General features: G+C 47.4%; 39 protein-coding genes (2 of these 39 cut by a window edge). 27 read left to right on the forward strand and 12 right to left on the reverse strand.

Annotated elements, in window-relative coordinates:
• The 3 genes from IE070_RS08135 to malQ form a co-directional block, all read right to left on the reverse strand.
• Positions 1–66, reverse strand: partial view of a SapC family protein gene (locus IE070_RS08135; protein WP_189482296.1) — the 5' end (the start) only. It extends 681 nt beyond the left edge of the window; the window shows 66 of its 747 coding nt (coding positions 1–66); it begins with the start codon at positions 64–66; its stop codon lies off the left edge, out of view.
• A gap of 138 nt (positions 67–204) precedes the next feature.
• Entirely contained in the window at positions 205–3,345 is a 3,141-nt protein-coding gene (locus tag IE070_RS08140; protein WP_189482298.1) for a TonB-dependent receptor, read from the reverse strand.
• Between the two features lie 516 nt (positions 3,346–3,861).
• Positions 3,862–6,000 (reverse strand): 4-alpha-glucanotransferase, encoded by a 2,139-nt coding sequence (gene malQ, locus IE070_RS08145; RefSeq protein WP_189482300.1) that lies wholly within the window; start codon positions 5,998–6,000, stop codon positions 3,862–3,864.
• Between the two features lie 113 nt (positions 6,001–6,113).
• Here malQ and IE070_RS16700 point away from each other — a divergent pair, with 113 nt between their 5' ends.
• The 3 genes from IE070_RS16700 (at position 6,114) to IE070_RS08155 (ending at position 10,747) form a co-directional block, all read left to right on the forward strand.
• Positions 6,114–6,242, forward strand: a complete 129-nt coding sequence (locus tag IE070_RS16700; RefSeq protein ID WP_268247349.1) for a hypothetical protein — start codon at positions 6,114–6,116, stop codon at positions 6,240–6,242.
• Positions 6,243–6,409: 167 nt separating this feature from the next.
• Positions 6,410–9,118 carry a TonB-dependent receptor gene (locus IE070_RS08150; RefSeq protein ID WP_189482302.1) on the forward strand — a complete coding sequence of 903 codons (2,709 nt, stop codon included), beginning with the start codon at positions 6,410–6,412 and terminating at the stop codon, positions 9,116–9,118.
• Positions 9,119–9,232: 114 nt separating this feature from the next.
• Positions 9,233–10,747 carry a tryptophan halogenase family protein gene (locus IE070_RS08155; RefSeq protein WP_189482304.1) on the forward strand — a complete coding sequence of 505 codons (1,515 nt, stop codon included), beginning with the start codon at positions 9,233–9,235 and terminating at the stop codon, positions 10,745–10,747.
• A gap of 30 nt (positions 10,748–10,777) precedes the next feature.
• Here IE070_RS08155 and IE070_RS08160 read toward each other — a convergent pair whose 3' ends face one another.
• A complete protein-coding gene (locus IE070_RS08160) occupies positions 10,778–12,199 on the reverse strand; it encodes a hypothetical protein (protein ID WP_189482306.1) in 1,422 nt (473 codons plus the stop codon).
• 278 nt (positions 12,200–12,477) lie between these two features.
• Here IE070_RS08160 and IE070_RS08165 point away from each other — a divergent pair, with 278 nt between their 5' ends.
• Positions 12,478–15,330 (forward strand): TonB-dependent receptor, encoded by a 2,853-nt coding sequence (locus IE070_RS08165; protein ID WP_189482307.1) that lies wholly within the window; start codon positions 12,478–12,480, stop codon positions 15,328–15,330.
• An 89-nt stretch (positions 15,331–15,419) separates the two neighbouring features.
• Positions 15,420–19,406: a pullulanase-type alpha-1,6-glucosidase gene (pulA, locus tag IE070_RS08170; RefSeq protein WP_189482308.1), complete on the forward strand. Its 3,987-nt coding sequence runs from the start codon at positions 15,420–15,422 to the stop codon at positions 19,404–19,406.
• A gap of 109 nt (positions 19,407–19,515) precedes the next feature.
• On the opposite strand, the gene IE070_RS08175 is transcribed toward pulA, so the two are convergent.
• A complete protein-coding gene (locus tag IE070_RS08175) occupies positions 19,516–21,234 on the reverse strand; it encodes an SGNH/GDSL hydrolase family protein (RefSeq protein ID WP_189482309.1) in 1,719 nt (572 codons plus the stop codon).
• 10 nt (positions 21,235–21,244) lie between these two features.
• Complete coding sequence (locus IE070_RS08180) at positions 21,245–23,059, reverse strand: SGNH/GDSL hydrolase family protein (RefSeq protein WP_229796984.1); 1,815 nt, start codon at positions 23,057–23,059, stop codon at positions 21,245–21,247.
• A 193-nt stretch (positions 23,060–23,252) separates the two neighbouring features.
• Here IE070_RS08180 and IE070_RS08185 point away from each other — a divergent pair, with 193 nt between their 5' ends.
• The 7 genes from IE070_RS08185 (at position 23,253) to IE070_RS08215 (ending at position 28,579) form a co-directional block, all read left to right on the forward strand.
• A complete protein-coding gene (locus tag IE070_RS08185) occupies positions 23,253–25,094 on the forward strand; it encodes a carbamoyltransferase family protein (protein WP_189482311.1) in 1,842 nt (613 codons plus the stop codon).
• A 172-nt stretch (positions 25,095–25,266) separates the two neighbouring features.
• The gene (locus tag IE070_RS08190; RefSeq protein ID WP_189482312.1) at positions 25,267–25,668 is read left to right on the forward strand and encodes an SxtJ family membrane protein; all 402 of its coding nucleotides are present in this window, start codon (positions 25,267–25,269) and stop codon (positions 25,666–25,668) included.
• A complete protein-coding gene (locus tag IE070_RS08195; protein ID WP_189482313.1) occupies positions 25,668–25,820 on the forward strand; it encodes a DUF5989 family protein in 153 nt (50 codons plus the stop codon). Before IE070_RS08190 ends, IE070_RS08195 begins: the two co-directional genes overlap by 1 nt.
• Before the next feature lie 230 nt (positions 25,821–26,050).
• Complete coding sequence (locus IE070_RS08200; RefSeq protein ID WP_229796985.1) at positions 26,051–26,374, forward strand: CsbD family protein; 324 nt, start codon at positions 26,051–26,053, stop codon at positions 26,372–26,374.
• A 70-nt stretch (positions 26,375–26,444) separates the two neighbouring features.
• Positions 26,445–27,263 (forward strand): BON domain-containing protein, encoded by an 819-nt coding sequence (locus IE070_RS08205; protein WP_189482315.1) that lies wholly within the window; start codon positions 26,445–26,447, stop codon positions 27,261–27,263.
• Between the two features lie 125 nt (positions 27,264–27,388).
• A complete protein-coding gene (locus tag IE070_RS08210; protein ID WP_189482317.1) occupies positions 27,389–28,102 on the forward strand; it encodes a GGDEF domain-containing protein in 714 nt (237 codons plus the stop codon).
• 123 nt (positions 28,103–28,225) lie between these two features.
• On the forward strand, positions 28,226–28,579 hold the full coding sequence (locus IE070_RS08215; protein WP_189482319.1) for a hypothetical protein: 354 nt from the start codon (positions 28,226–28,228) through the stop codon (positions 28,577–28,579).
• A 5-nt stretch (positions 28,580–28,584) separates the two neighbouring features.
• Here the strand turns inward: IE070_RS08215 and IE070_RS08220 are convergent, their stop codons facing one another.
• The 5 genes from IE070_RS08220 to IE070_RS08240 all read right to left on the reverse strand — a co-directional run bounded on the left by IE070_RS08220 (position 28,585) and on the right by IE070_RS08240 (position 39,860).
• Complete coding sequence (locus IE070_RS08220) at positions 28,585–29,316, reverse strand: Crp/Fnr family transcriptional regulator (RefSeq protein WP_189482321.1); 732 nt, start codon at positions 29,314–29,316, stop codon at positions 28,585–28,587.
• 130 nt (positions 29,317–29,446) lie between these two features.
• Complete coding sequence (locus tag IE070_RS08225; RefSeq protein ID WP_189482323.1) at positions 29,447–38,080, reverse strand: GH36-type glycosyl hydrolase domain-containing protein; 8,634 nt, start codon at positions 38,078–38,080, stop codon at positions 29,447–29,449.
• A gap of 185 nt (positions 38,081–38,265) precedes the next feature.
• Positions 38,266–39,021, reverse strand: a complete 756-nt coding sequence (locus IE070_RS08230) for a Crp/Fnr family transcriptional regulator (protein ID WP_189482325.1) — start codon at positions 39,019–39,021, stop codon at positions 38,266–38,268.
• Positions 39,022–39,108: 87 nt separating this feature from the next.
• Positions 39,109–39,420: a BON domain-containing protein gene (locus IE070_RS08235; RefSeq protein ID WP_189482327.1), complete on the reverse strand. Its 312-nt coding sequence runs from the start codon at positions 39,418–39,420 to the stop codon at positions 39,109–39,111.
• 83 nt (positions 39,421–39,503) lie between these two features.
• Entirely contained in the window at positions 39,504–39,860 is a 357-nt protein-coding gene (locus IE070_RS08240; protein WP_189482329.1) for a BON domain-containing protein, read from the reverse strand.
• A 173-nt stretch (positions 39,861–40,033) separates the two neighbouring features.
• Between IE070_RS08240 and IE070_RS08245 the strand changes: the two genes are divergently transcribed.
• The 14 genes from IE070_RS08245 to IE070_RS08310 all read left to right on the forward strand — a co-directional run bounded on the left by IE070_RS08245 (position 40,034) and on the right by IE070_RS08310 (position 54,401).
• Complete coding sequence (locus IE070_RS08245; RefSeq protein WP_189482331.1) at positions 40,034–40,432, forward strand: PRC-barrel domain-containing protein; 399 nt, start codon at positions 40,034–40,036, stop codon at positions 40,430–40,432.
• Positions 40,433–40,554: 122 nt separating this feature from the next.
• The gene (locus tag IE070_RS08250) at positions 40,555–40,983 is read left to right on the forward strand and encodes a DUF4398 domain-containing protein (RefSeq protein ID WP_229796986.1); all 429 of its coding nucleotides are present in this window, start codon (positions 40,555–40,557) and stop codon (positions 40,981–40,983) included.
• Positions 40,980–41,861 (forward strand): OmpA family protein, encoded by an 882-nt coding sequence (locus IE070_RS08255; protein ID WP_189482333.1) that lies wholly within the window; start codon positions 40,980–40,982, stop codon positions 41,859–41,861. Before IE070_RS08250 ends, IE070_RS08255 begins: the two co-directional genes overlap by 4 nt.
• 136 nt (positions 41,862–41,997) lie before the next feature.
• Positions 41,998–42,144: a lmo0937 family membrane protein gene (locus tag IE070_RS08260; RefSeq protein WP_189482335.1), complete on the forward strand. Its 147-nt coding sequence runs from the start codon at positions 41,998–42,000 to the stop codon at positions 42,142–42,144.
• 195 nt (positions 42,145–42,339) lie between these two features.
• Positions 42,340–43,650 carry a DEAD/DEAH box helicase gene (locus IE070_RS08265; RefSeq protein ID WP_189482337.1) on the forward strand — a complete coding sequence of 437 codons (1,311 nt, stop codon included), beginning with the start codon at positions 42,340–42,342 and terminating at the stop codon, positions 43,648–43,650.
• Positions 43,651–43,802: 152 nt separating this feature from the next.
• Entirely contained in the window at positions 43,803–45,008 is a 1,206-nt protein-coding gene (locus IE070_RS08270; RefSeq protein WP_189482339.1) for an EAL and HDOD domain-containing protein, read from the forward strand.
• A 141-nt stretch (positions 45,009–45,149) separates the two neighbouring features.
• On the forward strand, positions 45,150–47,105 hold the full coding sequence (locus tag IE070_RS08275) for an alpha-amylase family glycosyl hydrolase (RefSeq protein ID WP_189482341.1): 1,956 nt from the start codon (positions 45,150–45,152) through the stop codon (positions 47,103–47,105).
• 9 nt (positions 47,106–47,114) lie between these two features.
• Positions 47,115–49,610 carry a glycoside hydrolase family 31 protein gene (locus tag IE070_RS08280; RefSeq protein WP_189482343.1) on the forward strand — a complete coding sequence of 832 codons (2,496 nt, stop codon included), beginning with the start codon at positions 47,115–47,117 and terminating at the stop codon, positions 49,608–49,610.
• A 138-nt stretch (positions 49,611–49,748) separates the two neighbouring features.
• Positions 49,749–51,605, forward strand: coding sequence for a glycoside hydrolase family 13 protein (locus IE070_RS08285; protein WP_189482344.1), 1,857 nt, complete (start codon positions 49,749–49,751; stop codon positions 51,603–51,605).
• Between the two features lie 194 nt (positions 51,606–51,799).
• Positions 51,800–51,976 (forward strand): hypothetical protein, encoded by a 177-nt coding sequence (locus IE070_RS08290; protein WP_189482346.1) that lies wholly within the window; start codon positions 51,800–51,802, stop codon positions 51,974–51,976.
• Between the two features lie 122 nt (positions 51,977–52,098).
• On the forward strand, positions 52,099–52,896 hold the full coding sequence (locus tag IE070_RS08295; protein ID WP_189482348.1) for a PhzF family phenazine biosynthesis protein: 798 nt from the start codon (positions 52,099–52,101) through the stop codon (positions 52,894–52,896).
• Between the two features lie 176 nt (positions 52,897–53,072).
• A complete protein-coding gene (locus IE070_RS08300) occupies positions 53,073–53,441 on the forward strand; it encodes a PH domain-containing protein (RefSeq protein WP_189482350.1) in 369 nt (122 codons plus the stop codon).
• A 35-nt stretch (positions 53,442–53,476) separates the two neighbouring features.
• Positions 53,477–53,887, forward strand: a complete 411-nt coding sequence (locus IE070_RS08305; RefSeq protein ID WP_189482352.1) for a hypothetical protein — start codon at positions 53,477–53,479, stop codon at positions 53,885–53,887.
• A 295-nt stretch (positions 53,888–54,182) separates the two neighbouring features.
• Positions 54,183–54,401 (forward strand): hypothetical protein, encoded by a 219-nt coding sequence (locus IE070_RS08310; RefSeq protein ID WP_229796987.1) that lies wholly within the window; start codon positions 54,183–54,185, stop codon positions 54,399–54,401.
• A gap of 309 nt (positions 54,402–54,710) precedes the next feature.
• Here IE070_RS08310 and IE070_RS08315 read toward each other — a convergent pair whose 3' ends face one another.
• A complete protein-coding gene (locus tag IE070_RS08315; RefSeq protein WP_189482354.1) occupies positions 54,711–56,309 on the reverse strand; it encodes a glycoside hydrolase family 32 protein in 1,599 nt (532 codons plus the stop codon).
• A 375-nt stretch (positions 56,310–56,684) separates the two neighbouring features.
• On the opposite strand from IE070_RS08315, the gene IE070_RS08320 reads away from it, so the two are divergent.
• A protein-coding gene (locus IE070_RS08320) for an ROK family transcriptional regulator (RefSeq protein WP_189482356.1) crosses the window boundary here: on the forward strand, positions 56,685–57,671 show its 5' portion. It continues 234 nt past the right edge of the window; the window shows 987 of its 1,221 coding nt (coding positions 1–987); the start codon lies at positions 56,685–56,687; its stop codon lies beyond the right edge, outside the window.

Raw genomic sequence — 57,671 nt, forward strand, 5'->3', positions numbered from 1 at the left:
GCTGAAATAATGTCGCACTTTCGTCTGATGATGATCAAGATTATTCAATAGTTGAAACTGGCTCATCTAGAGCTCCTATCGAGTGGCTTTAAGCAGGATTTGATAGCACAAACTAAACCCATTTAATACCTGTTTAGTTTGTGCTGATGTCATACCTTACGACTGATTGGCCGCCAATAACCCGGCCAGTGAGTCTATCCTAGCTTAAAAATCGTAACGTAGGCCTAATTGATAACGTGGTCCTAGCTCCGTTAAATACCACATCATGGCCTCATTCCGAGCATGCGAGCGACTGTTTTCACCTGTTAAGTTAATCACTTCTGCAAAAACAGTGAACTGCGGATTTATATCGTAACTCACGTTCACATCAATCTGCCAGTAAGCCTCTTCGTAACGCGGGTTATTCGAGCCGCCTTTGTTAATTTCAGCTAAGTATTTATCACGCCAGTTCCAGGCAATCCGCGCTTGCCAGCTATCTTTTTCATAAATACCAATTAAGTTTGCGGTGTCACTTAACCCAAGCAAGGCAAACTGCGATTGATTCGGATCGGCGTTATTGTTAAACCCAATGTCGCCGCGCACAATGGTGTAGTTAGCTTGTGCGCCAAAACCGCTCTCGCCAAAGAAGTGCTGAATGGCAAACTCAGCGCCGTATATCTTCGCCGCACGATTGTTATCTGGCGTATTGGTACGGAATATCATTTCTGGGTCGGCATCGGTTGCCCGTAAATCAAAGCCTGGATTACTGGCTAAGAAATCAATTTGCTCTTGCGTACCGGTAAATTGTGGATTGGCACCATAGCGGGCAATCATATCAGGATGATTGCGGTACTCGTTAAATGCCATCATGGCAAATAAATAGGTATCGTCTAATGGGAAGCCCGCATCGCGAACCGCTTGCGCTGCAGCTAATGCACGTGGACCGCCTGTGACATCTCTAATACCGAGTAAGGGCTGATCGACTTGGCGGCTACCAATAAAGTTAACCACATCTTTTTGAAAGACGCCGGCCGACATATAACTAAAGGGATTGTAATACCATTCTAACGACATATCATAGTTAGTCGACTCTAACGGCAGTAGCGCTGGATTTGAAGCATTCGCGGTGGGCTGGGCACCGAGCAAGGTAGAACCGCCGCCGCCGCCAAAGTTAGAAGCCGATACGCCTAAATTACCTAAACCAGCGCGGGCAATGGTTTTGCTAAACGAGAAACGGCTGATGAGATCGTCGCTTAAATGTAAGCTGACATCTAAGCTAGGTAATAAATAATCATAATCGTTTTTAGCATTCGCCGGCATAGGCGGTACAGATGAATCCACATAGGCATAAATATCGTTGTTATCTTCCCATTGGAAGTATACGGGACTGACCAACGAGCTTGATTCAGACTCGGTTTTTTCATAGCGTAAACCGGTTAGCACGTCAAAAGGCATACCACCTAGCTCGCCGCCTAAGGCTACTTGAAAATACACCGCCATGGTGTCTTCTTGTACAATATTATCAAAGGATAATGCGCTTTCTACGCTGGTTGGGATACCTGGATACAGCGCCAACGCCGCATCATAAAGGGCTCGTGGATCGGCAATAAATCCATAGCCGCCTGCTCTAACCGGATAATCTTTAAACTCCCCAGGTAAATCGAAAGGCTGAATTAAATCGCCAAACTCGCCAGGGTTATTAACGTTCCAGTTACCCAGCGCAATGTTATTGCCCGCAGTTTGAATAGAGCGCGATTCCATTTTTCGCATCTCAGCACCAAAGTCAAAACGCCCATCGTTTAGCTCATACACCGCGTCCAGCTTAAGCTGTTTAATTTTACTTTCTTGGCTGGCATTACGAATACGCGCAATCGATGACCCAACATCTCCAGCATCGACTATGCCGTTGGCATTGGCGCCTTTACCCGGTGTTCTGTCGTCATACACGTTTTGGTAAGTGGGTAAAGTCGAACCAAAAAACCACTCGCGAGAGGTAACAATAGGCGCGCCTAAGCCCACGGCCAATTCACCAGAGTTGCGCGGTCCAGTGCCACGGCTATACATTTCTGAACTGTGGCCATCTAATAATAGGGTAAGAGAATCATTCACTTGGTATTCAAAATTGATACCAGCAGACTTCAAGGTGTTGGTTTGTTCTCGCCATTGTTGCTCATACCCTTCATCCACTGCACCAGAATAGACTTCCTGAATATAAGAGGGGATTTTCACCGTGTTATTGTCAAACTCTACGACGCGGGTGTTACCGCCCGTTTGCATCCAGTTGCCTACTTCACCGCGGTGTTCCACTAAATTATTTTCTGCAAAGGTATAATCTGCTGTGGCGGTAAAGTTATCGCGGGGGCGAAATTGCAGCGTCAGTTGGGCATTGTCACGCTCACGTTCTGTGTTAGAAAAGGCGTAACGAATATCATTCGGTCGCGCGTATAACTGTCCTTGCGCAGGGGCATTAATCACCTGGGTGTTTTCATTATTCCAAGTACGATCAGGATCAGCAATATCATCCCAATAGGCGACTTGCCAATCATTGACGGTAGCTCCGGTATAACCAGAATCACGCTTTTGATGGCTAGCTGATAAGCTTACGCCAAATTTACCATCATCTAATGTATGGCTGAAGATGCCAGACAGCTCGGGCGTTATGTTTGCGCCCGTCCGGTTGGTGGTATCGTGTACCCCTTTAATCCCAACGCTAGCAACCGTTTCTTGCGTATCCAAAGGCCGTGCGGTTTTTACGTTTAACGTGGCCCCAATCCCGCCGGTTGCAATATTGGCTTTACCGGTTTTATACACTTCTACGGCACGAATACTTTCAGAGGCTAAATTTGAGAAATCAAATGCCCTTGAGCTACCCCCTCGGGTTGAGCCGTCAGCGCCAGAGCCTGCACCATAAGTAGTGGCTGATGGCATAGTGCGGCCATTTAGCGTGACCATATTATTGTCAGCACCAAAGCCGCGTACGGTGACCTCAGCGCCTTCGCCATTATTACGGCTTATCGAAACACCCGTAATCCGTTGCAATGATTCTGCTAAGTTAGTATCTGGAAATTTACCAATGTCCTCAGCCGAAATAGCATCCACTACACCCATCGATAAACGCTTGATGGAGGCGGCCTCTTGCATACTGGAGCGCACACCGCGCACCATAATCACTTCGACACCGGTTGTCTCGGTATCGGCATCTGCTGCCGCTTCTTGGGCGTAAGCGGGTAGTCCGGCGGCACTGGCCAGTAGGACTGAGATGGTTTTGGCGAGGAGGGTTTTGCTAAAAAAACGCTGGGATAAAGCAGTTCTGCTGCCTGCCGCAGGGGCATGGCTCGAACGGGGTAACGCTGCTGGGTGTTTCATTGAATGTATGTCCCCTTGAGAATTTTTTAATAATTATGTGTATCAAACAATTGGGCCGAAACACTGTCTTTAGGGCACGTTATTAGAATGTCTCGGCAGTATGGTTTGTTTAGAGGGTGAGCAGTTTTTTACAGGCGGTTACTGTATAACTTTTCAGCCTTTCGACCTCATTGTAGTAAGCTTACTGCGATAGGGAAGTTGTCAAAATACGTTACCTTTTTGCTTTTTTTCATATTCAGCAAAAGCCCTGTTAGAAAAAGTACGTCGCTTGCACATGAAAGCGTTAAATGCGCTGCCATAACGTTGTAGATAATAAGGGTAAATAGGATGCAATTTGGCGTAGCAAGAATAACAGGCGTATTAAGTGCAACAGAGAACATGGGATAAACAGGAAAATAGGAAAACAGGAAAACAGGAAAACAGGGACAGAGGGTGCAACTAGGGAAAGTAGCAGTCATTAGGGCTAAGCCGCTGAGCAAGGGCAAAAATAGCCGGCGCAAGCGCCGGCTCTAAGTATTATTGTCGCGCGTGTTTTATCTCAGCCATAAGTTGCAACACGTCGCCGCGTTGTAAAATGGTGTCAATATTTTCGGGTAACTTACGACGCCAATTGGGGTACTCAGTGCTAGTGCCAGGAATATTCACTGGGGTATCTAACAGCACTAAATCTTCTAATTGATAAGCAAATAACTGCGCCGGCGTGGCCGCAGTATACAAATGGCAGGCTTTAACTAAGCTTGCTGCATCAGGCACTACCAAACGAAGATGTTGTTGTAAAAGCTGTTTTTCGTCTTTGCGTAGATTATGTAAATTGTCTGCTACAGCAGGGCTTGGAAAGAGATCGAGCTTATGCCGTAAAGCTAAATCGTGCTCTTGCCAAAAACCAATCAGGGTAGGCATATCATGGGTAGTCACTGTCGCTAACGCCTGTGGCGGATAGGTTTGATCCCGATGCTGATAACTCCCCTGTTTCTGTTCTAACATAAATACGCGATACGATAACACTTGATAACGCTGCATCAGCTCACTAATCGCCACAGGCACGGTGCCTAAATCTTCGCCAATCACAATACAATGATTACGCTGGCTCTCTAAGGCGAGTATGGCAAACAAGGCTTCAGCAGGCATACCAATATAGGCACCTTGCGTCGCATCCGCGCCCAGCGGACAACACCAGAGTCTCAACAAGGCCATCACATGATCTAAACGTAATGCACCTGCGTTGCGCATATTCGCGCGGATCAAAGCAATAAAAGGTTGAAACGCTTTTTGACGCAGCGTAACAGGGTTATAGGCTAATAATCCCCAATTCTGGCCCTTCGGTGCCATAATATCTGGCGGCGCCCCAACGCTGAGATCCAGTAAAAAGTCTTCAGGCGCCGCCCAACTTTCGGCACTACTGCGGCTCGTTCCTACCGCCACATCACAATACAAGCCAATCGCCATACCTTGTTTACGGCATTCTGCTTTTACATCAGCTAATTGCTGTTGTGCTAACCATTGCAAATAGAGATGTTGTTCAATCTGTGCGGCATGTTCTGCAGCAAATTGTTTAACTGCCGGGCTATCGGGGGTTTGATAGGCTGCAGGGAAGTTTTGCCAGGCCGCCATACTGTGATCTTGCCAGAATAAATGACCTTGCAACACTTTAAACAGAGCCATTTGCTGTAAGCTGGCGCCACCTTCTTGCACAAAATCACGAAACATCCGTGCTCTAGCGGTATTCTGTGCTAATTCCTGTTGCACAAAATGTTGATACAGTAGCTCAGCAACTTCTGCTTTTAACGCGGCGACGGCGGGATAGTCGACATCGCTGGCGGCACGGCAATGTGATAATTGTTGTTGAAAGCGCTCACTGGCGACGAGGTGTTGCGCTGCCGCGCAGTGCATAAATTCGAGTGTCTCATCTAAAGCAACGTACAGGGTATTGAGCCATAACCGACTGTTTGGACTGTATGGACTACAATCTTGAGGAAGCAGTGGGTATAACGCATGCAGCGGATTTAAGCCAATAAAGTCATTGCCTTGAGCTGCAAGTGGCGCCACCATATTTTTTAAGTCAGCAAAGTCGCCCATCCCCCAGTTCCGCGAAGAACGAACAGCATACAGCTGAATCGCCGGGCCCATGGTTTTATGCAAAATCGCGCTATCATGTAATTGGAAACAGCGCGCGGGGCTGATGATAATCTGTTGATTCAGGCGTTGCTTACCATCTGTAAGCGTTAGCTGATGATAGCCTGCGGCTAATGCCGCAGTAAGTGGCACGTCAAAAGCTAAGATAGTGCCTTCAGCCCCGTCATATTGCGCCACGATATCTTTAGGTTGAAGTAGCACCTCGCCTTGCAGCACGCCCCCCTGTTCTTGGGTGATTACCCATTGCCATTCGCTGCTTGCGTCATTTGCGGACAATTGTAAACGAACGATAAGGGTATTACCTTCAGTACACACTTGCACAGGCGCTAAGCGCTCTAGCCATTGTTGCTGTTGTAACTGTTGAATATGGTTGGCAATGTGTTGTTCACTGCTTAAATCAAACCCCATTGCACGCAAAATAGCCTGCTGAATAGGCAGTGCAATATGTTCGGTGTGTCCATTTGCATGCACATAACTCTCTTGCAAGCCCGCTAAATGCGCGAGCTGTTTCAGTTGTTCCATATCTCACCTGCTATCTGGGCGGCCTGCGGTTTGGGCTGCCTGTTATTTTTGCTTGGCGCTATTTCAGACAAGCATAAACAGCCCCCTGCAAATAGGAAACATGCTGCATACGTATGCAGTTTATTTCGGTGCAAAAAGCCGCATTTTTACTTATTTGTGGGCAACGCTATCCGGTATTAAAAATAGAGCGTGCAGTGCTTGCCTTCTCAATTGCGCACAACAATAGTGCAGAATACCTCTAGTTTGCACCCTGTCTGTGCGTCTTTTTAGTTATGAATACGTATTCATGTTGAGATGATGCTCGAATAAGTTTAATAAATGAGCATGGCGAAACCGAAGTTGAGAACTTTCAGCGAGGCTTACGGATTTTGCAGCGGTAAAACAACAACAGACCGGGGTAGATAGGGTTATGAATAAATTTAAACTCAGTATGCTGACATTAGCATTGGCAGCAGCGGGTACAGGTTCTTTGGCTTTTGCACAAGAAGCCGTTGAAACTGAAACACAGCAAGCACAGGAAGAAGCCGTAGAAGTTATTTCAGTACGTGGCTTTCGTCGCAGCTTACAAGAGTCTCAGAACATTAAAATGTTCAATAGTTCCATTGTTGAAGCCGTTTCTGCGGAAGACATTGGTAAATTACCTGACGTAAGTATTGCCGAATCTTTAGCACGTTTACCGGGTTTAACTGCGCAACGTTTAAATGGCCGTAGTCAGGTCATTAGTATCCGCGGTTTAGCACCGGATTTTTCTACCGCCTTATTAAACGGCCGTGAGCAAGTAAGCTCTGGCGATAACCGCGGTGTAGAATTTGATCAATACCCATCAGAGCTATTAAGCGGCGTTGTCGTATACAAAACGCCAGATGCAGCCTTATTAGGCCAAGGTTTAGCCGGTACTGCAGATATGCGTTTGGTGAGTCCGTTAGCCCATGGCGAACGCACCATTGCGTTAAATGCGCGTTATGAGTGGAGCCAAATTGAAGCGTTAAATGCGGGTGCTGATGATACAGGTAAACGTTTCAGTATTTCGTATATTGACCAATTCGCGGATAACACCATCGGTGTGGCCTTAGGCTATGCGAATATGTCTAACCCTGTACAAATTGAACGTTTCGAAGCCTGGGGTTATGCAGATACACCAACGGGTGACAAAGTGATTGGTGGCGCCAAGGTGTTTGCCAATTCTAATTTGTTAGAGCGTGATGGCTTTATTGGTGTCTTTGAATACAAGCCAAACGACAATTACAGCAGCACGGTGGATTTCTATTATTCACAGTTTGACGAAACGCAGCGTACCAGTTTTATTGAATTACCGTTGTTCTGGGGCGGCGCGCCTTTGGTTAATCCAATCGTTGAAGACGGTCTTGTCACCTCAGGTGGTTACACTGGCGTAAAAGGGATTGTGCGCAACCATGGTAACTACCGTGAAAGCGAGCTGTTCTCGTTAGGCTGGAAAAACGAGTTTAAGTTAGCCGATAACTGGCAAGCTACGGTTGACGTTAACCACTCATCATTAGATCGTACCGATTTAATTTTAGAATCTGACGCCGGTACTGGCCCTGCAGGCATGGGTGCATTAGACAATCTGTCTTTTGGTATGGGGCCGCGTGGCGCAGTATTTAATTCAACGTTAAACTATGCCGATCCGAGTTTAATTTTGTTAACCAGCCCACAAGGTTGGGGTGGTGATATTATCCCTGGTGGTCAGTTAGGTTATTACAATTCACCCGCCATTACTGATGATTTAAACCAAGTGCGTTTAAGCGCCATCACCATGCTGGAAGGTGATAACTTCGATTCGTTAGAAGTGGGCGTTAATTATAGCAATCGTGAAAAAGACAAAAAAGCGAACGAGTTTTTCTTAGCCTTACCCAATGGCGCGCGTTCAGCTCCAATCCCAAATATCGCGGGTACCACTAGCTTAAGTGCTTTCGGTATTGCCGGCATGGTGAGTTACGATCCAAGAGAATTAGTGGACAGTGGTGCCTTAGTTCGTGTGCGTAATCCTAATGCAGACGTCTTAATCAAAGATTGGAACGTTGAAGAAGACGTGATCACTACTTACGTAAAACTGGGGATCAATAGCCGTGTTGGCGATATCCCGGTAACTGGTAATGTAGGGACGCAAATTGTTCATACCGATCAGTCTTCTTTTGCATTAGCGGCATCAGGTACAGGGATTAATGTGTCGTCGTTCCGCTTAGATGGTGGCGATAAATACTGGGAATTCTTACCAAGCTTAAACCTGAACTTTGAAGTAGGTACGGGTAAGTATGTCCGCGTTGGTTTAGCGCGTACTATGGCGCGTGCGCGGATGGATCAATTACGTGCTAGCCAAGATTACAGCTTTAATCCGGCATTAAACAATGCGCAGGCAACTCCAGAGCAAAATTCACCCTGGAGCGCTGGCGGCGGTAACCCAGCGTTACGTCCATGGATAGCTAACTCATTAGATATTTCTTACGAGCAATACTTTGACGATAGCAAAGGCTATATGGCCATTGCTGCGTTCTACAAAGATTTAGAAAGCTATATCTACGATCAGCGCGTTATTCAAGACTTTACCGGCTTCCCATCAGGTGGTGAAGTGCCAGTGATTAACCAAGGTATTGCCACGACTCCACAAAACGGTGAAGGTGGTCGTATCAATGGTCTAGAATTCACCTTGTCGGCCAGCGGTAGCATGATTACCCCAATTTTAGACAACTTTGGTGCCGTATTAACCGGTTCATGGACAGACAGCGATATTCAGTCTAATCCAAATGATCCGTCAACACCGCTGCCAGGCTTGTCAGAAAAAGTCGCTAACTTAACGTTCTATTACGAGTTAGATGGCTTCTCTGCACGGGTAAGTAGTCGTTACCGTTCAGATTTCTTAGGCGAAATATCTGGTTTTGGTAATGGTCGTGATTTACGCATGATTGAAGCCGAAACTGTGGTTGATGCCCAAGTAAGCTACAGCTTCTCAGGTCGATACGAAGGGTTAACCTTGTTACTGCAAGCCAACAACATCACAGACGAACCGTTTGTACGCGTTGAAGGTGACGATAGCCGCCGTGTGATTGAATCACAACGTTACGGTCGTTCGTACATGGCAGGTTTGTCGTACAAGTTCTAATATCGGTCACGTAACGTGCTTAGCGATCATTGCTAGGCACTGCGTTAAATCGGTTTTAAAATGCCCCTGCTGCTCTCGTGCATCGTCAGGGGCTTTTTTTATTGGAGACAGAACATGACGCAACAAACCGCCATTCGCCGTGTATTGATTGTCGGCGGGGGGACAGCCGGTTGGATGACGGCAGCGATGCTAGCCAGAGTAATGGGGCCACAACTGCATATTCGATTAATCGAATCGGATGCTATCGGCACTGTAGGCGTAGGCGAAGCAACGATTCCTGCCATACAGCATTTTAATGCGGCGCTGGGTATTAATGAGGCTGAGTTTTTAACGGCAACTCAAGGCAGTATTAAATTAGGCATTCAATTTGAAAATTGGGGCAAGCTTGGCGAGCAATATATGCATGCCTTTGGTCCTATTGGGAAGCCTCTGGGATTTACCTCTTTTCATCATTATTGGTTAGCCGCGCGAGCGCGTGGCGATAACAGCAGTTTTTGGGATTATTCGCTCAATTATCAGGCTGCACGAAGCGGTAAATACCAACCCTTGGCGCAGATTCCGAATACGCCTTTACAGGGGCTGATTCATGCTTATCATTTTGATGCGGGCTTATACGCGGCTTTTTTGCGACGTTATAGTGAACGTTTACAGGTGATTAGAAGCGAAGGGACTATTGCGGCAGTGAGCAAGACACCTGCTGGCGACATCGCCAGCGTAACGTTGGCAGATGGGCAAACCTTCAGTGCTGATTTATTTATTGATTGCTCAGGTATTCGTGCGCTGTTAATTGGTCAGGAACTTAATGTTGGCTATGAAAATTGGCAGCATTGGTTACCCTGTGACAGTGCGTTAGCTGTGCCTACAGCCGCACGTCAGCCTATTTTACCCTATACCCGTTCTATTGCGCATGCGGGTGGTTGGCAATGGCGTATTCCCCTTCAGCATCGAACAGGCAATGGCTTGGTATACAGTAGCCAGTATTTGGATGATAACGCGGCGCGGCATACCTTACTTACGAATCTTGATGCTGAGGTGCTGGCGGAACCGCGTAAAATTAGTTTTGTTACAGGGCGGCGTAAACAACAGTGGCAGCAAAACTGCGTCGCCATTGGCTTATCGAGTGGCTTTTTAGAACCGTTAGAATCGACCAGTATCCATCTTATTCAAAGTGCTATTGTGCGGTTAGTGCAATCTTTCCCTGCCAGCCACGATATGGCGGCATTAAGACAAAACTATAATCAGCAATCGCAACAAGAATTTGAAGCCATCCGCGATTTCATTATTTTGCATTATTGCTTAAACCAACGTGATGATAATGGCTTGTGGCAGTATTGCCGTAGCATGGCATTACCCGATTCATTGGCACAGCGTATTGCGTTGTTCCAGCAATCGGCCGCGGTGTTTCGCCAACAAGACGAGTTATTTACAGAAGTGGCCTGGCAGCAGGTGATGTTAGGGCAAAATGTTCTGCCCCAACAGTATCACCCCTTGGCGGATCAGCTTACTGCTGCACAATTAAACGGCTTTTTAGGTGATATTAAGCTCATTATGCAGCGTACAGCGGCAAAATTACCCTCTCACCAGGCGTTTTTGCAACAGGTGCAGCAAGCCCAGCAAGCTCAACAATAGCCAAAGGTGATACTCCACCACGGCGCCGTGTTAGTTTTTACGTTGCTCGGCGCTGTGCCAGAGGTTTTGGTTTTCGGGTACGCTAAAAAAGTTATCGGGTTGCCAGCAATGGGGTAGCAGTTTTTGTGCGTACTGGGCCTCGCCATCTTGGTACAGCGCGTTTAACAGTTCTTTTAAGCGTTTTTCAGGCAGCAATTTTAAGCGATCGCGAGCGGGTTTAAAGTACAAGTTAAGCTCGGTACTTAAGTTGATATTATACCCGGTATTACGATATTGCTGATTGCGGCTGACGACGCGGCATCCGGGGTGCTCTGGCTTTTCAGGATACAGGCTGTTCACAATAGCAAACTCGTACTTAAGCTGTGGTTTGCCATCATCGCCCAAGGGGGTATATACCACGCCGTATCCCTGCGGAAATAAGCCCATCAAACGGAAAAGGCGATCCACTAATACCGCATGGTATTCGGCTCGGTGCACGGCTTCTTTTAATAATAATGCCGCACGAGGCAATGCATCATAGTTGTAACGGGTGCGGGCGGGCAGCACTATTGACGCATAGGCTTGCGGCACTTTAAACAAACTGCCTAAAGGCGTTTCGGTGCTCGCCGTCAAAAAGCGTTGTAATTGGGTTTGAGTGTGTTTTTGCAATTGGCTTTGTTGCTCGCGTTGCTCGCGGTTTCCGCCACGCGCCGGTAATTCGCCAAGGCCAAGCTGTAAAAATGCCAAGCTACCTTGTTTGGCAAATTCAATATAACGGGCACGCTCCTCACTACTCAACGTACGTTCTGTTTTGGCACTAATATCGTGCTCATTTAGAATAGCTTGTGCATTTATATCCAGTTGACCAGAGTGTTGAATAATACAGGCCATCACCACAGGTAATTGCAATTGTTGGCGATAAGGGCAACTTTCTGGCGCGGCCAAATTTCTATTTTCGTACCATTCTTGCCACAGCGGTTCTTTAAGGATTTTTTGCTGGAGTAAATCTTCTAACAGGCGCAAGGTGAGTAGCGCCCTATAGCAAGGCTTGTAGGCATGTTCAATTAGCAGATTTTTACGCTGCTTGGCGGTGGCAGTAATAAGCAGCCCGCCCAAGAGTCTGGCACTTAATGTTAAGGTTTCGCTCGCTTGTGTGCCTTCGCTAAGTTGTAACAGCGCTTCTGCGGCTTGTTTTAAGCTACTCCAGCGTTGAATACGTTGCTTTTCGTCTTCAAACTGCAGATCAGTAAACACTTTACGTGTTTTTTGTAATACCTCTGTTTTGGCTCCAGCCTGTTGTGCCTGTTGCCACGCTAATTCAGCCAGATGCAGGCTTTGTTGTCGCGCCTGTTGGTGGGTAAAAAAATCCAGCGCAAAATGGTAATAGCACGCTTGATTGGGGCTATAAAAATTCGCTAATAGTTGTTCTAAATTACGGACAAAAACCGATTGCTTGCCAAACGCGAGATTCAAAATGCAGGTCCTGTAGCCAGGCTATTTACTGTCTTACAAAATACCACTGTCCAAGCTTACTGCAAAGCGTCCTCGGGTGAAATTGATCGCAATTGCCACAATGCACCATGGTTGTGCTAATACTGGGAACGTTGCACCCTAACTTTCGTTTTGAATACGTATTCATATTGCGAAAAGCCCCGTAACGGTTAATAACTACACAGATAACAAACAGTTTGCACCATGATGCTCTTGTCATGGCCGTGAATACAATAAAAACACAGACGGGGAAAAAAGGTATGACTATGTTTAGGCTTAGTCTGCTGTCGTTAGCTATGCTAACGGCAGGTGCCAGCTCGCAAGTGCTGGCACAGCAACAACAAAATAATCCAACCACGCCTGAGGAAGAAGCCGAAATTGAAGTGATTCAAGTGCGGGGCTTTGCACAAAGCTTATTTCGTTCCTTAGACACCAAACGCTTTGGTGATGTGGTATCTGAAACCATTTCGGCCGATGATCTTGGCGCACTGCCGGATGTCTCGATCGCTGATGCCCTTACCCGGTTGCCGGGTATTTCTGCAGTGCGAACGGGTGGCCAAGCGGCAGAAATTAATATTCGCGGTATGTCAGGGGGCTTTGTATTTTCTACCCTTAATGGCCGTGAGCAGGTGTCAACCAGTGGCAAACGCAATATTGAGTTTGATCAATATCCCTCGGAGCTCATTAATTCAGCTGCTGTTTATAAATCGCCTAAGGCGTCGCTTATCGAGGGCGGTGTAGCGGGTACGGTAGAATTACAGACGGCCAGCGTGCTGAGTAACCAACAGCAACATACCTTTACCGCGAATTTACGCGGTATGTTTAATGATCGCGCGAACGAAGTGCCCGATGGCGAAGAGGTAGGGCACCGTTTCAGTTTGTCTTATCAAGGTAAATACCTAGACGATACGCTGGGAGTGGCTTTAGGCTATGCTCGTTTGTATCAACCCAGTGTTGCTACGCAGTTTATTGGCCTGGCGTATAACGTCAGTCGAGATTTAGATAACAATACCACCCCCGAATACATCAGTGAAGGCTTTGAAATACAGCATTTAGGCGGTGAAGAAACCCGTAATGGCTATTTGGCATCGTTAGAGTGGCAACCACACGATGCCTTTAGTTTAAAAGGCGATGTATTTATTTCGCAATTTGATAAGGAAGCCTTTGCCCGTGGTTTTCGGGTTAAATTTGAAGGCGCTACCGCCGCTATAACAAATCCAATTTATAATGGATCCTCGGTCATTGGTGGCAATATTGGGCGCACTCGCAATGGCTTTACCCGCGTAGAAGTGGTAAACGATGATAACCGTGATTACGACGAAGTGCATAGTTACGGTGTGAAAGCCGATTGGGATATTAACGACAAGATCAATTTGGTCTTTGATGTGTCGCATTCGCGCGCCAGCAGCGATTTCCGCAATGGTTTACTCTGGTCTTTAGTGGCACAAGACGCCACACTAGCAACGCCAGTGCTCGATCCCAATGTGTCGATTAATTATCAATTAAATGGTTTAAATTTACCGGCGATTGGTTTAAGTCAGGCAGCGGCATTCTCCGATATTAATCGGTTAATGGTCAGCAAGTACGGTATTTATCCTTTTGTAAATTCTGATGAAGTCAATGCGGCGCGCTTAGATCTCAGCTTTGATCTGGAATTACCTCTGGTACGCTCGGTGGAAATGGGCGTGCGCTATTCTGCCCGTCGTTATTCAAACGATCGTTCCGTTTTTGAATACGGCAGTGATGGCGCCTTCTTAACCTCTCAACCCCCATTACGGTTAACCCAAGACATGGTCAAGGTGGTTAACTTTAAGGGTGACTTTGCTGCGTACCCCAGCTATTTAGCTATTGATCTCGACAAAGCATTGGCGGCGTGGTTTCCACAAGGGGTGCCTAGCCCTGTGCAATCTTGGGGAGCGGGTAATCCGGATGTGATTAATGGCAATCCCAGTTCTAATGTCAACACGCCATGGTCGGTGTTAGAAAGCGGCAAAGTGTATGAAGATGTGCTGGCCAGCTACGTGATGCTAAACCTCGACACTGAGCTGTTTAGTTTACCGCTTACTGGTAACCTCGGCGTACGCCGCGTAACAACCGATCAAAGTGCGACCAATTTGTCGGATGTAGGTGGTGATCCATTACGGGGTGCCCAAAATATTGCTGATGATGTTGGTTTAATCAATACGCGTTATGCTTTTGATATTGTAGGTGAAAAGTATACTAAACACTTACCTAGCCTTAATTTAAATTTGGCCTTAACCGATGAATGGCAATTACGTTTTGCCTCGGCCAAAGTGATTTCACGGGCGCCGATAAACCGTTTAGCCTCGGTCACATCATTTAATATCAGTGATACGGGTGAAATTACCGGTAATAGCTCGAATAGCCCGTTTTTACGGCCATTCGAAGCCAATCAATACGATGTCTCGTTAGAGTATTACTTTGGGGCGGGTGCGGTCGCTTTTGCACTGTTTTACAAAGATATCCAATCTTTTATCCAAGACGATGTGTTACCCGAGTTTGATTTTAAAGCCGCGGGTTTTCCTGTGCCTGACTTTATTATCCCTGACATTGAATCGGGTGTGCCGGTAGCAACACGCAATGGCTCGTTGTTTACTGCGGTCAATAATAGCAACGGCGGTTATATTCGCGGTGCTGAAATTGCCTGGACCCAAGTATTTAAAGAGCTTCCCGGTATCTGGTCAGGGCTGGGCGCACAATTAAGCTACTCCTATACCGAAAGTGAAGTCTCGCTAATCAATAGCTTGGGTGGCGAACCGTTTGAAACCAGTTTTGAAGGGTTATCCAAGAATGTCGTTAATGCTACGGCGTTTTGGGAATATGAAGGTATTGATACGCGTATTAACGCGCGCTATCGCTCGCCCTTTGTATCCAGTCAAGTTGGGATTAACGAGCAAATTACCAATTTTGATAGTGAACTCGTGTTGGACTTCCAGTTTGGTTATCAGTTTAACGACAACCTGAAAATGTTGTTTCAAGTTAATAACTTAACCGATGAACCTACTAAGAGTTATTTTGGCCAACAAGCCATGACGGGTACGCTGCAGTATTTTGGGCGTCAGTATTTCTTAGGTGCGGTGTATTCGTTTTAACCAAACAGACTAAGACACAGAGACCCTAACCGCCAAGCGTCTTGCTGGGGTTGCGGGAATCACCAGTATAATTTTGGAGTAAGCACATAATGTTTAATATGCTGAAAATGCTCAAATTGAGCGGGCTAGCGTTAGCGGCTGGCTTGTTGTATGGCTGCGGTGGGGGCGATTCCACCACCCCAGGTACGTCATTACTGACTTGTACCTTGCCAAAAGTACCGAACCCAACTAATTCCGCTTGTATAGATCCTCCTGCCTTTTCATGTCCCAAAGGGCAATTCCCTAATGCCACCAATGACGGGTGTCAGGTGGGTAAAGATCCCAATGCACCAGCGCCGGTAGTAAAGGCGGGTCCTAATCAAGCCGTACTGTTTTACAAGAGACCACAAGATGGCGTTTATGATGGCTATCGCTTGCATACATGGAACAATGAGAATTGTGATGCCTATTTACCGTCGTCAATAGCGCCGTCTTGGGATAATGGTTTGCAATACAATGGCGTTGATCCAAACTATGGCGCTTATTGGATTTTAGAATTAAAACCTGGGTACGCGGGCACGGAAGGTGCTTGTGGTAACTTTATCATCCATATTGGCACCGACGATGCGGGTAAAGATCCTGGCCCAGATATGCAAATGCCATTATCACAAGATGATCCAGACTTTGCCCGTATGAACTGGGTATTCTCTGGCGTAACCAGTATTTACGAATTTCCTATTGTATCACTGGGCGTTAGTATTCAAGGGGCATCTGCACATTGGCTAGATGCCAATACCTTTGTATGGAATACACCAGTGGCTGATACCGCACCGAGTGTGAAATTATTTTACTCCACCGATGCTGGTTTAAAGGTGAATAATAGCGATCAGATTGAAGGTGGCAATAGTATTGAGCTAACACCGATAGCGTTGGATGAGCAACAGCGTGCCCTAGTACCGCATTTAAATAATGCCGCCGCCTTTAGTGCGAACTTTACGGCGGGAGAAGCGAAAACCATGGCGAAAAACCAGTTGGCTTTGGCTGCCTATAACAGCGACAACGAACTGGTGAGTGCGTCGTATGTGCAAGTGGCAAAGGTGCTGGACGATTTATACGCAAGTGGTACCGACAGTGCGCTAACGGAAAAACTGGGTATTAGTTACGAGGGCAGTAATGTGAAAGTGGCCGTTTGGGCACCCACTGCTCGCACCATGCAATTGAAAGTGTATAACAGCAGTAAAGCGCTAACTGCAACCCATACCATGACCTTGGATGCGGATACCGGTGTGTGGCATTACACGGGCGCACGTAGTGCACTCGATCGCCAATTTTATCGTTTTGCGGCAGAGGTTTACCATCCATTAACCCGCAAAGTGGAAATGACTGAAGCAACAGATCCGTATTCGGTTAATGTGTCTACTAATGGCCGTTTTAGTCAATTTGTTGATTTAAACGACGAAGATACCAAGCCGATAGGGTGGGCTACCCGCGTGATTCCAGAGGTTGTGAATCCAACCGATATCGTGATTTACGAAGGGCATGTTCGTGATTTCAGTATTCGTGACATGAGCACACCAGCACCGCATCGAGGTAAATATTTAGCGTTCGCCGAAGTCGATTCTGCGCCAGTTAAGCATTTGAAAAAACTTGCTGAAAACGGCTTAACCCATTTCCATGTGTTACCGTTAAATGATCAGGCCAATATTAATGAAGATCCTACTCGCCGGATTAACCTCACCGATACCATTGCCCGTTTATGTCAGTTAAATGCGCAAGCACCTGTGTGCGGTGTAGAAAATGCCAATTCGACCATTCAGGCTGTGCTAGAAAGCTATTTGCCTTATGAGTCAAAGGCTCAGGCCTTGGTACAATCGATGCGCAGCATCGATGGCTTTAATTGGGGTTACGATCCACATCATTTTATTGCTGTAGAAGGCAGTTATGCCTCTAACCCAGAAGGTATAGCGCGGATCAAAGAAGTGCGCGCCATGAACAAAGCCTTAAATGATATGGGGCTGCGTGTGGCTTTAGACGTGGTTTACAACCACACCAGCAGTTCTGGATTATTCGATAATTCCGTATTCGATAAGTTAGTCCCTGGCTACTATCATCGTTACAACGAAAACACCGGGAATATTGAGCGTTCGACCTGCTGCGAGAATACGGCGACTGAACATAAGATGTTTGATAAGTTTATTAAAGACTCGTTAATCATCTTAGCGCGTGATTTTGGTTTTAACGATTTCCGCTTTGATATTATGGGCCATCACCCGAAAGAGGGAATTTTAGCAGCGCGTGAAGCGGTACAAGCTATTGATCCTAATGTGTATTTCTATGGTGAGGGCTGGAACTTTGGTGAGGTTGCCAATAATCGTTTATTTACCCAAGCGAAACAGCAAGATATGGCAGGCAGTGGCGTAGGTACCTTTAACGATCGTATTCGTGAGGGGGTGCGCAGTGCAGCCTTGTTTAGTGGGGTAAACAACGATGGCAATTTGGCCGAGCAAGATATTGTGCGGATCAGCTTAGCGGGTACCTTAAAAGATTACGTATTTAAAAACTATCGCGATATTACTGGCCCAGCTGTGAGCGCCAATTGGAATGGTCAAGCCGCAGGCTATGCTGAAACCCCCGCCGATATTATTAACTACGTCTCTAAGCATGATAACGAAACGCTGTGGGATAATTTGCAAGCCAAGCTGCCACAAGAGATGACATTGGCAGAGCGGGTTCGGGTGCAAAATATCGCTATCGCTATTCCGTTGATGAGCCAAGGTATTCCGTTCTTACAATTGGGTGGGGATTTCTTACGTTCAAAATCGATGGATCGCGATAGTTACGATTCTGGCGATTGGTTTAATTTTGTTGATTTTACCTATCAGACGAATAACTGGGCCGTAGGTTTACCGCTGGCAGAGAAAAACGAAGCCAACTGGGACAATATCGCGCGTTTATTTTTAAACCGAGAAACCACACCTGAGAATCGTGATATTACCTTTGCCGCAGATGTGTTTGCAGAGTTTTTAAGTATCCGTAGCAGTAGCCCCTTGTTCCGCTTAACCAGTGGTCAAGCCGTTATGGATCGCGTCGGCTTCCACAATATTGGTCGCACCCAGAAGCAAGGGGTAATTGTGATGAGCTTGGACGATGGTTTAGGGTTAACCGATTTAGATCCTCAGCACGATGCCATCGTAGTGATGATCAATGGTACCGATACCGAGCAATCACATACAGTGCCCACTGCGGCTGGTTTTGATTTACACCCAATTCAGCAAGCCTCAGTAGATACCTCCGTTCGTAGTGCCAGCTTCAGTGCCGGAACGAACGAAGGCACCTTTACAGTACCTGCGCAAACCATTGCCGTATTTGTGAAAACTCAAATGGGGGCGCAAGGTGCAGGCTTAGCGGCCGATGCTACTTTGGGAGCGCCTGATATCCCGCCTTATGCTGCAACCGACGTCTTTGTTCGAGGTGGTTTTAACGGCTGGGGTGAAGCGAATGCGTTCACATACGATGGTGCGGGTATTTACACTGCGACCATTAATATTGACCAAGGCAATTATGAATTTAAAGTGGCTTCAAGTGATTGGTCAACAGTGAATATGGGCGCTGCAGCGGCTGGCAATCAGGTTGTGGTAGGCGAGCCTTTAGTGATTGCGGCAAGCAACGATAATTTACGGATTGCTATACCAAAAACATCGGCCTATGTGTTTACGTTAGATGCCAATAACGCCAGTGCACCAACCTTAACGGTACGCGAATATGTGCCGTATGGCCCAACCACGGTATTTTTACGGGGCGGCATGAATGGCTGGGGTGAAACTAATGCCTTTAACTATGTTGGTGCGAACATTTATAGTGTCGATATTAGTATTACTGCCGGTAACTATGAATTCAAAGTAGCATCGAGTGATTGGGCTACGGTGAATATGGGCGCAGGACCTGCTGGCAATACCGTTTCACCTGGCGTACCACTGCGTATTGCACCAAGTAATGATAATTTACGGATGAATTTTGCGGAAACGGCTACCTATAACTTCTTATTAAACGCCACGGCAACACAAGAGCCGGAGTTAACGGTGACGAAGAAGGAGTAAATGGGCGCTTAAAAGCTTGTCTTGAAAGCGTGTAATTGAAATATTACGTTGTTCAAAACACGCAATAAGCAACACGTAATAAAAAGCTGCAGCCGGTCTGCAGCTTTTTTTATTTCCAGCGCTGTAATAACACCTTTGCTTGCGCGGGTGGCGTAGGGGTTCGTAAAGCCCGATCTAAATAGTGTTTAGCTTCACCTTGGCGGCCGGCTTGCAGCAAAATTTGTGCAGCCTGCAAATTGGCCTTGCCATCATGGGGTAGCGCGTCGGCAATAATTAACAAGGTTTTGAGCAGCATATCGCCATTACGTTGTTGATGATAATACTGCGCCATTTGGCTTTGCATCGAGAGCCAATCCAATTTGCCTTGTACGTGATCTTGCGCCAGCTGCTCTGGTAACGATGTGGGTGTAGGAAATGTGACGGGCTGAGGTTCGACAGTAAAAGGATAATCTGCAGTCAGTTGTAAAATACGTAAATACCCGGCATGTTCTTCGGCGGGCGTTAAGGGCCGCTCTTGCCAAGCAATTTCTGCCGGTACAGGGTTGGGCCAAGCGGCAAACGCTTGTTGTTGATACAGCGCGCGATAAAAACTGTCGGCAAGTAAAAAGTAGCCTTGCACATTCGGGTGCACATGCTCCAACATCAAACTTTTACCCACTAAACCATGCGGCGAGTTGGCGATAAAAGCCGCTTCGCTATCAACTAAAAAAGCCGCCTGTTGTTCGGCTAACCCTTTTATCTGTTCGTTAATCGCTTGAGGGGCTCGAAAACGCAAAAGATCTTGTTCGCGAGCTTGCACGAAGTGCTGTTTAGCCCGTTCCGCTTGCCCTTGTTGGCGATACCATTGCCCTAGCTCATAATGCAACAAGGCATGGCCGGTTGCGTTCGCCTCGTCTGTTAAAACCTGAAGAACCTGTTGTGGTGCTGTTTTGCTAGCATCATTAGTGTTTTGGCTGGTTGGGATCTGTAATTGGTGTAACTGCTGTTGCTGCGTAGTGGTTAAAGCAGGGCTTACAAAGGGCGGTTGATCGGCCAGATTACTGACGATGGTACTGATGTATACTGGTATTCCCGCGGCGCGGTAATGTGCCAGTAAGTGTTGCATATTATGCTGAAATTGCGTAATACCGGCCTTAAACGTCGCAGAGTCCAGAGCAATATTTTTATCCCGTGCCACCTGTGCCATAAAGGTTCTACTATTCTCTACCTTTGTGGGGGCTGGCAAAAGCTGTTGATAGCCTTGTTCTAGCAATTGCACACTGCGTAATTGCCGCAAGCGCAGCAGCCAGCGTGTTGCCCAAGGCGAGTTGGCTGCTAAATACGTGGAACCCACGCCAAGCAAGCCCAAATATTCATTATGACCCGCATAAATCAATACGGCATCGGGTTTGAGCGCAATAATCTCGTCGGCAAAATCGAGCAGCGTATAACTGTTTACCGCCGATAATGCGGTATTGATTACTTCTACAGGCCGCTCTGGAAAGGTGCGGCGTAAGCGTTGCTCTAGCATCCCCGCTAAAGCCGCACCCATACCATAAGGATAACCGGCTGCAGTTGATCCTCCTTGAACCACCAGACGAATGCCGTTAGCCGGTTTGTCTTTTAGCACAAAACTTGGCTCTAATGTCACTCTTGGAACCGATGCGCCCTTCGGAAAGTAGCGCTGCACAATCTGCGCTTCGGTCACCAGGTAAGCGGGGTTTGCCGGGTAGGGCTTAAACAAGGGTAAGGGAGCAGCCGGGACCATTAACCGCAGGCTATATTCAAGTAGCAGTAAGAACAGCACGGGCAAACTGATTGCGATAAGTCGGAATAGCCAGAGTTTCATAGCAATGGTCTCATTGAGTAGGGGGGGCATTGGGTGCTGCGCGTTGCTGCATTTGCTGGCGTAATTGTGCCTGCTGGCGTTTCGCTACCGCATGGTCTGGCGCGCGCGCCAGTACCGCTTCAACCTGTTGCAGGGCCTCGGGCCAGCGATCGGAAAAATAGTAAGTGCGGGCTAACATTAAACGGTAATGTAACTCATCCGGGGCGAGTGTAATGGCACGACGTTGGTAGTAGGCGGCAAGCACCAGATCTTGGCTATCGAAATACAGTTGTCCAGCTACAAAAGCGCTATTCGCCTGATTGGGGATGGCATCAAACAATAATCCTGCAACCTTCGCCGCCAGCGACGGTTGTTGTTGTTGTTGGTAATACGTAAGAAGTTGCTGCGAGCTGTCCAACCAGCTTAAGCCTTGAGCGCGCTGCCAAGCGAGCTGGTGCGCCAGGGTCGGCTGTGGCCCAAAGCTCACCGTGTGCGGTTGGCTAACAAAGGGATAGTCGGCGGTAAGTTGCTTAATTTTAAACGCTGCTAGTAGCGTATCGACCTCCGTTAGCGGCATATCGGCCCACGCTTGAGCTGTGGATACTGCTGCTGGGCGACTATTAAGCTGTTGCTGTATCTGGGGTAACCAGCTCTCTGCCAGTAAAAAATAGCCTTGGGCGTTTGGGTGTAAGTGTTCTAGCATCAGTGTGTAATCAACAATGCCATGTTTTGTGGCGGCACGCAGCTGTTGTTCGCTATCCACCAGCGGTAGCTGAAATTGCTCGGCCAACTGCCGAAGTTGCTGGTTTATTGCCAGGGGCGCTCGAAAACGTAGTAAATCGTGTTCGCGGGCGAGTTGAAAATGTGTGCGTGCGTTGTCGTAATGGCCTGTTTCGAGCCAACGCTCCGCCAATTGAAAATGCCAGCTCGCCACCGTTTCATCTTGCTGTAAGGCCTGCTGTAGCTGCTGTATAGCGTGATCCTTATCGGCGGGCAACACCAGCGCTTCTTGGCTAGATACAAACGGCGCCTGTTGTTCGTTACTCGCCAAGGTGCTCAGCAAAACCGGTACGCCAACGTCTTGGTAGGTTTTTAATAAGGCGTGCATATTCGTCTGAAACTGACGAATACCTGCGTGATAAAGCGGGCTGTCCAGCGCAATATGCTGCTCAGCGGCAATGCGTGCCATCATGGTGCGCTCATTGGCTGCTGGCGTGCTATCTGTCTGGTAAACGTGGCTAAGCAGCTGTTGCGCGACTTGCACTAAGGCCAAGCGCGGCAATAACAGATAAAGTTGCTTGGTATAATGGCTCCCCGTGCCGAGCAACGCAGATCCCACTCCCATGATACCCAAATACTCGTTATGTCCTGCGTAAATGATCACTAAATCGGGCTGCAGTGCCAGAATCTCGTCACCTAGATCCCGCAGCGTGTAAGAGTTAACCGCAGACATCGCCGTATTGATCACCAGTATATCGTGTTCTGGGTATAACCGTTTTAACCGCTGTTGCAACATGGCCGCGGGTGAGCCAAAACGGCCATACGGAAAACCTGCGGCACTCGACCCCCCTTGCAGCACAATCCGAAATTGTCCGGCGGGCTTATCGGCTAAAATAAATTGGGTGTCAATGGCAAGTGCGGGTGCGCTGGCGGGGTTTAAAAAATAGCGCTTAATCAGATCGGGATTGGTTTGTAAATAACCTGGCATAGCAGGGGCGTTGATAAATAAGGGATAGGTTTTATACCAAGGACTTAACCGTAGCACGCCTTCAAGTGCCGCCAGCATAAACAACGGGATCAGCAAGGCAATAATATAAAAGAGTAAGCGGTTTTTTTTGTTCGCCATCAAGCGCATACCGTTGTAAAAGACTGTGATAAAACTACGTTACCTGAAGGTGATTGTAGCAGCAAGATTTTGCTGATTAAGCTCTATCATCAGGCGTAAAATCAGGTTAAGTTAAGCTTATGAACTCAGGCGAAATGGTTAGCAGCCTAACCTACAGAATAAATACAATAAGAATAAGAAGCCTATCAAGACCATGACGCGTTATATCTTAGGAATTTCCTGTTATTACCACGATAGTGCAGCATGTTTGTTGCAAGATGGGCGCATTGTTGCTGCTGCACAGCAAGAGCGTTTTAGTCGGGTGAAGCATGATGCCGCCTTTCCAACGGCAGCCATTCAGTATTGTTTAGCCGAGGCAGGTATTGAACTGTCGCAGCTTAGTGCCGTGGTATTTTACGATAAACCCTTTTTAAAATTTGAACGTTTACTCGAAACGTATTTAGCCCATGCGCCGCGGGGATTTCGCTCATTTTTGGCTGCCATGCCTGTTTGGCTAAAAGAAAAGCTTTATTTAAAAACCGTGCTTCGGCGTGAGCTGCGTCAATTAGCAGGTGTTGAAAATAATGAAACACTACCGAGGTTATTGTTTAGTCAGCATCATCAGGCGCATGCCGCGTCGGCGTTTTATGCTAGCCCCTATCACGATGCGGCGGTGATCTGTTTAGACGGCGTGGGGGAATGGGCCACGTCTACCCTTTGGCATGGTAAAGGCAATCAGTTAACGCCGTTAGCCGAGCTCCATTTTCCGCACTCGTTAGGTTTATTGTATTCGGCGTTTACCTATTACTGCGGTTTTAAAGTCAACTCGGGTGAATATAAGCTGATGGGATTGGCACCCTATGGCCAGCCAAGGTTTGTCGATATCCTTTATCGTGAACTGATTGATGTAAAAGCCGATGGCAGTTTTGCGTTAAATATGACGTATTTTGCCTATCCGGTCGGCTCTCGGATGATTAACCAAAAATTTGAGCGCTTGTTCGGCGCGCCTGCCTTAGCACCCGACGCGACTCCCAGTCAGCATTATCTGGATGTTGCCGCTTCTATACAGCAAGTAACCGAAGACATTGTGTTAAAGATTGCGCGATATGCTCAGCTGCTGACCGGTGCTAATAAAGTGTGTTTAGCGGGCGGGGTGGCGCTTAATTGTGTGGCAAATGGCCGTTTATTACGGGAGGGCCCTTTTCAAGCGCTTTGGATTCAGCCCGCGGCTGGCGATGCGGGCGGCGCCTTAGGTGCAGCACTCTTAGCCTGGTATCAGTATTACGATCAGCCGCGTCACAGTGATGAACGTCACGATCAGATGCAAGGTGCCTATTTAGGTCCTGCCTATACCGATGCTGAGATCATCACTCTGCTGGAGGCGCAGCAGGTGCCCTATCAACTGCTGTCAGGCGACGAACGCTCTGCGCAGGTATCGGCATTACTGGCTGCAGGCAAGGTGGTTGGGTGGTTTCAAGGCCGGATGGAATTTGGCCCGCGCGCCTTGGGCAATCGTTCTATTTTAGGCGATGCTCGCAGCCCGAAGATGCAAAGTGTGCTTAATCTTAAAATTAAACAGCGGGAATCGTTTCGGCCTTTTGCGCCCGCTATTTTAGCTGAGCACGCCGCACAGTATTTCGACTTGGCCACGTCTAGCCCCTATATGCTGCTGGTGGCTGCGTTACAGCCGGCTTATCGCATAGCGCCCGATACCGACGTTACAGGGCTAGCGCAGCAAGCCCAAGTACGCTCGTGCTTACCGGCCATAACCCATGTCGATTACAGTGCCAGGGTGCAAACGGTTGATGCCCACAGTAATCCGGAATTTTATCAATTATTACAAGCCTTTAAAGCGCTAACAGGTACGCCGATATTAATTAATACCTCGTTTAATGTCAGAGGCGAACCGCCAGTGTGTAGCCCTTTCGACGCCCTACAGGGATTTTGGGCAACCGATATGGATTACTTAGTGCTAGGCAATACATTGCTGAGTAAAGCAGCACAAAATCCTGAACAGATTGCGCAAGCGCAACAGCGAGTATTTGCGGCAGATTAATGCGCCTCAAAGAAGGTCGAGAAATTGCCATATTCAACAATGTGCTAAGCAAAAAGATATTAAGCAAATTAGGCATTAAGTCGCGCCAGCGCTTAGCAAAACAACATTAAGTGAGCACGCATTTAACACAAAGGTGTTAAGCAAAAGGGTTTAAATAGGAGTCATAAAGCGCATGCAGTTACTTAGCCAACACAATGTTACGGGTTTAAGGCGTTTTGCCTGGCAAATGGCTATTGCGGTGATCGTGCTCTTCGCTGGCATCTTGCCATGGTTATTTAGCTGGCCGTGGCCACAGTGGCCCTTTTATCTGGCAGCGGGCTTAGTGTTGTTAGCGCTCGCGTATCCGCGAGGTGTCTATTATCCCTATCGCGCGTGGATGGCCTTTGCGGCGATGATGGGTTGGATTAATACCCGGCTTGTATTAGGCATCGTGTTTTATGTCTTAATTTTCCCAATAGGTTTGGTGTTGCGTGCGACTGGAAAATTGCAATATCGCGCTGCGCCAAACGCGATCAGTTATTGGCAAAAACCGGATAAGCATCCTACCGCCAAAGATTTAGAGGACCCTTTTTAATGCGCGAATTTTTAACCGATTTATGGGCTTTTTTACGTGTGCGTAAAAAAATATGGTTATTGCCAATTATTGTCGTGTTGGCGTTACTGGGTGGCCTTATTGTGGCGAGTCAGCAATCGGCACTCGCAGGATTGATTTACACCTTATTCTAACATCTGCTTTAAAGACGCTATTAAATAAGAGCACATATCAGTCTGGCCTAACCGTCATCTGGTGTAAACCAGATAACGGTCTTCGTTTTTTCAAAACGAATTGTAAGTCTTAGTTGACAGAAAACCGCGATATGCGCGCTAGCGCACCGAAATAGTGGTTTTTTTCTTCTACAGTAGCCAAACCGTCAACATGTAATGGTGCATGTTGCTGAGTTAGTACAGAGGCTACCATGAAACCACAAACGCATAAAAATACCGACAAAGCCGATAAAGCCGACAAAGTCATTTCTAATCGCAATGAACCTGCAGCATCTTCCAAAACGGTTGTTAAAACCGCCATGCCAACAACAACAGCACCAAAAACCAAGGGCAAATGGGGCGATCAAATTAAAGCAGCAAAGCACGAGTGGAGTAAGTTGAGTGAGGCTGAACTGCTGAAAAGTGACGGGGATTCACAGCAACTTACTGGGCTGGTGCAACAGCGATATGCCATTGAGCGCCATGTTGCTGAAAAACAAGTAAAAGCTTTTTTGGTTAAATGCAATATCGCGTAATAAGGCACGGCGCTGCTTGTGCTTATGGGCGATCGGCGCGCTTTTTTCATACACCAAAAGGAATACTTAGATGAAACATAATGTTCGTACGTTTTTACAGATCAGCGCCTTGTCTTTGGCCTTAAGCAGTGCCAATGCGTTGGCGGCCAATGACAACAAGCCAACAACAGCCACTGATGCTGTGGCAAATGCCCGTTACGAAACACAAATTTGGACAACGTATGCGTTGAGTCCTTATTTACGGGCTAATCAATTATCCGTTAGCGTCGTGGCTGGCAAGGCAACACTCTCCGGTCATGTCGCCGAGGCGGTGCATAAAGAGTTGGCGGGCGAAATTGCTGCAGGGGTAAATGGCATCGACAAAGTGGACAATAACATTGTGGTTGATGCCGACTACGCGGCCACCACGAATGATGGTAAGCGCAGTTATGGTGATGTGATTGATGATGCCTCTATTACCACCGCCGTTAAATCCAAATTACTCTGGAGTAAGCATACCGAGGGGATGGACACCATGGTGGTGACGCAAAATGGCAAAGTGGTTCTAACGGGTTCGGTCGCCACTAATGAGGCGAAACAGCAAGCCGAAAAATTAGCCAAGAACACGCATGGCGTGCGTGCGGTAGATAATCAATTACGCGTTAATGATAAAGCACCTGCAGCAGAAAAAAGCACCATAATGGCCGATAGCTGGATCACCACCAAGGTGAAATCGACTTTACTGTATTCGAGTAATGTCGCCGGTGCTGATATTTCGGTGAATACGGTCGGGGGTGTGGTGACGCTGGCAGGCAAAGTCGACAGTGGGGTAGAGCAAGCGTTAGCAATCGAATTGGCTCAAAATATCCGTGGCGTAAAACGGGTTTCCTCAACTGAGCTAACGTTCTAACGTGTGACAGGGTGCTGGCTTTGCGCGGAGACATCCGTCTTTCGCGCAGGGAGTAGCATAGGATGTGATGGTGAGTAGTAGCAGGCTTGTAACTCACGCTTAAGGGTCATTAGATGGGGTATAAGATGGCAATATTTCAACATTTACAATCAGTTGCTGCACTTCAAGTTCAAGCCGATACGCTCTCAGCAGAGGCTATTCGCGTAAAGTGTGAAGCTATTTTGCAACAACACAATGTTATGCAAGCGCAGCACCAACAACAACGGATTAATAAGTTGTTGGTATTAGCATTGTTACATGCCTATGAAGAACATAAGCAACATGCTCTGCAATTGCAGCAGGCACGCGCTGCTAACCAGTATGATGCCCTTACTCAGACGCCCAATCGCAATATTATGCGCGATAGGATCCAGCAGGCCATTAGCAGTAGTAAACGGCAACATAAAAACTTCGCCATTCTTTTTATTGATTTAGATAATTTTAAACCCGTAAACGATCAGTATGGACATGCGGCGGGGGATATAGTGTTGCAGCAAGTGGCAACACGATTAACCCAAAGCATTCGAGACAGTGATACCTTGAGTCGCTATGGGGGCGATGAGTTTTTAGTCCTACTGCCAGAGATAGGGTCGCGTGAGGATGTAAAAGCCATTGCCGAGAAAATGGTAACCGGCTTAGCAGACACTTATCTATGTAATGAGCAGCAAGTACATATTTCTGCCAGTATTGGTATTGCTATGTTTCCACAAGACGGAAGCGATATGAGCAGTTTAGTTAAACACGCGGATACGGCGATGTATTGTGCTAAACGTCAGGGTGGTAATGCGGTATCTGGCTAAACAGAATGATAGCAGATGTATTGTGTTCGGTGCGCTGGCGCACCGACTGCGCCGTGCTTACACGCGATAATCCCCCACTAACGTGGGTAATATAGCTCACGTTAATTCAAAACCGAGGTTGCAATGGATAAGCCAATAGAACCAAACTTAGGCAATAAACTGCCTCAGCGTAGTATTGATAACGTAATTGATGGTGTGTATCATGGTCTAGACGCTGTATCGGATGCGACGAGCCCCGCACTGCATAAGATATCAGCAAGTGCGCATCAGGCATTAGATACGTTAGCGAGTGGTGCAAATCATGCAGTGGATGCGATCGCCAATGGCACTGCAAAATTACAGCATGCTCAGCAGCACTTTGGTGAGCGCTGCCGCTGTCAGGTTCGTGATAGGCCGTTAATGTCGGTTGGAACGGCGATGGTGGCAGGAATGCTGTTCAGTTGGTGGTTAAATCGCTCGCGTAAAACCGAGCACTAAAAGGTTTACAGCGCTACGGCGCTGTTTCCCCCCAGTCTTTTTGTATAATCATCTCGCGTTATTTGATAACACTCGCACGCAATCAGCAGTAAGGCAGGTCGATTCAGTATTTGAATCGTACCTCGGCTATAACGAATGATTTGCTGATGTTGTAATCGGTGTGCTGCCACCGTGATACCACTTCTTCGTACCCCCAACATATCGGCTAAAAATACCTGCGTGAGATACACCTGATCGGCATGAGCGCGATCTTGACTCATCAATAACCAGCGCGCTAATCGCTGCTCTAATGAATGGAAATGGGCACAGGCGGCACTTTGTGACAGTTGCTGCAATAACACGAATAGATACCGCTGAAAAATCTGATGCAGCTCAGGATATTGCTGTAATAATTGTTGAAACAGCACGACCTTAATGCGCCAAGCCATGCCCGAACCTTGAACAATCGCTTGTGTGGGTACCGCGATGATCCCGAGCGTTAAAGTCACGCCTAGCATTCCCTCATTACCAATCAGTCCCATTTCGAGGGGCTTATGCCCTGTTACTTGCGTAACAAGGGAGATAAAGCTACTAACAGGAAAATATACATGCTGATAATCTTGATGCGGTTGACATAAAATCTCGCCAAAAGTAAGTTCAACCGATTCACTGCACGCTAGTAAGGATCCTCTTACCATCGTAGGCAGTAATGCTAATAAGCGGTTATTGACCTTAACAGGCTCAATTAAAACAGTCATATGTATACCTTAAGCACAGTGATAGGCCAGAGGGCACAAGACAGGTGCAGTACCATCTCGTCCAAGCATTTTGTCATAATCCAGGGTGTGATTCTGTGCGCTACAGCACGTAATCACACCATGGCACAGCTTAGGGTAAACGCCACTCAAGCCGATGCTGTTGGTTATCGAGCGGCAGTTGTAAACAATGTGGTGTTAAAAATAGCGCCGAGGTTGCGGGCACAATAACATCATCCAAATACGCTGCTGTTGCTGCAGTTGGCGTGGTTTGTCGATGCAGCAGGCTTAAGTGGTATTGGCTTTGGCCCAAGGTAACCGTTGCCTTGAAACCTGGCCAATGGCTGGGGAGGCAAGGAGAGAGTTGGATAACGTTACCATGTCGAGTTAGGCCTAAAATACCCTCTAATCCCGCTTGATACATCCAGCCTGCGGCGCCGGTATACCAACTCCAGCCGCCTCGGCCAACATGAGGGGCTTCAGCATAGATATCAGCTGCTACTACATAGGGCTCAACTTTATAACGCTGCACGCTACTGGGTGAAAGGGCATGATTAATAGGATTCACCATATTAAACAAGCGGTGTGCGTTATCCCCTTGTTGCAGCTTGGCGTACGCTAAAATCACCCACATGGCCGCATGGCTGTATTGCCCTCCGTTTTCACGTATTCCTGCCGGATAGCCTTTGATGTAACCCGGGTTTCTTGCACTGTTAACAAAAGGTGGCGTAAACAGTAATAGCAGTTGTGCATCGGGTTTTACTAAGCGTTTGGTCACTGCTGCCATCGCTTGGCGCGCGCGCGCCGGATTGGCGGCTGAAGATAAAACGGACCAAGATTGCGCAATCGAATCAATTTGGCATTCTTCACTGTCACGACTTCCCAGCCAACTGCCATCATCGTAAGTGGCGCGCTTATACCATTCCCCATCCCAAGCCTGTGTTTCCAGTGCAGCTTGTAATTGCAGGCTATAGGTTTGCCAAGGTGCAACCCGTGTTGGATCGTATTTGACGGCCAACGGAATAAACAGGGCTAAGGTTCGCCAGATAAACCAGCCTAGCCAGACACTTTCTCCCTGACCCTTTGCCCCCACCTGGTCCATGCCATCGTTCCAGTCACCGCTGCCGATTAAGGGTAACCCCAAAGTGCCGGTTAAGGTAATGGCTTGGTCTAAGCCGCGTGCACAATGCTCAAACAAAGAGGCCTTACAGTCTGTGGGCATTGGCTGAAAAAACGCATCATGTTGGCTAGGATCAAGCACGGGGCCTTGTAAAAAGCTGATGGGTTCCTCAAGTACAGCCTGATCACCACTGCTTTCAATATAGCGGGCGGCAACATAGGCTAGCCATACGCGATCGTCAGAAATACGGCTACGCACACCTTGGCCAGAATGGGGTAGCCACCAGTGTTGCACATCGCCCTCAACAAATTGGCGTGCAGCGGCGCGCAGCAAATGTTGTCTTTGGCGGGCAGGATCGGCAAAACTCAGCGCCATACCATCTTGCAGTTGATCACGAAAACCATAAGCGCCGCTTGCCTGATAAAATGCGGCTCGAGCAAAAAGTCGGCAGGAGATTGTTTGGTAGAGAAGCCAGCCATTGAGCATAATATCCATGCTTCGATCAGGGGTGCTGACATGAACTGCGCCCAATTTTTCCTGCCAGAAAGCCTTAACGCGTTGCAATACTGTGCTCAGATTAGTTTGCCGATAACGGGCTACCAACGCTAAGGCCGCAGCGGCATTGTCGGCTTGGCCAAGCAGAAATAGCATTTCTATCCGTTCGCCAGGGGCTAGCGTAATGCGTTGTTGTAATGCCGCACAGGGATCGCATCCAGCGCTGCTGTTGGCTTGCAGTGGCGCACCACGCAATAACGCTAGCGGGCTTTGTATGCTACGATTACGGCCAATAAATTCAGTGCGGTCTGCTGTCCATCCGGCTAATTCGGCACCCAAGGCGGCAAAGGCAACTCGACCGGGTAACGCCGTTTGCCAGGGATTACTGACTAAGAGCACTTCGCTATCAGCATCAAAACTGGATAATAAATACGGAGAAGTGGCCCCTCGCTCACGGCCTAATACCCACTCGTTATAAGCGGTCAGGGTAAAGGTGCGGCTTTTATTCGATTGGTTATGCACGCATAACCGCGAAATTTTTATCGGATCGTCCACAGGTACATACTGCAGCAAACTTAGGGTAATACCGTGTGCTTGATGCTGAAAGTGGCTATAACCGAAACCATGTGTGGCTTGATAATCGCCGCCGTCATTCAGCGGCGCCGCAGTGCTGCAGAATAGATGACCTTGTTCTTCATCACGAAGATACATTACCTCGCTACAGGGATCGAGAATCGGATCATTTGACCATGCGGTGAGTTGATTTTCCCGACTACTTTGCGCCCAGCTATACCCTGCACCGCTGGCTGAAACCTGAAAACCAAAGTCTGCATTAGCAATCACATTTAGCCAAGGCATGGGGGTACGCTGCCCTGCTTTTAGTAGGATGCTGTATTCGCGTCCCTCGCAGGCAAAGCCCCCCAAGCCATTAAAAAACTCCAGTTCGTCCGCCTGATAGCGAGCTCTTTGGTGTTCTGACATATCCGATAGCACAGGGGGATACTTTTTACGCTGGCCAGGATGCCAAACCGATGGTGCGGTGGTTAAGATCATCCTGTCTAATTGCCGATTAAGCATACCGCGGCGAGCATAAAGGACCACGCGTGCGACGGCAGCAAGCAATGCCCGATTCGCTACCGTCATTAAATCGGCGCGTAAAAGATACACCGAGCCTGCCGCTAACGGTAAAGATGCCCCAAGTTTACTTTGGCTGCTTCGGATAAGGGTTTCTATTGCCGAGTGTAATTGCTGCATATAAGAGGTGGCGCGTTCATTAATAATAACTAAATCCACAGCAAGCTGTTTCATCCGCCAGTATTCATGTGCCCGCAACAATTGTTGAACGGTATCAATATCTTGAATGTCGTCAATATGCAGTAAAACAATAGGTAAATCACCTGAAATACTATGTTGCCACAAACCTGATTGCGCACCAGCACCACGTAAAATCGCTGCTGCAGGGGCTCTGAAGCGCTGATCGTTATATAACAACGGACCGGTCAATCGTTGAAAGTCTGCTGCTTCTGCTACGCTAACCGCTAAATGACGTAACTGAACTTGAGCTTGTGTCCAAGCTAACATGGCTGCACGCCCATAAGCGCTGCGCTCATTATGTTGTTCAACCAGGTGTAATACCTCTGCACGCGAGTGTCCAACAAGGGTCCAGAAAGCCACACGCAGCCACTTTCCCGGTGCCAGTTTTACTTTGTGTCGCAGTGAGATGATGGGATCTAATACGGTACCATTGCTGTTCGCCATCGATTTATTTGAGGTCATCGCATCAGCCTGTGACAAGCTGGTGCCAGCACCGAAAAACAGCGCGCGATTAGTTTCATACTGCGCTACATGAGGCGTATGATCGCCTAGCGTCTCTTCGATAACGGCAAAATGGGCCAGCCAGAGCGGTTTTTCAGCAGCAGAACGCAGCCTACGCGTTGCCAAAATAGCGTGATACGCGTCGACATATTCTGTTTGTACAAATAACTTCGAGAATGCGGGATGTGCATTGTCGCTGCTTGCGGTGTTTAAAACCAATTCGCTATACGATGTTAGCTCAATCTCACGTTCGAGTGGGCTATGATTCGACAAGGTGATCCTTCGTACTTCACCATCATGTTCGCTGGAAATTAAGATATCCAAGGTGGTCGTAAGGTCCGGTTGGCGTAAACAAAACTCGGCATGATCCTCACTAAATACGGCACTGTAATGATGGTTAACGGGAATGTTTTTAGTCAGATCAAGCGGTTGTAATGTAGGAGACCAACGTGCACCCGACACACAATCGCGCAGTAAGATATAGCTACCCCAAGGATCACAACTACTATCCTCACGCCAGCGACTGATCGCTAAGCCGCAATAGTGGCTATAGCCTCCCCCTGTTGCTGTGAGCATCACCGAGTAGCGGCCATTAGATAAAATATGTGCCAGCGGCGCGCCGCTTGCGCTAGGATTGAGATGACGTTCAGTGAGTGGCTCTGTATTCATCACACTAGACGCGATATGCACTTCTTCTGCTTTAGGGTGTGCATGTACCACATTCTGCGGTTGTCGCTCTTGCAATAATAATTCGCATGCTTGAATCATTGGTTCGCGATGAAAACGGCTGCGCATTAGGCCTTGCTGTAGAGTATTGGCAAGCGCAATTAATGTCATGCCTTGATGATGCGCCATCACACTTTGGATTAACACTGGGCCGCTCTGATCGGGCAGTCTGGCGCGTGTATAATCTATCGCTTCAAAAAAGCCATACATACTCAATGCGCCAAGCTCTTGTAATCGCTCAAAGTTTGTATAGGCAGCGGGTGCATCCACCATGGCAGCTAAGGCCGTGGCATATGGCGCAATAACAACGTTTTGTGCCAGCCCACGTTTGAGGCCTAACCCTGGGATGCCAAAATTTGAATATTGATAATTTAACGCTAAATCTCGCGCATTATAAGCCGATTCGGATATACCCCAAGGTACTTGCAGTTGTTTGGCATAGCGAATTTGCTGTGCAACAATCAAGCGGTTACTTTGTTCTAGCAAGCTATTGTCGGGGGCGCGCATCACCAAGGAGGGCATCAAGTACTCGAACATAGAGCCTGACCAGGACAACAAGGCGGCCCCTTTGCCAATAGGGGTGGCGATTCGCCCCAGACGAAACCAGTGTTTATTTGACACATCGCCTTTGGCTATGGCAAATAAACTGGCGAGTCGCGCCTCTGATGCGAGTAGATCATAACAACTATTGTCCAATTGATTATCGGCTAAGTTAAAACCAATAGAGAGTAAGTTGCGCTCGGTGTTCAGTAAAAATCCAAAGTCCATGGCCATCGCGAGATCTCGGGCGTGCCACGCTAGAGCGCCTAAACGCTGCTGTAATTGCTGCTGTTCTACAAGCGTTGCCTGCTCGTCGGCCGCATGCTCAGCCAACACTATATTGATTGCTTGCAGATAAAAGTACAGTGTTTGCGGCGTTTCTACGGGCTGAGTACTCACCACATCATACTGGCCACCTAGGGCGAGGGCACTATGGCTTAAGATCATCAGATGATCGGCATAGGGCGTTAAGGTTTTTGCCTGTTCCAGCAGTAAGGCCATTTCGCTAAGTTGAGTCGATAATGCCGTGTGGGCCGGCAATGTGGAGAGCGCTAATGTCGCCAGTTCCAGATTATCTGTAATACCTTGCAGCGTCTGCGGTGCGATGCGTTGCTGCTGCCATTCATCGCAAGCATTGGCTAGCGCAATTAAATGTCCCGCTAAATTACCACTATCTACCGAGGACACATAGGCAGGATTGAGCGGTAGTAAGGTTTGTGTATCGTACCAATTGTAAAAGTGGCCACGATATCGGTTCAGCAATTGCAGTGTTGCCATGCAAGCTTCTAGCCGTGTCACACTGGCTAGGGTACCGATCCAGCCAAAGTCACGCGCGGCAACGGTAGAGAGCAAATAAACGCCAATATTGGTGGGCGACGTGCGATGGGCGATTTTAGTTTGTGGAAGAAATTGCACATTATCAGGGGGTAACATATTGTCATCCACACTGACAAAGCGCTCAAAAAAGCGCCAAGTGCGGCGTGCGATTAAGCGTAGTGCTTGCTTTTGTGTGGCCGTTAACGCTGCCACTTGGTGTAGTGCTGTTGGTAAGCTTAACCAGTAAACTAAAGCAGGTGCTAGCAGCCAAAGCACTAAAAAAGGTATTAACAGGAAAAGATTATGGGGTGCCTGCCCTATTACCACTAAGCACAACGGCAGGAGTAAGCATAAGACCGGACTCATTTGGCGATAAAAACCCAGTAACGTAGCGCGCTTGTGATTCGCAACATGTGCTGCCGACATCCATTGCAGCATATGCTGATGACTAACACTGAGGCGCCATAATGTTTGGCCAATCGCATGTAGCATGCGCCATGCCTGATCGGCCAGTAGGCTTAATGTAAGAAGGGTATAGCCGATCTTTTGGGTGAGCACTCGATGAAGGTGATTAAGATGCTGTGGCCATGCGATAGCAGAATACGGCAGCGGACGCATGTTCGGCCAGAACTTAAGATGTTGCGGCAACAAGACTGGAAGCAGTAAGCCCGCCAAGAGCAGTATTACTGCGGTGAACGCTGTTGTGGCGGGCAGTAACATGGCCACAAATAATGCCAGTAAAAAAGCAGGGGCCAGCAGGGAGCGGCGCAGATTGTCACGCATTTTCGAGCGGCCTAGAGGCGATACATTGTGAGAGGTTTGACGCTGCAATAACCAGGGTAACAGTTGCCAATCGCCGCGTGTCCAGCGATGTGTGCGCTGCACGGCGTTGTCATACCGTGTGGGGAAATCTTCAATCACTTCAATATCGCTAACTAATCCAGTGCGCGCAAAACACCCCTCAAATAAATCGTGGCTCAGAATAGTATTATCGGGTATGCGCCCAGCTAACGACGCGGTAAACGCATCAACATCATAAATACCTTTACCGGTATAAGAGCCTTCTGAAAACCAATCTTGATACAGATCCGATATGGCTGCGGCATAGGGATCTATGCCGGCAGGACCCGACGTTAAACGTTGATAGCGAGAGCCTTGTGTACCATAGGCTAACGCTGGGGTGACTCTGGGTTGTAAAATTCCGTAGCCAGCAATCACGCGCTGTTGTTGAGGATCATAGTGCGCTTGGTTGAGTGGATGTGCCAGTTTACCGATCAGACGCAAGGCGGTATCGCGTGGCAGTTGCGTGTCGGCATCCAAGGTAATGACATAGCGAACCGCGTCAGGAACCTCAGCGGAAAGTAGTGGCAACTCCGGACTGGCAGATAAAAAATGCTGCTGTCCTTGGCCGCGCAAGCATTGGTTGAGCTGCATCAATTTGCCTCGTTTGCGCTCCCAGCCTATCCATTTTTGTTCTGCTTGATTAAAGAGCCTTGGTCGATGTAATAAATAAAAACGTTGAGGCGATCCGGCTAGCGAATAGCGTTGGTTTAGCGCTGCAATGCCTAGACAAGCCGTGTGTAAAAGCGCCTGATCGGTTGGCAATGTTGCCTGATCTGCATCGGTAAAGTCTGATAAGAGGGCGAAATAAATTTCACCGGTTCCCGCTGCTAAATAATGGATTTCGAGTCGAGCGAGTTGTTGTGCTATATCGTGCTGATCTGCTATCAACGTAGGAACTACCAGCAAGGTGCGCAAAGAGAGCGGTACACCTTGTTTTAAAGCAAGCGCAGGCAGTAATGTCGGTGGATAAAGCCAAGAGGCAAGACGATGCATTAGGGCATTTGCCAGCTCAGTGGCAGGAAATATGCCGATCAACATTAACAAAATTACAGCAAAAGGTGTGGTGGTGCTGAGTAAAAATGCGGCTAGGCCAAGCCATGATGCGGTCAAGAACCAAAAAATACTGCGATAGCCTTGAATACCATACTGGCTTATCAGTCGCCGCAACCGCAGGCCAAGAGGGGTTTTACACCCCAGTTGTTTCTCAAAAGCCAGACGGCCGTCACCGATTAAATAATAGCCAGGATCGCGTTCGCGCGCCGTCTGAACACCGGTGTCATCATCAGTCGCCTTGCTAGCAAAAAGCAGTACCTGTTCTGCAACATGTTGCTCTGAGCACGTTGCGCGACGCGCTAATTGTTCAATTGCGTTTCGATAAAGATTGCGGCTTACAAAATCCATCTCTGAAAACGGGCTGCCGGCGTTTAAACAAGCATCGACCAAACTGACTTTTTCAAATAATTCCGCCCAGTTAATGGCAGAAATAGTGCGCAAGCTGGTAATCACATTTCGCACGCTGACATTGGATGCCGCTTGGCGCTGAATAACGCGTGACACCACCTCGTCAGCATCGGTTGTTTGTAATTGGAGCCGTTGTTCTAACCATTGCAGTGCCGGCGTGGTAAAGGGATCATGATCGCGCAGACGTTTAATCAATTGCGCAGTAAAATCCTCATTAAGTATGGCGTGGTGCCATTCGCTTAACCCTGCCAATAGCAGGCTATCGGCGGTCGCTGGCTGCAACAACCTATCTGCCAGTTCATCTGCGGCGGCCCGCTCGGCTAAACCTAAACTAATTTCATCGGTAAGACGTCGTAAGTTTTCAATTAAAACACTACGTAACGTAATAGCGACCGCCCAAAGTTCGCCAATGCTTAAGGGATGGATGTCTTGGTATGCCTGCAAAAATCGGCTAAAAATATCTGGATCGAAGTGGCTATCAGTATGAGCAATATAGGTCCATGCTAGGCTTAAAACCCGGGGATAACCTTGAAAAGGGCCTTCTGCCAGTTTGGGCAATTGTCGATAATACCCAGAGGGTAAATCGGCCCGAATTTCGCTAATTTGTTGTTCAACAATATGGTAGTTATCCAACAGCCACTCTGCCGCTGGAACCATATTGTGCCCAGTGATTAATGCTGCAGCACTGCGCCTATATGCGGCCAACAATACGCTGGCGTTGACCTGTAAGCGCTGTTGTAAGGGATTGTCACAAGGTGTTAGCCAGCCTGTGATGTGTCGTATTGGATCTTGTAGATGGTGTGTGGCTGCTAACGTTTTTGCTTGTGATTCTAAGCGCTCAACGCTTAACAATTCTGCTCGGATTGGGTTTGTTTGTTGCCAAAGTAGGGGCGTAATATGCGTTTTTAGGCGCTGCACAATGCGCGCAGTCGCATGAGTTACTCTTTTCATAAACCGCCTTGTCAACTCGTATGGGGATTTCTTGGATAGCGCTGAGTGTAAGGGAGAGGCGCCAGCATGTCGGTGCGTTGCCGTACATACATGCTGCGAAGAATGATTATTGTGGGTAAGGAAGCGAACAGGGGAGTCAGTGATTGTTAACGCGTTAATCGCGTCGTTACGTTCCTCTTATGGCGTCACAGCGGTGGACGTTTATAGGGCAGCAAGCGATCGGTTTCGGTTTTAACCACCGCATAACATTCACAACACAGCTGTTCTAATTTGGGGCGGTTTAATACCGTAATATGGCCGCGGCAATAATCAATTACCTGCAATTTGTGTAAACGCCCTGCGGCTTCTGTCACGCCTTCACGCCTGACGCCAAGCATATTAGCTATTAGTTCTTGCGTCATCACTAAGTGGTTTCCCTCTAGTCTGTCTAATGACAACAGCAACCAACGACATAATTGTTGATCAATATTGTGATGGCGATTACACACCGCAGTTTGGGCCATTTGGGTAATTAAGGCTTGAGAGTAACGAAGCATTAAATGAAGCAGTTCACCGTGACGATCGAGCTCATCTTTCAGCCGTTGCCCTAATAATCGATAAGCCCAGCCTGCACTTTGCACTACGGCGCGGCTAGTTGTGCTTTCACCGCCCATAAATAAGGCGATACCAATCATCCCTTCGTTGCCAACGACTGAAATTTCAGCGGAGGCACCGTTCTCCATCACATAGAGTAATGACACAATACAATCTGTAGGAAAATATACATAACGTAAGGTATCACCCGACTCATATAGTACCTTGGCCAGTGGCATTGGCACGCGCTCCATGTGCGGAAAAAGGCGTTCTTGTACGGTTTGAGAAAGTGCGCCAAGCAGATGATTCTGCGTTGGCGGAGAGTCTACTGTTTTGCATAACGTAGAATTTATTATCGATCCTTGCATGTAGCATCCGTTCCAATTTAAAAGTTCCGATTACATAGTATAGTCAACCGGAGGCGCAGTATGTGCGTTAGCGCACATACTGCAAAATTACTTGATCCTAATATCATTTTTAACCGAGCTAACACCCTTAACGGCGCGGGCGACACTCGTGGCTTGTGTTATTTCCGCGCGTGAACTTACAAAACCGCTTAATTGCACCACGCCTTTAAAGGTTTCTACGTTAATTTCGGCGGCACTAAGCATTTTATCCTGCATAATCGCAGTTTTTACTTTGGTGGTGATCACGGTGTCGTCAATATATTCGCCTGTACTTTCGCGGTTATTCGTTGCACCGCAACTGGTTACAGACAACATCAGCAGGCTAATAAGCAGTAAGATTGTAATATTTAAAATTTTCATAAGAGGTTGCTCCGTTTATCAGAAAAAACAGCACAAAAGTTAGCGTGTTGTGCTGTCGTTTTAGTGCGCTCAGGCTATTGGTATTAATAGGATGTGCCAGCACCGCTTAATACAAGATCATTACTTACCGCTTTAACGCCTTGTATGTTACGTGCAATTTCTTCTGCTTTGGCGATATGTTCTGGTGTCGCCACGCGACCACTTAATCTCACTTTGCTTTCCAGTACCGCAACACTTACATCGCCATTTCGAAATAAAGGATCGCGTTGTATGGCGGTATTCACTTGTTGTTCCAAAATACTGTCGGCGGGCACATTCGCTGTACTCGTTGGGGTATCACTGGCCGCACCGGTGTAAGTAGGTTGTTTACTCGTGCCATCGCAGCCGGTAAGCAGCAATGGCAAACTCAGTATGATGTATATAAGTGGTAATGTTTTCATGATGGTCGCCTTGTGTGTGAATGGAAAGGCATAGTAGCAAGTGGCTAATAGAAGTCTCTGTGCGTCATCGCACAGAGTGAGATAACGCGTGGATCTATACTGCTGCGTGAACTGACGTTGGCAACGTGCCAACTGTTAGAGCCTGATGTTCAGGCGTGGATATGGAGCAACATATGAACTATGAAATGCGTGATCCTTTTGGCATGTACAACGAAGTGAAAGCGGGGCCAGGCCCGTTTTTGATGGGCGCAAACACCTTAATTGGGAATGATGTGTATAACCATAAAGACGAAAATCTAGGCGACATTAAAGAAATTATGTTAGAGGTGAGCCAAGGTAAGATCAGTTATGCCGTGTTATCTTTTGGGGCGTTTCTGGGCATGGGTGAAAAGTTATTTGCAGTGCCTTGGCATGCGCTAACACTCGATACGGAAAACAAACGTTTTGTGCTGCATGTTGAAAAAGAACGTTTAAAAGATGCTCCAGGTTTTGATAAAGCGCAATGGCCAAATATGGCGGATAAAAACTGGGCCAAAGATGTCGATGCCTACTATCCGCCGTTTAGCAGATAACTGTCTTAATAAACGCGAATTAATTTTGGTGTTATGCGCGCTAGCGCACCGATAGTACGCCACTGTGCTGTCATAGTCGCAGGTGCCATCATTTGATGGTGCCTGATTCGCTGGAGTAACCCATGAACACCCCCTACCACTCTACAGCCGCACCGCCGACTCGCTCGATTAAGATCACGGCCTATTTTTTGGTGTTGTTGACCACGTCGCTGTTGTTATTGGGTGGCTGCGCTTCTGCAGATAAAACACCTACCGCAGAGCTACAAGCCGCAGACCAAGCTATTGCTCGTGCCGAACGCGCGCAAGTTACGCGATATAGCAGCATAGAACTTAATAATGCCCGCACAGAAATAAGCGCGGCGCGCGTGGCAGTGTTAGAAGAAAATCTGCCGCACGCTAGGCGTTTAGCGTTACAAGCGCAAATCAGTGCCGAGCTCGCGATGGCAAATGCAGAATTGATCAAAGCCACCGCGATTAATCAAGATATGCAACGCAGTATTGAGGTATTACAACAAGAAGCACAGCGTAATCTGTCGGGAGTGAAATTATGAATTTGCTACGTACCCATCATAAAACGTTACTGGCACTTAGTTTAACTGGCCTATTTTTAACGGGCTGCGCCAGTGCCCCAACTAGCCCAGATGGCGCAGCCAATTTGCGCCAACAATTAACCGCATTACAAGCGGAGCAGCAATTATCGGTGCTAGCGCCTCTCGCGATTAAAGAGGCTGAGCAAGCGGTGCGGGTTGCTGAACAACCGGAGCAAGATCTCGCCTTAGCAAAACACCGCGTGATAATGGCCGAGCGTAAAGTGGCCTTAGCCCGCTCGCAGGCAGAAACACGACAACTTGAATTACAGCGCACCGCCTTGAGTCAACGCCGTGACGAGGTGCAACTTGATGCGCGTACCCGTGAAGCCAATATGGCGCGCAGTGACGCGGATCGTGCGCGTGGGCAGGCGGATATGGCACAAGACGACGCCCGGGCTGCCCGCCAACGAGCCGACGCTTCAGAGGCTAACGCTGCCGATTTACGCGCAGAAATTGCCGAGCTTAACGCACAAACTACCGAGCGCGGCTTGGTAGTGACATTAGGCGATCTATTGTTTGATACCGGACAATTTAGCTTACGTGGTGGCAGTAATGTGCACTTAGATAAACTTGCACAGTTTTTGAACACCAATATCGAGCGCACTGCCATGATCGAAGGGCATACGGATGATGTCGGTGCTGATGCCAGTAATATGCTGTTATCGCAACGCCGGGCCGATACGGTTAAAGCGTTTTTGGTGACACAAGGTGTTGCCAGTAATCGTTTAACGTCGTCGGGAAAAGGTGAAGCAATACCTTTAGCCACCAATGCCACCGTGCAAGGGCGGCAACAAAATCGCCGAGTAGAAGTGATTATTGCAAATTTGCCTACGCAATAAATGGCCATAAGCTGATGAAATATTTGCGGATAATTGATGTCTGGCGTGAACATTTCGCGTCGAGAACTCGCACTATGAATCAGCATTTTTTGTTAATCGGTTATCTGTTTTAACCAACGTTTGCTGAGAGTAACTTATGTTAGAAACGATTATTATACTGCTGGTAATTTTATGGGCACTGGGTTTGGTCTCTTCTTATTCCATGGGAGGGCTAATTCATTTGCTGTTAGTGGTTGCTGTAGTGATATTAATTATCAGAGTGTTACGTGGCCGTCGATTGTAAAGTTGCGGCCCAACTGCGGTTTGGTGTACATGCTACAGAGGTGCGTCTTCAGGCCTATGCGAGGGTAATAGCGGTACGTTGTTGCGGTAATGTCTCGTGTTTTTGTGAAGTTTCAGGTAAGCTGCGCGCCCTTCATTCAGAAGGGCACTGCAGCTGCGGGCAGACATTTTCGCAGCCACTATTGCGGGAATACGCATGCAATTTACAGATTTACCGCTGTCAGCGGAATTATTAAAAGCCGTGGCAGAAAAGGGCTACACTGTACCTTCACCCATTCAGCAACAAGCCATCCCTGCAGTATTAGCTGGCCGTGATTTAATGGCAGCTGCGCAAACGGGTACCGGTAAAACCGCCGGTTTCACGCTACCATTATTACAATTATTAGCCGAAGGTAAGCAACAAGGCCGTAAAGTACAACCTAACCAGGTTCGTGCGCTCATTTTAACGCCCACTCGCGAATTAGCGGCACAGGTAGCCGAAAGTGTTGAATTGTATGGTAAATATTTACCACTACGCAGCACGTTAGTGTTCGGCGGGGTGAAAATTAATCCGCAAATGATGGCGCTACGCAAAGGGGTAGATATTTTAATTGCTACGCCAGGCCGCTTAATGGATTTATACCAGCAAAACGCGGTACGGTTTAATCAATTAGAAGTACTGGTATTAGACGAAGCCGATCGGATGCTGGATATGGGGTTTATCCGCGACATTAAAAAAATTCTGGCGCTGTTACCTCCTAAGCGGCAAAACTTACTGTTTTCAGCGACCTTTTCAGAGGAGATCCGTACCTTGGCTAAGGGGTTATTACATGAACCCTTAGAAGTGACGGTTACGCCCCCCAATAGTACCGTAGAGCGGATAGAACAATGGCTTTATCCGGTAGATAAAGCTCAAAAAGCCAATTTACTGATCCAGCAAATTAAACTGCACAATTGGCAGCAAGTATTAGTGTTTACCAAAACTAAACACGGTGCCAATAAGCTTACGTTATTACTCGAAAAAGCTGGTATTACTGCCATGGCCATTCACGGTAATAAAAGCCAAAATGCTCGCACCAAAGCCTTGGCTGAATTTAAAGCCGGTAGTGTTCGCGTGTTAGTGGCTACCGATATTGCAGCACGTGGTTTGGATATTCAACAATTACCGCAAGTGGTCAATTTTGAGCTTCCCAATGTGGCCGAAGATTATGTGCATCGTATTGGTAGGACTGGCCGTGCCGGTGCTGCGGGTTTAGCGGTATCACTGGTGTGTGCAGAAGAGATGAAAGAACTTAAAGGCATAGAGCGATTAATCAAGCAAACGATTCCAAGGCAAATTATTGCCAGCTTTGCACCGATGCAGCCGTTACCCGATACCGTGTTAAACACCGCACCGATTAAACCTAGCCGCCCGAAAAAACCAAAGCCTTATCAAGCACAACGTGCAACAGCAGCGAAACCTGCAACAGCAGCAAAACCTGCAACAGCAGCAAAACCTGCAACAGTAGCAAAACCTGCCAGTCGGTAATATTGTAGTGGCAAATGATTGAGCGCTTGCAGCGATTAAGGTGAATTACTATGACAATAGGCGCGTAACGGAGTACAAATATCCGATTACGCTCTTGTGTCGGTGTAATATCTGCATATACTCAAGCGAGTTGTATTGAGGAGCGTACCTTTATGTATGGTTATATTGCGCGTCAGCCCATTTTTAATGTAGCCAGAGAGACCATAGGGTACGAACTTCTATTTCGCGATGGTGAAGCCAATGCGTTTCCACTAATTGATGCCGACGAAGCCACTTCAAAATTAATTATGCAACACCACTTGATGCTAGGCGTAGAAAAAGTGGCCGCTAACAAACTCGCCTTTATTAATTTTTCAGAAGAAACCCTGCTGCATCATTTCCCTACGTCGATAAAACCCGAATCCATGGTTATTGAAGTATTAGAAACGGTGCCACCCAGTGCGGAATTGCTGCATACCGTGCAGTTTTTGAGTGAGCAGGGCTACAAGCTGGCGCTAGACGATCATGATTTTGATCCTAAGTGGGATCCCTATTTGCCTTATATTACTTACTTAAAAGTTGATATACAGCAGTTTAATTTACTGCAAATTAGCCGGCATTTACGCCGCGTTGCACATTTTCCGTTTACGTTGTTGGCCGAGCGAGTTGAAACCGCAGAACAATTTGAAAAATTAAAGCTGCTGGGATTTCAATTATTTCAGGGCTACTTTTTTGCTCGTCCAGAAATGCTGAAACAAAAACAGCTAAATTCAAACAAAGCGAATTTATTGGCGTTAATGGCAGAAGCGTCAGCAAAAACGTTAGACTTTGAGCAGTTGGCCGATATCTGCCAGCGTGATTTGGGATTGTCCTATAAGTTACTGCGTTTTATTAATCACAGTGGCCATAGTCAGGCAATTAGCTCAGTTAAACACGCCATGGTGTATATGGGCGAGGCTGAGCTGAAGAAGTTTTTAGCATTATTGGCGCTTGCCAATTTGCAGGATGGTGCGCCCGACGAACTGCTGCGCCAATCATTAGTGCGCGCACGTTTTTGCGATGCCTTAGCCAATCACAGTAAGTTAGCCGCAAACCCGCCCAGTAGTTTTTTGACGGGGTTATTTTCCAATGTACATCTTATTGTTGAGCAGGCGCAAGACGAGCTGTTAGCACAATTACCCTTAGTATCAGCAGTTAAGGCTGCTTTGTTAACGCGCGAAGGGCAGTTTGGGCACTTCTTAAAACTGACCGAAGCCCTGGAACAAGCCAATTGGCCGCTTACCGATGATCTGCTAAAAACCTTACCGGCGGGTGCAGAACTTGCCCCCTTATACTTAGATGCCGTTGCCTGGGCCGAGAGTATTTTAAAGCAAGTGTAGCCTGTTCTTGCTTGGCAAAGCGGATGCAAGCGCGGCAAAAGCACGCATTGCATACGTATGCACCAAAAAAATGCATAACCTTTACGCTGTTCTGCGGTAACGTAACGCCTAGAATAAGATCAGACAACAAGGTAATCGTGTATGCAGCAGCTTTCATTTGCCTTAGGTGCAAAGCGCCTGGCCTTTTCAGTAAGTGCTATTACTCTTTCATTATTAGTCGCGTGTGGTAAAGCCACCAGCCCCACGGCACCAAACACAGTATCTGATGCCCCTACCGTCACCGCAGCAGCCAATGAGCCTAGCGCCGCACCAGCCGCAGAACCTAGCGGCAAAGCGGTGGTGTATCAAGTGTTTACTCGGCTATTTGGTAATACCAATACGACCAATACACCATGGGGTACGTTGGAAGAAAACGGTGTAGGGAAGTTTAACGACTTTACCGACGACGCGCTAAAAGGTATTAAAGCATTAGGCACTACCCATATTTGGTATACCGGGGTACCGCATCATGCTGTGATCACCGATTACACCGCTTATGGTATCAGTAATGATGATCCCGACGTCGTAAAAGGCCGTGCCGGATCGCCCTATGCGGTAAAAGACTATTACAGTGTAAACCCCGATTTAGCCGTTGATCCCGCTCAGCGCTTACAAGAGTTTCAGGCGTTAATCGCCCGCACCCATCAACAGGGTATGAAAGTGTTGATCGACATTGTGCCAAACCACGTGGCGCGTGATTATCACTCATTACAAAAGCCCGAAGGCGTAGCCGATTTTGGTGCGAACGATGATACTCGCGTAGCGTATGCTCGCGATAACAACTTTTACTATGTGCCGGGGGCGGCCTTTCAGGTGCCGCAGTGGCCTGCAGAGTATCAGGTATTAGGCGGCGAAACGCATCCATTGGCCGATGGCAAATTTAACGAAAACCCTGCGAAGTGGACCGGAAATGGCGCGCGCGCCGCGCAACCGGCCTTTGACGATTGGTACGAAACAGTAAAAATTAATTATGGTGTGCGCCCTGATGGCAGTTATGATTTTGACACTTTACCGGCAGACTACGCCGAAAAAGACTGGCAAGCGCATTATCAATTTTGGCAGGGCAAAAATGTGCCCGATTCGTGGATAAAATTCCGAGATATTACCCTGTACTGGATTGGGATGGGCGTAGATGGTTTTCGCTATGATATGGCCGAAATGGTGCCCGTTGAGTTTTGGAGCTACTTAAACTCTCATATCAAGCAGGTTAATCCAAACGCTTTTTTGCTGGCTGAAGTGTATCAACCGCAGTTGTATCGTGATTACTTAAAGCTCGGTTTAATGGACTACCTTTATGATAAGGTGGAATTTTATGACAGCTTAAAATTAGTGATGCAGGGTAAAGGACCAACCTCAGCGCTGGTGGCTACGCAAGAGCGCATGGCTGATATCGAACACCATATGCTGCATTTCTTAGAAAACCATGATGAACAGCGTATTGCTAGCCCTGAATTTGCTGGTGATGCCCGTAAAGGGATGCCCGCGATGGTGGTTTCGACCTTAATTAGCAGCTCACCCACCATGTTGTATTTTGGCCAAGAGGTTGGCGAGCCTGGTGCGGTAGATGCCGGCTTTGGTAAAGCAAGCCGTACCACCATTTTTGATTACTGGGGCGTACCGCATCATCAACGCTGGGTGAATGGTGGTAAGTTTGATGGTGGGGCACTTAGCCCAGAAGAGAAAAGCTTACGGCAATTTTATAGCACCTTACTGAGTTTTAGCCGTTCTGCGCCGGCACTAAATGGCGGTTATACTGAGCTACACCGCGTCAATTTGGCGGCGGGCACAGCGTATTCCGAGCAGCAATTGGCATTTGCTCGCTATTCTGCCGAGCAGCAATTAGTGGTAGTGAGCCATTTTAACGCGGAGCAAGCGACAGCGTTTACCTTAACCCTACCGGCTGAACTGATTAGCACATGGCAGTTAGCCGATGGTAAATATGGCTTGCATGAACAGCTTACGGGCACCAGTCATGAGTTAGTGGTTGCCAATGGCGTAGGCAGTATTGCCATAACGTTGGCGCCATTGGGCTCTGTGGTTTATCAGATTGTTCGTTAAGGGGGCGTTATGCGTCTAGTCACAGGATTTTATGCGATTTTAAGCCTGGTAGTGCTTCCCGTGTTTCAGCTTGAGGCGGCTGAGGCCGTCACGGCGGGGGTAGAGGAGCACTATCAATCACACCGGGTAACCGAAAACCAATTGTGGTTAACCACCGATCGCGGTGAGGTAAGCCTAACGTTTTACAACAATGCCACAGTTGAAGTGTTCTATCAGCCAACAGGGCGGATACAGTTGCCCTCGTTAATTTTGGGCAATAAACCGCAACCGGTGCAGGTAACACTAAAACAGGCGGCCGATAGTCTCACGCTAGAAAGCCCAGCATTAACGGTACAAATTCAAAAAAGCCCGTTGTCGCTGCGCTTTTATCATCAAGGCCAATTGCTAACAGAGCAAGTAGGCGGTGTGGCGCAAGGTGCCGAACCGATCGATTTTACCTTTAGCTTGGATACTAACGAAACGCTGTTTGGAGCTGGCCAGCGCGTACTTGGTATGGATCGGCGTGGTCACAAACTGCCGCTCTATAATAAAGCACATTATGGTTACAGCACTGAATCGAGCCAAATGTACTTTAGTTTGGCTGGGATCATGTCGAGCAAAAACTATATGCTGCTGTTTGATAATGGCGCGACGGGTGAGATCGATTTAGGCCACACCGCGAACGATATATTACGCTTTAGCGCCCAAGGCGGGCGCTCGGCGTATGTAGTCGTTGCCGGGAATACAACGCCAGAACTGCTCAGTCATTATATCAGCGCCAGTGGTAAGCCACCGTTACCAGCTCGCTGGACCTTGGGTAACTATGCATCACGGTTTGGCTATCGTACCGAAGCAGAAGCCCGAGCGGTGGTACAAAAATTCCGTGAATTAGCGCTGCCGTTAGATGCTATCGTTTTAGACTTATATTGGTTTGGGCCGGATATTCAAGGCCATATGGGCAATTTAGCCTGGGATCGAAAGGCGTTTCCCGATCCTGATGGTATGTTGGCTGATTTTGCGGCCGATGGCGTTAATACCATTTTAATTACCGAGCCTTTTATTCTAACCAGTTCCACACGCTGGCAAGAGGCTGTCGATGCAGGGGCGTTAGCGCTGGGGCCGGATGGCAAACCGAAGACCTTTGATTTTTACTTTGGCAATACTGGGCTATTAGATGTGTTTAGTCCCAAAGCAACGGCGTGGTTTTGGCCGATTAATCGCCAGTTATTGCAGCAAGGTGTCGCCGGTATTTGGGGCGATTTAGGTGAGCCAGAAGTCCATCCAGCAGATGCCTTGCACGATGTACCGGGTATCGGCTTATTACCTGCCGACGCCGTACACAATGCCTATGGCCATCGCTGGGCTGAATTAGTGCATAACGGATTTAAAGCGGATTTTCCTGAGCGGCGCCCCTTTATTATGATGCGTGCCGGCAATTTAGGCTCGCAACGTTTTGGGATGGTGCCTTGGACCGGCGATGTTGATCGCAGCTGGGGTGGCTTAAAACCCCAAGTTGAGTTAGCGCTTCAAATGGGTTTATTTGGCTTTGGTTGGATCCATTCCGATTTGGGTGGTTTTGCCGGCGGCGAAACCTTCGATCCAGAACTCTACATTCGCTGGTTACAGTATGGGGTATTTCAACCAGTATTTCGCCCGCATGCACAAGAGCATATTGCGCCCGAACCGGTATTTCATAGCACTGAGGTCATCGAAACCCTGCGCCCTTGGCTTGAGCTTCGTTATCGTTTATTGCCTTATAACTACACCTTAGCGTATCAACATAGCCAAACGGGCATACCGCTGATGCGTCCGTTATTTTTCTTGGATGAGCAAAATCGGGCATTACGCGATGAGGCCAATAGCTATTTGTGGGGCGACGCCTTTTTAGTGGCGCCGGTTACCGCACCGGGTGCGACCCGCTGGCCTGTTAATGTGCCTAACGGCATTTGGTTCGACTTTTTTAATGGTGAACGGCTGGTCGGGGGTAACGTGATCGAGCGCCCCGTAACGCTTGATACGATTCCGGTGTTGGTGAAAGCCGGTAGCTTTATTCCAATGACGTCAGTCATTCAGCGCACCGCCGATTACCGTAGTGAGGCGTTAACGCTGCATTACTATGCCGATAGCAGCGTAATAAGTGCCCAGGGCGAAATGTATGAAGACGACGGCGTCACGCCTGATGCACTGGCCAAAGGGCAGTATAGCCTGTTACGTTTTGCGGCCGAAAGTCAGTTAGCCGAAAGCGCTACGCAGCCAGATCGCGTTGCGCAATTGCAGATCACGATGCAACAAGAGGGCGGAGATTACCAAGGCAAGCCAACACAACGGGCAATTACGCTGGTACTGCATAATCAACGTGCGCAACCGAAAAACATCCGTGTGGATGGCCGCTTTATTCCGGTGGTGGCGCAGCCACAGCGTTTTGCCCGAGGCAGTGAGCTGGCATATTACGACAAAGCCAGTAAACAGCTAAAGATTAAGGTGAGCAAGCTACAAGGCGATGCGGTATGGCACATTCAGTATTAAGTTCGCAGAGCGCGTGTCCCATGTGGCCGTAATCGCAGCACTATTAACGTTTATATTGGCACCGGTAATAACATCCGCGCCAACGTTAGCGCCCATATCAGTACCGGTAACTGCTATGTTCAAGAAGGATATCCTCTAATGCGTAATATTGTTGCTGCGTTAACCTTACTGTGCAGTGCGTACGGCACGGCAGCGGTTGATATTAAACGGATCGAACCCGCAAACTGGTGGGTGGGTATGGCGCATCCTCAAGTTGAAGTGATGCTCTATGGCGAGAATATCGCCAGCTTTACGCCACAATTACAGTATCCCGGAGTACATATTTCTGCCGTAAACCGCACCGATAACCCGAACTATTTATTTGTTGAACTTACCATCAGCCAAACGGCGGTGGCGGGTGCCGTGCCGATTACATTACTGAACAAGGCGACAGAGGTTGCCAGCTTTAACTACCCGCTATTGGCTCGGCGGCAACATTCGGCTCAGCGGCAAGGATTTAATCCAAGCGATGTGATTTACCTGGTGACCCCCGATCGCTTTGTTAATGCCAATCCCGACAATGACAGCGTGCCGGAAATGTTGGAGAGCGCCAATCGCAGTAACGACAGTGGTCGCCACGGAGGCGATATTGCCGGTATGCAGCGCGCCTTACCTTATCTGTCGACGTTGGGTATAACCGCCGTATGGCCCACACCCCTGACCGAAAATAACCAGCCAGCCTATTCTTATCATGGTTATTCGGCGACCGACTTTTATCGGGTCGATCCACGTTTTGGTAGCAATGAACAATTTCGAGACTTTGTCGCAGAGGCTAATCGGCAAGGGATCAAGGTGATTCAGGATATTATTGTGAATCATATTGGCAGTAATCATTGGTGGATGAAAGATTTGCCTGCATCGGACTGGTTAAATTTTCCTAAAGGCGACAAACAAGGCAACTTTGTCCCTACCAATCATAATCGAAGCACCATACAAGATCCTTATGCGGCGGAGAGTGATCGCACCTTGTTTACCGATGGTTGGTTTGTCGACACAATGCCCGACTTAAACCAGCGACAACCACAATTAGCCACTTACTTAATTCAAAACAGCATTTGGTGGGTGGAGTTTGCCGGTTTATCCGGGATTCGGGAAGATACCTATTCCTATGCCGACAAAGCCTTTTTAAGCGAGTGGGGCCGCCGCATTATGCAGGAATACCCCAACTTTAATATCGTCGGCGAAGAGTGGAGCCCTAACCCGTTGATCGTATCGTACTGGCAGGCGGGTAAACAGAATAAAGATGGTTATGTTTCGTATACGCCGTCGATGTTGGACTTCCCCATTTACGATGCCTTACTGAAATCGCTGGCTGAACCCGAAAGCTGGAACAGTGGTTGGATCCGGCTGTACGAAATGCTCAGTAACGATCATGTATATGCGAACCCGTTTAATTTAGTCATTTTTGAAGGTAACCACGATACCGCTCGCTTATTCTCGGTATTGGGTGAAGACGAAGACCTGTTTCGCATGGCGTTAGGGTATTTATTCACCATGCGCGGTATTCCACAGCTGTTTTACGGTACTGAACTGGCTATGACCAGCCCAGCCCAGCGTGATGACGGTAAAGTGCGCGCCGACTTCCCCGGTGGCTGGGCAGGCGATAAGGTAAATGCCTTTACGGGTCAGGGCTTAAGTGCGTTGCAGCAACGCACCCAGCAATGGGTCAGCACCTTATTAAACTGGCGCAAAACCGCGACCGCCATTCACAATGGTAAATTGCTACACTATGCCCCCGACAATGGGACTTACACCTACTTCCGCTACAATGCCGAACACACCGTGATGGTGGTTATGAACAAGCAAGCCGAAGCTGCCACTCTGGATTTAGCGCGCTTTAGCCAAGTGCTGCCAACCGGTAAAACCGCCACAGAGGTACTAAGCGGCAAGCGCCTAACGCTTGACAAACACCTCAGCGTACCCGCCCGCGGCATACTGATTTTAGATATTCGGTAATCCTCGCAAGCATCGCCCCTCAGCTAAGGAATTAGCGAGGGGCTTGCCATAAAGCATTTCAATAACAAATGTATTACCTTTTTTATTCTTATTTATTGAAGTTTTATTCTGGCTGTTAAATATGAGTCTGGATAGCTTTATTTTAAAATGTGTTTTAGGATTATTCACAAGGTGGCTAGTGAAAAGGAAAGATAATGAAGCAAAACGAAAACGAGACGGCAAAAGTGCTAGCACTCTTTGTCACTGGTTTCTTAACTGAAATAGCCTTAATTCAGTCCATGATGCGCTCCAAAACGCTTACCGTTATGGTTATTGTTGGTGTTGTCCTTTTTGTAGGTTTTTTTTACTTTTTATTCAATATGGCAACCTGATAGTACATAAAACTGCACACGACAACAGCGTTGGTGGTTTGCAGCGGCGTATCCCGTTAAGAAAGTGCGGGAGATGGCTTTCTAATAATCGTGTTAAACAGTATTAAAATCAGAGCACTCAAATGGAACTGAACATAGTGGTTGTGGATGCTTTTACGGATGCTGTATTTGGTGGGAACCCCGCAGCCGTAATCATTTTAGAAAAATGGCTTTCCGATGAATTAATGCAGTCTATAGCAGCAGAAAACAATCTTTCTGAAACTGCTTTCGTGGTTCCTGATGAGACATCAACCTACCTGATCCGATGGTTTTCGCCGCTTACTGAAATTACCTTTTGTGGCCATGCAACCTTAGCCTCTGCTTTCGTGCTGTTTAATGGGATGCCATTGGTAAGCCGCCTGACGTTTTCAGCTAAGGCTGTTGGAACCTTTGTGGTTGAAAAAGCCGAATCAGGCCAGATTCAGATGAATTTTCCAAATACCAAGCCTGAAAAGGTGGACAGTATACCCAGTGATCTTACTGCGGGTCTTTCTATTGCCCCGGTAGAGGTTTATTGTAATTCTCAAGCCTATTTCGTCATTTATGGTTCTGAAGCTGAAGTACGCACTGTGCAGCGTAATAATGAATCTTTACAGCGACTTAAGCCTCTTGATGTTGTGGTTACATGCAGGTCTGAAACAAAGGATTACGACTTTATTTCCAGGTATTTTTGGCCTGCGAATGGTGGGGATGAGGATCCTGTTACAGGCTCGATTCATACTGGCTTAGCACCGCTTTGGGCTGAGCGTATGGGTAAAAATGATCTTGTCGCCTTTCAAGCTTCAAAACGGGGCGGGATTATCAATTGTTTGGTTTCAGGAAACAGGGTGGTTATCTCTGGTTATGCGGTTCAGTATTTAAGTGGGACTATTACCGTTTAGCGCTATACTTTTTTATGGCGTCTGGCTCAGCCGTCTTTACGTTACCGTGATGCGCTGTGGTTGTTGCGTCGCAAAAGCTCAAATGAAGGGTATTGTTATTCAATATTACCCGTGATGGTTGGTATACAAGAATTTGGCTATACAAGTAGCAATCACAAAAAGATAAAGGAATCAGCATGATCGATTTCAACAACAAGGGATTTTTTAAACTTAAGCAGAATACTGACTATGCAGAAAATGTCGCAGCGTTACTGCTTGATGATGAAACAATCATCGATGCCTATAAATCGATGCGCGATGGGGTCGTGTTTACCAGCAAAAGAATTATCGTCATCAACGTGCAAGGATTAACGGGCAGCAAAAAAGATTTTACATCCATTCCCTATAAAAACATTGTGGCTTATTCGGTAGAAACATCAGGTACTTTTGATCTGGATTCAGAGCTAGAGATCTACCTTTCTTCAATAGGTAAGGTAAAGTTCGAGTTCACGGGGAAAACGTCTATGGTGGCAATATCCAAGCATATTTCGCAGCATTCGCTATGAAATTAGTTATGTAAGTAATTTAAGGAAAGCCGATTATGTTACGTACGCCATTAGCGAAGTGCCACACCGTTCTTGCGAAAGCTGAGTTTCGATACTATCGTCGTTGGCAAATTGGCACGGCAGTACTGATGTTGTTTGCTGCGCTGAGTATTTCAATACTTAATCTTGCAGCAGAGTCTTTTATCCTTGCTGCTATTCCTCATATCATGGTCATTTGTATTATGGCGTTACGATTTCTTTTAAATGTTCTTGCTGATGAAAAGTTTGATGCCAGTGCGATCTATACGCTTTATGTTCCTGCGGCAATTAAGTCGAAACGTTTTATGGCAATAAGCAATATGACGAATCGTGTCTATTACAGCATGGTAATGCTCGTTTCCTATCTATTAATTACTGCCACGTTTTTACTACCGGTAGTGTTGATAAGCCGTTATCTCAGTCGTTAATACCCAATAATGCCACCAACTTCCCAACTTCGGGGTCAGATACCGAATGATTTAGATAACGAATTTTTATTAGGTATAGAGGTTATTGGTTATGTCGCAGCATCAATTGCCATTATCGCTATTTGTTTTATTCCTATTGTGGCTAAGCTTAGGCATGGTTGATTTTATGCAATTTGTATTGTAGTTTGCATTAATGTAAATACAAAAGATTGAGTGTGCTGGTAAAGTAGCTAGTAAAAGCAATTCTGAAACATACTTTTGATGAGCTTCTCAAAAAGAAATAGGAGTAAGGTATATGGATTATGCGCTTATGAAATATGTAGCCGGGTTTTTTATAGTATTTATGTTAAGTATGGGCGCATTAGCGTATTACCTCGGTTGTCGCAAAACAAATACCCCAAAATTAGCAGGGTTAGTGGGGCTGTTATTGTCGGTATTCCCGCCACTGGTATTAATATATCTGGCGATATTGGTATTGAGAAAAGACCTGAATGAAACTGCTGCTTTGGCGTAATGGCGGCGAGTGATTTTTGCATATCATGTGCATGTAGTTCTCTAGGTACGGACTTTATAAAGTCCGTACCTATTTTGTAGTAGCGTTATAAAATGCGAGGTCGACAATCAGTGACAGCATTACCATATCGACAGCAGCACCCCGGCAGGTAAACCATACCCACGGCATAAGGTAAGTCTATCGCCGGCTGGCTATGCAAAAAAATAGCCCAGCAACTCAGTTAGTAAAAGAGCGTAAAGGATAATTCTCTAGGATTTTTGCAGCTTAATCTTCCATATAGAAAACATTATACTGAGCTTGTGTGCAGCCTCACTTTTTTTGCCAAATCGAACTTAGCTGGCTTATTGTTACTTGCTTAAGCTGCACCGTGTTATCCGCGCTAATGTTGAGCTTTGTATAAGGTTGTTCTGGAAAAACAATACTGGTCATAACGGTTCGCCCTTTATCCGCAAATATTTCTATAGAAGCCCTGTCTAAAAATATTTCAAGATGTAGCACGCCTTTTTCAATCTTTAGCGGTGCACGTTGTACAGAGGGAAAATTAACATCAAAATCTGCAAGGCCTGCAGCGGTACGGTCTAAAATCAATTCTCCGGCGGCCGCGTCTATGATCACTTTCAAATTGTTCTTGGCGTTGTTGAACGACAATTCCACAACGCTAGCTTGGTTAAGCTCAAGGTCAAGTTGTACTTTTTGGCCTAATTCTGACGCTTTAGCTAACTTAACGACGTCAACAGGTTGCGCCGCAGCGAGTGTAATATTGTTAACAGAGTGCGTTTCGGTGATTAATGTTGAAAGGCTATCGACGGGCTTAGAACTAATAATATATTGACCGTTAAGCTGCTCAAGTTGCAATTCTCTAACTATCGTCATAGCACTGCGCCAACGCTCAGTAGGTACTTTAATCGCATACTGCCAGTTACTCATCCACCCTATGAATAAGTGACGGCCATCGGCTTTCGGTACATCAGACCACGTCACCCCAGCATAGTTATCTGTGCCATAATCCAGCCAGATTGCAGGTTGTTTTGACGGTGATGTTACTTCGGCAGCACTCAGTTGTTGGTTAAAAGCCGGATCGATGGTAAAAGTTTTACCATCAAAGTCACCCACAAAATACTGGGTAGCTGAGCCACCATTAGGGCCTCCAGGTGTAATACTTACCAGCAGCACATATTTTTCTTCGTCGCTGCCATTTACCCGCATTTTGATCAGATCCGGACATTCCCAAACCCCACCATGTGCGCCAATACCTTCACCAAAGTCGCCCGTGTGTTGCCAGTTTTTTAAATCGGTAGAGCTGTAAAAGCTGATTTTATTTTTTACGGCTAAAGACATCACCCAGCGTGCAGAATCGGCATGCCACATCACTTTTGGATCACGGAAATCTTTAACATCAGGGCTGTTGAGCACCGGGTTGCCTTGATACTTGATCCAGGTTCGGCCTTTATCCAAGCTATAAGCCAACCCTTGTGATTGGTAAGTGGTTGCACCTAAGTTTTCCTGCAGATGATCATGATACGTAAAAATAGCCACCAGTGCCGGATTGTCTTTAGTGCCAAAGCCAGCAGTGTTGTGCCAGTCAACCACTGCGCTACCAGAAAAAATAGTGCCGTGCTTGTCGGGATAAAGTGCGACGGGTTGTTGTTGCCAGTGCACCAAATCCTTGCTGATGGCATGCCCCCAATGCATGGGCCCCCATACATTGGCATACGGGTTGTACTGGTAAAATAAATGGTATTCGCCGTCAAGATACACCATACCGTTGGGATCATTCATCCATTGCTGCTGTGGCGTAAAATGAAACTGCGGCCGATAGGGCTCTTGATACAGCTCTGGTTTAGCGATGGCATCTTGGGCCAAAATACTACTTACTGAAAAACACAATGCGATCAATTTTCTTTTCATTGTTGCTGCCTTGTCAAAAAGACACCCTAGTGATCTTAGGGTGTGTTGGAAAGCGCTGCTTATGTTTACAGCTAAAGGTACTAAATACGGATAATGCCCCCGCTTTGCTGTTGATTAGCAGTTGCTGGCGTGGCGCTCTGTACGATATTTCACCATAAGAGAATATATAACATTGATTGAATTAAGCAACCGAAATAGTCTTTTTTCTCAGGCTTAACCTTGTCCGTTCACTAAAAAAGCTATGAAGTGAGTTAGCTAGCCATCTGGCTTATGATTAAAATCAACATAGAAAATTAGCCTGTAACTGGTTATCATCAGCAGCGGGTGCAAGTGCGCCAGCTCGTCGTTAGCCAAGCAAAATAGTGTGGTGTTTTTATGGGGCAAGGCAGTAATTCATCAACGCTTCGGCAGTACAACGAGCGTGTCGTTATTTCGGCAGTGCGTAAAATGGCTGTCGCCTCAAAACCTGATCTCGCCCGAAATATTGGGCTTACTCTGCAGTCGCTCACCCGTATTGTCGACGCTTTAGAAGAAAAAGGGCTACTGGAGAAATCCGGCCGCCGCACCGTGGGTATCGGTCAACCTTCTAACTTATATCAGATTAAAGCAGACGGTTTGTTTTCGATTGGCATCAAGCTTGGCCGCCAAAATATAGAATATGTGTTGTCTGATTTTGCCGGCAAGATAATTGAGAAAACACTTCATCGTTATAAAGAACCAACACCAGAGCAACTTGTGACGCTGTTGCATAGTCGTGTTGAACAGCTGTTAATGAAACTTGCCCCGGTGCAACGTGAACGGTTTGTTGGCGTCGGTATTGCTATGCCATGGTTTCTGGGGAATTGGGAAGCTCAAGGCGAAATGGCCCCAGAAATTGCCCAGCAATGGGTTAATATCGACTTTGCTAAGCTACTAGAACAAAAGCTACCCTACCGTATTTTTTTCGAGAATGATTGCTCCGCTGCAGCCGCTGCCGAATTGTATTTTGGCGAGCTAAAAGCACTGAATAACTTTCTTTATATCTATATTGATACCTTTGTTGGCGGCGGGTTAGTGCTTAATGGCAGCCTGGAAAAAGGCATACACAGTAACGCTGCCAACTTAGCCACCTTGCCGGTACCACCGTCGAAGTTGGATAGCCAGCGCCATACCGGTAATTGGGATACTTTAGTCAATAGAGCGTCTATTGCCACGTTACTTAAGCACCTGCGATATCATCAAGTTAATATTGATAATATTGCAGATTTGGCTGAGGTGATAGATGACAACCGGGGACTGGTGCATGATTGGATGCAAGACTGCGCCGAGGGTATTGTCTTTTGCATTATGTCTTGCGTTAGTTTTCTGGATTTAGAAACCGTA

It is taken from the genome of Alishewanella tabrizica (assembly GCF_014652375.1).
GTDB lineage: Bacteria > Pseudomonadota > Gammaproteobacteria > Enterobacterales > Alteromonadaceae > Alishewanella > Alishewanella tabrizica.

Bases quoted from the DNA above. Each gene is read 5' to 3' on its own strand.
- IE070_RS08285 (WP_189482344.1), top strand. From the start codon at position 49,749: ATGCGTAATATTGTTGCTGCGTTAACCTTACTGTGCAGTGCGTACGGC.
- malQ (WP_189482300.1), bottom strand. From the start codon at position 6,000: ATGGAACAACTGAAACAGCTCGCGCATTTAGCGGGCTTGCAAGAGAGT.
- IE070_RS16700 (WP_268247349.1), top strand. From the start codon at position 6,114: ATGCAGTTTATTTCGGTGCAAAAAGCCGCATTTTTACTTATTTGTGGG.
- IE070_RS08215 (WP_189482319.1), top strand. From the start codon at position 28,226: ATGGATAAGCCAATAGAACCAAACTTAGGCAATAAACTGCCTCAGCGT.
- IE070_RS08155 (WP_189482304.1), top strand. From the start codon at position 9,233: ATGACGCAACAAACCGCCATTCGCCGTGTATTGATTGTCGGCGGGGGG.
- IE070_RS08305 (WP_189482352.1), top strand. From the start codon at position 53,477: ATGTTACGTACGCCATTAGCGAAGTGCCACACCGTTCTTGCGAAAGCT.
- IE070_RS08185 (WP_189482311.1), top strand. From the start codon at position 23,253: ATGACGCGTTATATCTTAGGAATTTCCTGTTATTACCACGATAGTGCA.
- IE070_RS08140 (WP_189482298.1), bottom strand. From the start codon at position 3,345: ATGAAACACCCAGCAGCGTTACCCCGTTCGAGCCATGCCCCTGCGGCA.
- IE070_RS08200 (WP_229796985.1), top strand. From the start codon at position 26,051: ATGAAACCACAAACGCATAAAAATACCGACAAAGCCGATAAAGCCGAC.
- IE070_RS08310 (WP_229796987.1), top strand. From the start codon at position 54,183: ATGGATTATGCGCTTATGAAATATGTAGCCGGGTTTTTTATAGTATTT.
- IE070_RS08210 (WP_189482317.1), top strand. From the start codon at position 27,389: ATGGCAATATTTCAACATTTACAATCAGTTGCTGCACTTCAAGTTCAA.
- IE070_RS08295 (WP_189482348.1), top strand. From the start codon at position 52,099: ATGGAACTGAACATAGTGGTTGTGGATGCTTTTACGGATGCTGTATTT.
- IE070_RS08315 (WP_189482354.1), bottom strand. From the start codon at position 56,309: ATGAAAAGAAAATTGATCGCATTGTGTTTTTCAGTAAGTAGTATTTTG.
- IE070_RS08225 (WP_189482323.1), bottom strand. From the start codon at position 38,080: ATGAAAAGAGTAACTCATGCGACTGCGCGCATTGTGCAGCGCCTAAAA.
- IE070_RS08265 (WP_189482337.1), top strand. From the start codon at position 42,340: ATGCAATTTACAGATTTACCGCTGTCAGCGGAATTATTAAAAGCCGTG.
- IE070_RS08190 (WP_189482312.1), top strand. From the start codon at position 25,267: ATGCAGTTACTTAGCCAACACAATGTTACGGGTTTAAGGCGTTTTGCC.
- IE070_RS08290 (WP_189482346.1), top strand. From the start codon at position 51,800: ATGAAGCAAAACGAAAACGAGACGGCAAAAGTGCTAGCACTCTTTGTC.
- IE070_RS08175 (WP_189482309.1), bottom strand. From the start codon at position 21,234: ATGAAACTCTGGCTATTCCGACTTATCGCAATCAGTTTGCCCGTGCTG.
- IE070_RS08260 (WP_189482335.1), top strand. From the start codon at position 41,998: ATGTTAGAAACGATTATTATACTGCTGGTAATTTTATGGGCACTGGGT.
- IE070_RS08275 (WP_189482341.1), top strand. From the start codon at position 45,150: ATGCAGCAGCTTTCATTTGCCTTAGGTGCAAAGCGCCTGGCCTTTTCA.
- IE070_RS08205 (WP_189482315.1), top strand. From the start codon at position 26,445: ATGAAACATAATGTTCGTACGTTTTTACAGATCAGCGCCTTGTCTTTG.
- IE070_RS08150 (WP_189482302.1), top strand. From the start codon at position 6,410: ATGAATAAATTTAAACTCAGTATGCTGACATTAGCATTGGCAGCAGCG.
- IE070_RS08245 (WP_189482331.1), top strand. From the start codon at position 40,034: ATGAACTATGAAATGCGTGATCCTTTTGGCATGTACAACGAAGTGAAA.
- IE070_RS08280 (WP_189482343.1), top strand. From the start codon at position 47,115: ATGCGTCTAGTCACAGGATTTTATGCGATTTTAAGCCTGGTAGTGCTT.
- IE070_RS08240 (WP_189482329.1), bottom strand. From the start codon at position 39,860: ATGAAAACATTACCACTTATATACATCATACTGAGTTTGCCATTGCTG.
- IE070_RS08230 (WP_189482325.1), bottom strand. From the start codon at position 39,021: ATGCAAGGATCGATAATAAATTCTACGTTATGCAAAACAGTAGACTCT.
- IE070_RS08235 (WP_189482327.1), bottom strand. From the start codon at position 39,420: ATGAAAATTTTAAATATTACAATCTTACTGCTTATTAGCCTGCTGATG.
- IE070_RS08180 (WP_229796984.1), bottom strand. From the start codon at position 23,059: ATGGCGAACAAAAAAAACCGCTTACTCTTTTATATTATTGCCTTGCTG.
- IE070_RS08255 (WP_189482333.1), top strand. From the start codon at position 40,980: ATGAATTTGCTACGTACCCATCATAAAACGTTACTGGCACTTAGTTTA.
- pulA (WP_189482308.1), top strand. From the start codon at position 15,420: ATGTTTAATATGCTGAAAATGCTCAAATTGAGCGGGCTAGCGTTAGCG.
- IE070_RS08270 (WP_189482339.1), top strand. From the start codon at position 43,803: ATGTATGGTTATATTGCGCGTCAGCCCATTTTTAATGTAGCCAGAGAG.
- IE070_RS08250 (WP_229796986.1), top strand. From the start codon at position 40,555: ATGAACACCCCCTACCACTCTACAGCCGCACCGCCGACTCGCTCGATT.
- IE070_RS08195 (WP_189482313.1), top strand. From the start codon at position 25,668: ATGCGCGAATTTTTAACCGATTTATGGGCTTTTTTACGTGTGCGTAAA.
- IE070_RS08300 (WP_189482350.1), top strand. From the start codon at position 53,073: ATGATCGATTTCAACAACAAGGGATTTTTTAAACTTAAGCAGAATACT.
- IE070_RS08165 (WP_189482307.1), top strand. From the start codon at position 12,478: ATGACTATGTTTAGGCTTAGTCTGCTGTCGTTAGCTATGCTAACGGCA.
- IE070_RS08220 (WP_189482321.1), bottom strand. From the start codon at position 29,316: ATGACTGTTTTAATTGAGCCTGTTAAGGTCAATAACCGCTTATTAGCA.